The 56,875-nt window shown below is 60.0% G+C and carries 50 protein-coding genes, 1 tRNA gene and 1 pseudogene (2 of these 52 only partly in view); 22 read left to right on the top strand and 30 right to left on the bottom strand.

The window, feature by feature from the left end:
* The 6 genes from T424_RS0112130 to T424_RS20880 form a co-directional block, all read left to right on the top strand.
* Positions 1-566, top strand: partial view of an MFS transporter gene (locus T424_RS0112130; protein WP_027487970.1) — the final stretch only. Its footprint begins 661 nt before the window's first position; only the last 566 of its 1,227 coding nucleotides appear in the window; its start codon lies beyond the left edge, outside the window; its stop codon occupies positions 564-566.
* Between the two features lie 196 nt (positions 567-762).
* Entirely contained in the window at positions 763-1,779 is a 1,017-nt protein-coding gene (locus T424_RS0112125) for an amino acid ABC transporter substrate-binding protein (protein ID WP_027487969.1), read from the top strand.
* Positions 1,780-2,010: 231 nt separating this feature from the next.
* Positions 2,011-3,273 (top strand): amino acid ABC transporter permease, encoded by a 1,263-nt coding sequence (locus T424_RS0112120; protein WP_027487968.1) that lies wholly within the window; start codon positions 2,011-2,013, stop codon positions 3,271-3,273.
* 1 nt (position 3,274) lies between these two features.
* Entirely contained in the window at positions 3,275-4,564 is a 1,290-nt protein-coding gene (locus T424_RS0112115) for an amino acid ABC transporter permease (RefSeq protein WP_027487967.1), read from the top strand.
* A gap of 123 nt (positions 4,565-4,687) precedes the next feature.
* The gene (locus tag T424_RS0112110; RefSeq protein ID WP_161712567.1) at positions 4,688-5,437 is read left to right on the top strand and encodes an amino acid ABC transporter ATP-binding protein; all 750 of its coding nucleotides are present in this window, start codon (positions 4,688-4,690) and stop codon (positions 5,435-5,437) included.
* 103 nt (positions 5,438-5,540) lie between these two features.
* Positions 5,541-6,755, top strand: a complete 1,215-nt coding sequence (locus T424_RS20880) for a MalY/PatB family protein (RefSeq protein WP_037067529.1) — start codon at positions 5,541-5,543, stop codon at positions 6,753-6,755.
* Between the two features lie 142 nt (positions 6,756-6,897).
* Here the strand turns inward: T424_RS20880 and T424_RS0112095 are convergent.
* Together T424_RS0112095 and cpdR1 are read right to left on the bottom strand one after the other, a co-directional pair.
* Positions 6,898-6,972, bottom strand: a tRNA-Val gene (locus tag T424_RS0112095).
* An 82-nt stretch (positions 6,973-7,054) separates the two neighbouring features.
* Positions 7,055-7,417, bottom strand: a complete 363-nt coding sequence (gene cpdR1 / locus T424_RS0112090; RefSeq protein WP_027487965.1) for a response regulator CpdR1 — start codon at positions 7,415-7,417, stop codon at positions 7,055-7,057.
* A 180-nt stretch (positions 7,418-7,597) separates the two neighbouring features.
* Between cpdR1 and T424_RS0112085 the strand changes: the two genes are divergently transcribed.
* Entirely contained in the window at positions 7,598-8,482 is an 885-nt protein-coding gene (locus T424_RS0112085; protein ID WP_027487964.1) for an N-formylglutamate amidohydrolase, read from the top strand.
* A gap of 341 nt (positions 8,483-8,823) precedes the next feature.
* Positions 8,824-9,597 (top strand): histidinol-phosphatase, encoded by a 774-nt coding sequence (gene hisN / locus T424_RS0112080; RefSeq protein WP_027487963.1) that lies wholly within the window; start codon positions 8,824-8,826, stop codon positions 9,595-9,597.
* 21 nt (positions 9,598-9,618) lie between these two features.
* On the opposite strand, the gene T424_RS0112075 is transcribed toward hisN, so the two are convergent.
* Positions 9,619-10,596 (bottom strand): alpha/beta fold hydrolase, encoded by a 978-nt coding sequence (locus tag T424_RS0112075; RefSeq protein WP_027487962.1) that lies wholly within the window; start codon positions 10,594-10,596, stop codon positions 9,619-9,621.
* Positions 10,597-10,821: 225 nt separating this feature from the next.
* On the opposite strand from T424_RS0112075, the gene T424_RS0112065 reads away from it, so the two are divergent.
* Positions 10,822-11,289: an Hsp20 family protein gene (locus T424_RS0112065; RefSeq protein ID WP_027487961.1), complete on the top strand. Its 468-nt coding sequence runs from the start codon at positions 10,822-10,824 to the stop codon at positions 11,287-11,289.
* Between the two features lie 240 nt (positions 11,290-11,529).
* Here T424_RS0112065 and T424_RS0112060 read toward each other — a convergent pair whose 3' ends face one another.
* Together T424_RS0112060 and gltB are read right to left on the bottom strand one after the other, a co-directional pair.
* Positions 11,530-12,987 (bottom strand): glutamate synthase subunit beta, encoded by a 1,458-nt coding sequence (locus T424_RS0112060; RefSeq protein ID WP_027487960.1) that lies wholly within the window; start codon positions 12,985-12,987, stop codon positions 11,530-11,532.
* An 88-nt stretch (positions 12,988-13,075) separates the two neighbouring features.
* A pseudogene (gltB, locus tag T424_RS0112055) lies at positions 13,076-17,710 on the bottom strand (glutamate synthase large subunit); the annotation flags it as partial.
* Between the two features lie 465 nt (positions 17,711-18,175).
* On the opposite strand from gltB, the gene T424_RS0112050 reads away from it, so the two are divergent.
* Entirely contained in the window at positions 18,176-19,222 is a 1,047-nt protein-coding gene (locus T424_RS0112050; RefSeq protein ID WP_027487958.1) for a threonine aldolase family protein, read from the top strand.
* Positions 19,223-19,229: 7 nt separating this feature from the next.
* Here T424_RS0112050 and T424_RS0112045 read toward each other — a convergent pair whose 3' ends face one another.
* Positions 19,230-20,435 (bottom strand): SGNH/GDSL hydrolase family protein, encoded by a 1,206-nt coding sequence (locus T424_RS0112045; RefSeq protein WP_245269531.1) that lies wholly within the window; start codon positions 20,433-20,435, stop codon positions 19,230-19,232.
* 26 nt (positions 20,436-20,461) lie between these two features.
* A complete protein-coding gene (locus T424_RS0112040; RefSeq protein WP_027487956.1) occupies positions 20,462-21,682 on the bottom strand; it encodes a lytic murein transglycosylase in 1,221 nt (406 codons plus the stop codon).
* Between the two features lie 404 nt (positions 21,683-22,086).
* Here T424_RS0112040 and galU point away from each other — a divergent pair, with 404 nt between their 5' ends.
* Positions 22,087-22,974 carry a UTP--glucose-1-phosphate uridylyltransferase GalU gene (gene galU / locus T424_RS0112035; protein WP_027487955.1) on the top strand — a complete coding sequence of 296 codons (888 nt, stop codon included), beginning with the start codon at positions 22,087-22,089 and terminating at the stop codon, positions 22,972-22,974.
* 267 nt (positions 22,975-23,241) lie between these two features.
* Here galU and T424_RS0112030 read toward each other — a convergent pair whose 3' ends face one another.
* On the bottom strand, positions 23,242-24,687 hold the full coding sequence (locus T424_RS0112030) for an outer membrane beta-barrel protein (protein ID WP_051558950.1): 1,446 nt from the start codon (positions 24,685-24,687) through the stop codon (positions 23,242-23,244).
* Between the two features lie 208 nt (positions 24,688-24,895).
* Between T424_RS0112030 and T424_RS0112025 the strand changes: the two genes are divergently transcribed.
* The gene (locus T424_RS0112025; RefSeq protein WP_027487953.1) at positions 24,896-25,891 is read left to right on the top strand and encodes a KpsF/GutQ family sugar-phosphate isomerase; all 996 of its coding nucleotides are present in this window, start codon (positions 24,896-24,898) and stop codon (positions 25,889-25,891) included.
* Positions 25,892-26,214: 323 nt separating this feature from the next.
* Here T424_RS0112025 and T424_RS0112020 read toward each other — a convergent pair whose 3' ends face one another.
* Positions 26,215-26,673, bottom strand: coding sequence for an NfeD family protein (locus T424_RS0112020; protein ID WP_027487952.1), 459 nt, complete (start codon positions 26,671-26,673; stop codon positions 26,215-26,217).
* Positions 26,674-26,677: 4 nt separating this feature from the next.
* A complete protein-coding gene (locus T424_RS0112015) occupies positions 26,678-27,664 on the bottom strand; it encodes an SPFH domain-containing protein (RefSeq protein ID WP_027487951.1) in 987 nt (328 codons plus the stop codon).
* 308 nt (positions 27,665-27,972) lie between these two features.
* Between T424_RS0112015 and queC the strand changes: the two genes are divergently transcribed.
* Genes queC through queE form a run of 3 tightly spaced genes read left to right on the top strand, consistent with a single transcriptional unit; the run spans position 27,973 to position 29,764 of the window.
* Positions 27,973-28,680, top strand: coding sequence for a 7-cyano-7-deazaguanine synthase QueC (gene queC, locus T424_RS0112010; RefSeq protein WP_027487950.1), 708 nt, complete (start codon positions 27,973-27,975; stop codon positions 28,678-28,680).
* A gap of 2 nt (positions 28,681-28,682) precedes the next feature.
* Positions 28,683-29,039: a 6-carboxytetrahydropterin synthase QueD gene (gene queD, locus T424_RS0112005; RefSeq protein WP_027487949.1), complete on the top strand. Its 357-nt coding sequence runs from the start codon at positions 28,683-28,685 to the stop codon at positions 29,037-29,039.
* Complete coding sequence (queE, locus tag T424_RS0112000; protein WP_027487948.1) at positions 29,036-29,764, top strand: 7-carboxy-7-deazaguanine synthase QueE; 729 nt, start codon at positions 29,036-29,038, stop codon at positions 29,762-29,764. Before queD ends, queE begins: the two co-directional genes overlap by 4 nt.
* Before the next feature lie 98 nt (positions 29,765-29,862).
* Here queE and T424_RS0111995 read toward each other — a convergent pair whose 3' ends face one another.
* From T424_RS0111995 to T424_RS0111955, 9 genes are all read right to left on the bottom strand, one after another.
* Complete coding sequence (locus tag T424_RS0111995) at positions 29,863-30,105, bottom strand: hypothetical protein (protein WP_245269529.1); 243 nt, start codon at positions 30,103-30,105, stop codon at positions 29,863-29,865.
* Positions 30,106-30,182: 77 nt separating this feature from the next.
* On the bottom strand, positions 30,183-31,217 hold the full coding sequence (hemH, locus tag T424_RS0111990) for a ferrochelatase (protein WP_027487946.1): 1,035 nt from the start codon (positions 31,215-31,217) through the stop codon (positions 30,183-30,185).
* A 127-nt stretch (positions 31,218-31,344) separates the two neighbouring features.
* Complete coding sequence (locus tag T424_RS0111985; RefSeq protein WP_027487945.1) at positions 31,345-33,270, bottom strand: 5'-nucleotidase C-terminal domain-containing protein; 1,926 nt, start codon at positions 33,268-33,270, stop codon at positions 31,345-31,347.
* A 340-nt stretch (positions 33,271-33,610) separates the two neighbouring features.
* A complete protein-coding gene (gene omp10 / locus T424_RS0111980; protein ID WP_027487944.1) occupies positions 33,611-33,979 on the bottom strand; it encodes an outer membrane lipoprotein Omp10 in 369 nt (122 codons plus the stop codon).
* A gap of 160 nt (positions 33,980-34,139) precedes the next feature.
* Positions 34,140-35,582 carry a homospermidine synthase gene (locus tag T424_RS0111975; RefSeq protein WP_027487943.1) on the bottom strand — a complete coding sequence of 481 codons (1,443 nt, stop codon included), beginning with the start codon at positions 35,580-35,582 and terminating at the stop codon, positions 34,140-34,142.
* Between the two features lie 300 nt (positions 35,583-35,882).
* Entirely contained in the window at positions 35,883-37,106 is a 1,224-nt protein-coding gene (locus T424_RS0111970; RefSeq protein WP_027487942.1) for a hypothetical protein, read from the bottom strand.
* Between the two features lie 568 nt (positions 37,107-37,674).
* Positions 37,675-38,322: an aminotransferase class IV family protein gene (locus tag T424_RS0111965; RefSeq protein WP_027487941.1), complete on the bottom strand. Its 648-nt coding sequence runs from the start codon at positions 38,320-38,322 to the stop codon at positions 37,675-37,677.
* Positions 38,307-39,464, bottom strand: a complete 1,158-nt coding sequence (locus T424_RS0111960; RefSeq protein WP_027487940.1) for an aminodeoxychorismate synthase component I — start codon at positions 39,462-39,464, stop codon at positions 38,307-38,309. Before T424_RS0111960 ends, T424_RS0111965 begins: the two co-directional genes overlap by 16 nt.
* On the bottom strand, positions 39,461-41,281 hold the full coding sequence (locus T424_RS0111955) for a M3 family oligoendopeptidase (RefSeq protein ID WP_027487939.1): 1,821 nt from the start codon (positions 41,279-41,281) through the stop codon (positions 39,461-39,463). Before T424_RS0111955 ends, T424_RS0111960 begins: the two co-directional genes overlap by 4 nt.
* 470 nt (positions 41,282-41,751) lie before the next feature.
* Between T424_RS0111955 and T424_RS0111950 the strand changes: the two genes are divergently transcribed.
* Together T424_RS0111950 and T424_RS0111945 are read left to right on the top strand one after the other, a co-directional pair.
* Complete coding sequence (locus T424_RS0111950; RefSeq protein ID WP_027487938.1) at positions 41,752-43,299, top strand: sigma-54-dependent transcriptional regulator; 1,548 nt, start codon at positions 41,752-41,754, stop codon at positions 43,297-43,299.
* 298 nt (positions 43,300-43,597) lie between these two features.
* Positions 43,598-45,460: a DUF882 domain-containing protein gene (locus T424_RS0111945; RefSeq protein ID WP_245269527.1), complete on the top strand. Its 1,863-nt coding sequence runs from the start codon at positions 43,598-43,600 to the stop codon at positions 45,458-45,460.
* Between the two features lie 116 nt (positions 45,461-45,576).
* Here T424_RS0111945 and T424_RS0111940 read toward each other — a convergent pair whose 3' ends face one another.
* The 3 genes from T424_RS0111940 to T424_RS0111930 all read right to left on the bottom strand — a co-directional run bounded on the left by T424_RS0111940 (position 45,577) and on the right by T424_RS0111930 (position 47,144).
* Positions 45,577-45,840, bottom strand: a complete 264-nt coding sequence (locus T424_RS0111940) for a DUF2312 domain-containing protein (RefSeq protein WP_027487936.1) — start codon at positions 45,838-45,840, stop codon at positions 45,577-45,579.
* 198 nt (positions 45,841-46,038) lie between these two features.
* Positions 46,039-46,338, bottom strand: a complete 300-nt coding sequence (locus T424_RS0111935) for a DUF1244 domain-containing protein (protein ID WP_027487935.1) — start codon at positions 46,336-46,338, stop codon at positions 46,039-46,041.
* An 8-nt stretch (positions 46,339-46,346) separates the two neighbouring features.
* Positions 46,347-47,144 (bottom strand): N-formylglutamate amidohydrolase, encoded by a 798-nt coding sequence (locus T424_RS0111930; protein ID WP_027487934.1) that lies wholly within the window; start codon positions 47,142-47,144, stop codon positions 46,347-46,349.
* Between the two features lie 282 nt (positions 47,145-47,426).
* Here T424_RS0111930 and T424_RS0111925 point away from each other — a divergent pair, with 282 nt between their 5' ends.
* Positions 47,427-47,903, top strand: coding sequence for a DUF1036 domain-containing protein (locus T424_RS0111925; protein WP_027487933.1), 477 nt, complete (start codon positions 47,427-47,429; stop codon positions 47,901-47,903).
* Positions 47,903-49,342 (top strand): pyruvate kinase, encoded by a 1,440-nt coding sequence (pyk, locus tag T424_RS0111920; protein ID WP_027487932.1) that lies wholly within the window; start codon positions 47,903-47,905, stop codon positions 49,340-49,342. Before T424_RS0111925 ends, pyk begins: the two co-directional genes overlap by 1 nt.
* A gap of 862 nt (positions 49,343-50,204) precedes the next feature.
* On the opposite strand, the gene T424_RS20875 is transcribed toward pyk, so the two are convergent.
* From T424_RS20875 to T424_RS0111890, 6 genes are all read right to left on the bottom strand, one after another.
* Positions 50,205-51,161 carry an alpha/beta fold hydrolase gene (locus T424_RS20875; RefSeq protein WP_051558949.1) on the bottom strand — a complete coding sequence of 319 codons (957 nt, stop codon included), beginning with the start codon at positions 51,159-51,161 and terminating at the stop codon, positions 50,205-50,207.
* A gap of 13 nt (positions 51,162-51,174) precedes the next feature.
* Positions 51,175-51,792 carry a tetratricopeptide repeat protein gene (locus T424_RS0111910; RefSeq protein WP_245269525.1) on the bottom strand — a complete coding sequence of 206 codons (618 nt, stop codon included), beginning with the start codon at positions 51,790-51,792 and terminating at the stop codon, positions 51,175-51,177.
* A 95-nt stretch (positions 51,793-51,887) separates the two neighbouring features.
* On the bottom strand, positions 51,888-52,013 hold the full coding sequence (gene ykgO / locus T424_RS0111905) for a type B 50S ribosomal protein L36 (RefSeq protein ID WP_003497670.1): 126 nt from the start codon (positions 52,011-52,013) through the stop codon (positions 51,888-51,890).
* A gap of 164 nt (positions 52,014-52,177) precedes the next feature.
* Entirely contained in the window at positions 52,178-53,248 is a 1,071-nt protein-coding gene (locus T424_RS0111900) for a 5-(carboxyamino)imidazole ribonucleotide synthase (RefSeq protein WP_037067522.1), read from the bottom strand.
* On the bottom strand, positions 53,248-53,745 hold the full coding sequence (purE, locus tag T424_RS0111895; protein ID WP_027487929.1) for a 5-(carboxyamino)imidazole ribonucleotide mutase: 498 nt from the start codon (positions 53,743-53,745) through the stop codon (positions 53,248-53,250). Before purE ends, T424_RS0111900 begins: the two co-directional genes overlap by 1 nt.
* Before the next feature lie 16 nt (positions 53,746-53,761).
* On the bottom strand, positions 53,762-53,965 hold the full coding sequence (locus tag T424_RS0111890) for a YdcH family protein (protein ID WP_027487928.1): 204 nt from the start codon (positions 53,963-53,965) through the stop codon (positions 53,762-53,764).
* A gap of 391 nt (positions 53,966-54,356) precedes the next feature.
* Between T424_RS0111890 and T424_RS22095 the strand changes: the two genes are divergently transcribed.
* Positions 54,357-54,530, top strand: a complete 174-nt coding sequence (locus T424_RS22095) for a YdcH family protein (RefSeq protein ID WP_037067520.1) — start codon at positions 54,357-54,359, stop codon at positions 54,528-54,530.
* Between the two features lie 239 nt (positions 54,531-54,769).
* On the opposite strand, the gene T424_RS0111880 is transcribed toward T424_RS22095, so the two are convergent.
* Complete coding sequence (locus tag T424_RS0111880) at positions 54,770-55,030, bottom strand: ArsR/SmtB family transcription factor (RefSeq protein WP_027487927.1); 261 nt, start codon at positions 55,028-55,030, stop codon at positions 54,770-54,772.
* A 136-nt stretch (positions 55,031-55,166) separates the two neighbouring features.
* Positions 55,167-55,925: a sulfite exporter TauE/SafE family protein gene (locus tag T424_RS0111870; protein WP_027487926.1), complete on the bottom strand. Its 759-nt coding sequence runs from the start codon at positions 55,923-55,925 to the stop codon at positions 55,167-55,169.
* 201 nt (positions 55,926-56,126) lie between these two features.
* Between T424_RS0111870 and T424_RS0111865 the strand changes: the two genes are divergently transcribed.
* A complete protein-coding gene (locus T424_RS0111865; RefSeq protein ID WP_027487925.1) occupies positions 56,127-56,783 on the top strand; it encodes a thiamine phosphate synthase in 657 nt (218 codons plus the stop codon).
* A gap of 8 nt (positions 56,784-56,791) precedes the next feature.
* A protein-coding gene (locus T424_RS20865) for a tetratricopeptide repeat protein (RefSeq protein WP_051558948.1) crosses the window boundary here: on the top strand, positions 56,792-56,875 show its 5' portion. It continues 1,248 nt past the right edge of the window; only the first 84 of its 1,332 coding nucleotides appear in the window; its start codon is at positions 56,792-56,794; the stop codon falls past the right edge of the window.

The following is a 56,875-nucleotide window of genomic DNA, read 5'->3' as shown; positions in this document are numbered from 1 at the left end:
TTGCCCGTCAGCCGCGCTTTCTGACTGCCGTGACCTGTGGCGTCGTTTCCTATCTGCTGATGAATTTCCTGATGACGGCAGCGCCCCTGGCCATGCAGATCTGCGGCCTGTCGCAGGAATCCTCCAACCTCGCCATCCAGTGGCATGTGATCGCCATGTACGGCCCAAGCTTCTTCACCGGCAGGCTGATTACCCGTTTCGGCGCACCGCGCGTCGTCATGGCAGGGCTGGTGCTGACCGGCGCGGCGGCGGCCGTCGGGCTTGCCGGAACGGATGTGGCGCATTTCTGGATCACGCTGATCGTGCTGGGCGTTGGCTGGAATTTCGGCTTTGTCGGCGCCTCGGCGCTGGTGCTGGAATGTCACCGCCCGGAGGAAAAGGCGCGGGTTCAATCACTCAACGATTTCGCCGTGTTCGGCACCATGACCTTCGGCTCCTTCCTGTCTGGCGGGCTGTTGACGGCCTATGGCTGGAATACGGTTCTGGCTCTCGCCTTCATTCCGCTGGTGCTGGCGCTGGTAACGCTGATGGCAACCTATGGACGCCGCGCAGCGATTGGCGCCTGAACCTGCCAAAGGCAAACAAGGATCGCCGTGCCCTTTGACTGGATGGGGGCAGGGTGCAACGATCGGGGCCGCACTGGGCTCCGGGAAAGGAAAGAATGCCGTGATGTGGGAGCATTGCGGCAAATCCAGGGGGAAGAAACGAACAGGAGCAGGGCATGGAACTCCGTTTGCAAAACAACCAACAAGGGGAACAAAAATGAAGACATCTCTTTTTCTGGCCACGCTTGGCGCGGCGGCAATCCTTTCGGGCAGCGCCATGGCGGGTACGCTCGATGACGTGAAGGCGCGCGGCAAGCTGAATTGCGGCGTAAGCTCAGGCACGGCAGGCTTTTCCGCTCCCGACGCCAAGGGCGTGTGGCAGGGCTTCGACGTGGCGATCTGCAGGGCCGTGGCCGCAGCCGTTCTCGGCGACCCGATGAAGGTCGATTTCGTGCCGACCACCGGTCAGACCCGCTTTACCGCGCTTGCATCCGGGGAAATCGACGTGCTGTCGCGCGCCACGACCTGGACCTTCTCCCGTGACACGGACCTGAAGCTGACCTTTGCGGGCACCAATTTCTACGACGGTCAGGCCTTTATGGTGAAGAAGGAACTGGGCGTGACCTCTGCGGCCAACCTCAACGGCGCAACGATCTGCATCCAGTCCGGCACCACGACCGAGCTCAATCTCGCCGAATATTTCCGCCTCAACAAGATGACCTACGAGCCGGTGCCGGTGGATTCCAGCGCCGAAGGCGAGCGCCAGTATCAGGCCGGCGCCTGCGACGTCTATACCAGCGACGGCTCGAACCTCGCCTCGGTGCGCGCAAGCTTCAAGGATCCTGCCGATCACATCATCCTGCCGGAGGTCATCTCCAAGGAACCGCTGGGGCCGATCGTTCGCCAGGGCGACGAACAGTGGGCTGACATTGTTCACTGGACGCAGAACGCGCTGTTTGCCGCCGAAGAGCTGGGCGTGACCAAGGCCAATGCCGACCAGATCGCCGCCAGCACGGAAAATCCTGAAATCAAGCGCCTGCTTGGCAAGGATGGCAATCTCGGCAAGATGATCGGGCTCGACGCTGATTGGGCCAAGCGCGCCATCATGGCGGGCGGCAATTACGGCGAGATCTACGATGCCAATCTCGGTACCGAGACGCCGATCAAGCTGGCCCGCGGCATGAACGCCCAGTGGACCAAGGGCGGCATGATCTACTCGCAGCCTTTCCGGTGAGAGTCTGAAAGACAGCCTCGACCTGTCGCATGAAAGACAAAAGGCCGGCGCATAGGCCCGGATAACCGGGCCGATGCACTTGCAGCATGGCGTGCGGGCGCGGCCAGCCCTCTGCTCGGCAGGGGCCGGGCCTTCCCGCAGCCGGCGAATTTCCAGAAGACAGAGCTGACGCGAGACCTTCGTTCCGGCCGCTTGCCGGAGCCCTGGCTCGGCAATGGCGGGGTATCACCAATGGCAAACGCAATCTCTCTCCCTTCGCGGGAGCCGCAGGAGGCTTTCCGGTTGAGCATGTTGCTCAATGACAGCCGCTACCGTTCCTATACCATCCAGATCGTCGTCCTCATGGCGCTGATGCTCGGCATAGCCTGGCTGGTGGACAATACCGTGCGCAATCTTGCCCTGCTGGGCAAGGATTTCTCCTTTTCCTTCCTGTGGTCCAAGGCAGGCTACGACATCAACCAGCAGCTGATTGCCTATGATACGCAGATGAGCCATGGCCGCGCGGCGCTGGTGGGACTTCTCAACACGCTGGTGCTGGCGCTCATGTCCTGCGCCTTGGCAACCGTCATCGGCGTGGTGGCGGGCGTGCTGCGGCTGTCGGGAAATCCCATCGTCGCGCGGCTCATGACCGTCTATGTCGAGGTGTTCCGCAATATTCCCCTGCTGATGTGGATCCTCGTATTCGGCGCCATCATGAGCGAGGCGGTACCCGCGCCCAGCGCTTTCAAGGGCGCCAATGCCTCGGCAAGCATGATTTTCGATGCCGTGGCCATCACCAATCGCGGCGTCTTCGTTCCGGTGCCTTTGTTCGTCCGTGATCTTGGCACGCTCAATCTCGGCGTGGTGCAGCCGGATATTGCAACGCTGGCGGTGCTTTTCACCATTGTGGCGTCTTTCCTTGCCAATCGTGCGCTTCTCAGACATGCAGCGGGCGTGCAGAGCCGCACCGGCGAGCGGCCTGTGACCTGGTGGAAAAGCCTGTTCGTTCTTTTTGCCCCGACGATCGTGCTCTTGTGGGTGCTCGGCTTCCATCTGGGCTATCCGGAATTGCGTGGCTTCAACTTCCAGGGCGGGCTGCAATTGCGCAACGCACTGATCGCCATGTGGCTCGGCCTGAGCGTTTATACCGGCGCCTTCATTGCCGAGACCGTGCGTGCGGGCATTCTGGCCATCTCGAAAGGCCAGTCGGAAGCTGCCCACGCCCTGGGCCTGCGACCCGGAAAAACCATGCGGCTGGTGGTGCTGCCGCAAGCGATGCGGGTGATCGTGCCGCCACTGATCTCGCAATATCTGAACATCACCAAGAATACCTCGCTGGGTCTTGCGGTGGGCTACATGGATCTGCGCTCGACGCTTGGCGGCATCACCATCAACCAGACCGGCCGCGAGCTGGAAGGGATGCTGCTGCTGATGATGATCTATCTGGCGATCAGCCTGACGATTTCCGGGGTGATGAATGTCTTTAATGCCCGTATCGGGCTGAAGGAGCGGTGATATGAGCCAGTCCAACCTTGCCTTCGTCAGAACCGAAATGCTTTCGGCCCGCACGCCCCCGGCGGGCGAGACGAGCCCGCTGAACCTGCTGCGCAAGAGCCTTTTCGGCAACTGGGTCAGTGGCCTCTTGACCGTGATGTCACTGATTGCCCTCGTGCTCATGGTCCGCGCCATCGGCCCATGGCTTTACCATTCCGTATGGAACGCTCATTCGCTGAGCGAATGTCGCCAGATTCTGGCAGGCAGCGAGGGCGCCTGCTTTGCCGTGGTGCGCGATCGCTGGACGCAGCTTCTCTTCGGCTTTTACCCCTCCGCCTTTTATTGGCGCCCGGTCCTGGCCTTCGGCCTGATGCTCGTTGCGCTGGCGCCGGTGCTGTTTCCGCCTTTGCCGCGGCGCATGTTGTGGTTCAGCGCGCTGTTTCCCGGTCTCGCCTACTGGCTGATCTGGGGCGGCACTTTGTGGCTGCCGGTTTCGGTCTATATGGGCTTCATCGTCGCCGCTCTGCTGCTTGCCATATCCCGGCTCAGGGCTGGCGGGCTTGCCGCGGGGCTTGCGCTGGCGGGGGCGGTTCTCTGGTGGCTTTTTGCGGCATCGCCCGTCTCTACAGCCGCCGCCTCGCTGCTGCCTTTCATGCTGCCGGCGGTTTCCTCCCGCGAAATGGGTGGTTTTCTGTTGTCGATCGTCATTGGCGTCACCGGCATCTCGCTGTCTTTGCCGCTCGGCGTGGTGCTGGCACTGGGGCGGCGCTCGAAAATGCCGCTGGTCAAATCCATCAGCGTGATCTTCATAGAGTTCATCCGGGGCGTGCCGCTGATCACCATGCTGTTCACGGCATCGCTTCTGCTGAACTATTTCCTGCCGCCCGGCACGAATTTCGATCTGATCCTGCGGGTTATCATCATGGTGACGCTGTTTGCCACGGCCTATATGGCCGAGGTCATCCGCGGCGGTCTGGCGGCGCTGCCCAAGGGCCAATATGAAGCGGCCGAGGCCCTGGGTCTGGATTACTGGAAGGCACAGGCCCTGGTGATCATGCCGCAGGCGTTGAAAATTTCCATTCCCGGCATCGTCAATTCCTTTATCGGCCTGTTCAAGGACACGACCCTGGTGGTGTTCATCGGCCTTCTCGATCCGGTGGCGCTGTCGAATTCCATCCGGGCCAGCACCGACTGGCAGGGGATTTACTGGGAGTTGTTCATTTTCATCGGCGGGCTTTTCTTTCTCTTCTGCTTCGGCATGTCGCGCTATTCCATGCATCTGGAGCGCAGGCTGAAAACCGACCACCGCTGACCGGCGCTTTGCTGCCTTTCAGGCCGGCAGCAGACCGGCCTGAACACCTCCTGAACCACACTGAATTCGCGAAGGATCATTGCCATGGTACATCTAGCGGCAGAAAGCATAGGTGCCGAACAGATGGGCATCTCCAACGAGATCACCATCCGCATCGAGAATATGAATAAATGGTACGGCACCTATCATGCGCTGCGCGATGTCAATCTGACCGTGCGGCGGGGGGAACGTATTGTTGTCGCAGGGCCATCCGGCTCTGGAAAATCCACCATGATCCGCTGCATCAACCGGCTGGAGGAACACCAGACGGGACGCATCGTCGTTGACGGGATCGAGCTTTCGTCCGACCTGAAGAATATCGATCTGGTGCGTTCGGAAGTGGGCATGGTCTTCCAGCATTTCAATCTTTTCCCGCATCTGACCATTCTGGAAAACTGCACGCTGGCGCCGATCTGGGTTCGCAAAATGCCGCGCAGGGAAGCCAATGCGCTGGCCATGCATTTTCTGGAAAAGGTCAAGATTCCCGATCAGGCCCATAAATATCCGGGCCAGCTTTCCGGCGGGCAGCAGCAGCGGGTGGCCATTGCGCGGGCGCTGTGCATGAAGCCACGCATCATGCTGTTTGATGAACCCACCTCGGCGCTGGACCCCGAAATGGTCAAGGAAGTGCTGGACACCATGATCAAACTGGCGGAAGACGGCATGACAATGCTGTGCGTGACCCATGAAATGGGCTTTGCGCAAGCCGTTGCCAACCGGGTGATCTTTATGGATCAGGGGCAGATTATCGAGGAAAACAATCCGCAGGATTTCTTCAACGCCCCGAAATCGGAGCGCACGCGGCTTTTCCTCAGCCAGATCCTGCGTCACTGACCGGCGTGCTTCAAGCTTTTGTTTTTGCGCATTTTCGGATGGAAAACCGTGACTACATTTTTCTGGAAATGCTCTATATGCATGTTTTCCAAATGAGGCTGCCATGACATCGTCTTCGATTTTGCCGCTGCTGGAAGCGGTTGAAAACCGCCGAAATACCAATTCCCTCAAATGGGACAGTGCAAGCCAGTTGCTTTCGCCGGCGGCGGCGGCCTGCGATCCCTTGCCCATGTGGGTGGCGGATATGGATTTCAAGCCACCGAGGCCGGTTATCGAGGCCATGGTGCGGGCGGCAGAAACAGCGGTTTTCGGCTATTCGTCAGCCCACAATCCGTCCTATCTCGAAGCGGTGCGGGGCTGGCAGAAGCGGCGCTTCGGCTTCGATGTCGCGCCGGAGTGGATCGTTCCTGTTTCGGGTGTCATCACGGCCTTGAAAACCATCATTCAGGCCTTTTCCAATCCCGGTGACAGCGTGCTGATCCAGCCGCCGGTCTATGCGCATTTTCACGATGATGTGCTGCTTAACGGTCGTTTTCCGGCCTTTGCACCGCTCCAGCGCCGGCAGGGTGGCTATAGCTACGATCCGGAGGTTTTCGAGGCGGCTATCCGTCCCAATACCCGGATTTTCATTCTGTCCAATCCACACAATCCCACGGGCAATGTCTGGAGCGAAGAGGAATTGCGCAGCATGGGCGAAATCTGCGCCCGTCACGGGATTCTGGTGATTTCCGATGAAATTCACCAGGATCTGATCCTCAATCCGGCTTGCCGGCACGTGCCCTTCGCCAGCCTTTCGCCGGAGCTTGCGGACATTTCAATCACCTGCACTGCGCCGTCCAAGACCTTCAACCTGCCCGGCTTGCAATGCGCCAATGCCTTCATCCCCAATCCACGCCTCAAGGGGGAGTTCCAGCGGCAGCTGGAACGCAATCTCTATCCTCGCGTCAACGCCATGGGCCTGGTCGCCGCTGAAGCGGCCTATCGTCATGGCGAGCCCTGGCTGGACGCACTTCTGGAGCAGGTCCGAAGCAACCACGCCCATTTTTCAACCGCAATCAATGGCTTGAAGGCCGGGATAGAGGTGCTTCCCGCCGACGCACTCTACCTGACCTGGATGGATTGCCGCGGGCTCGGCATGGACGCGGCCGCCCTTGAACATTTCATGCTGACCAAGGCGCGCCTCTGGCTGGACAAGGGCCAGAAATTCGGCGTCGAGGGACACGGCTATATGCGCATCAACCTCGGTTGCCCGCGCGCCACCGTGGAGGAGGCAATCGAGCGATTGCAGGCAGCACTTGCAGCCCACAAAAACGGCTGATCACGAGAGCGCCGAACTGGAAAGGGCGGCGCATTCGTCGTCGTGCGTTGGATAAGATGCACGAAGGTGGCAGATCCTTTGGCGAACCATTTAAGCTCATGAAAAAGGGCCCAGCGATTTCTCGCTAAGCCCTTGAAAAGGATGGTGGGCGTGACAAGGATCGAACTTGTGACCCCTACGATGTCAACGTAGTGCTCTCCCGCTGAGCTACACGCCCATCCGATGAGCGGCATAGACCATAAAAGGCCTTTGCCCGTCAACTGCTTTTTTGACGGGCCTTTCAATAAACGCCTAAGTGCTTATGCCGCCAGCAATTTGTTCACTTCATTCACCAGGTCGCGCAGGTGGAAGGGCTTGGATAGCACCTTTGCATCCTTGGGGGCCTTGGAGTCGGCATTCAGGGCCACGGCGGCAAAGCCGGTGATGAACATGACCTTGAGGTCCGGGTCCAGTTCGGTGGCGCGGCGGGCAAGCTCGATGCCGTCCATTTCCGGCATGACGATGTCGGTCAGCAGCAGGGAGAAGGGTTCTTCGCGCAGGCGGTCATAGGCGCTTGCGCCATTATCATAGGAGGCGACCTTGTAGCCGGCCTTTTCCAGCGCCTTCACCAGGAAGCGGCGCATATCGTTGTCGTCTTCGGCGAGAAGGATTTTCTGAGTCATTGAAGGACCGTTACTCGATAGATGATTGGGCTGATGCCAGCTTTCCCAAATATTCCCCGCTCTGTAAATATCCTGTGAAAGCGGAAAGTGTAGGGGTGAGGCGTGCATATGGACTTCAAACACGCCTGCTGGCAACATATGTCATGTAGCAACATCGTGATTTGGTAAAGAAGGGGTATGATGCAGCCCGAGGCAACGGATTTCGAGCTGTTTGACGTGCTGGAGCCCGCGCATCAGACAATTCCCTTCGTTTACAACTCCCCCCATAGCGGACGTCATTATCCACAGGAGTTTCTGGAAAGCGCCCGGCTGGACGGGCTGGAAATCCGGCGCTCCGAGGATCATTTCGTCGATCAGCTTTTTGCGGATGCGCCGCTGCGGGGTGCTCCGCTTCTCAAGGCGAATTTTCCGCGCGCCTTTATCGATGTCAATCGCGAGCCGTATGAGCTCGATCCGCGCATGTTCAGCGGTCCGCTGCCCTCCTATGCCAACAGCAATTCCGTGCGGGTGGCGGGCGGGCTTGGCACCATCCCCCGCATCGTCGCCGAAAACATGGAGATCTATCAACGTCGGCTGAGTGTGGAGGAAGGTCTTTCCCGCATCGAGCGCTTCTACAAGCCCTATCATTCCTGCCTGCGGCGGCTGGTGGCGCGCACCCATGCAGCTTTCGGCACGGCCATTCTCATCGATTGCCACTCGATGCCTGGCAATATTCGTATTTCCGGTTCGGGCCTGCGGCCGGATTTCATCATTGGCGATCGCTATGGCACCAGCGCTTCTGCCGAACTCACGCAGGCCGCCCTGGAAATTCTCGGAGATTTCGGCTTCACGGCGGTGCGTAACAAGCCTTATGCCGGCGGTTTCATCACCGAGCATTATGGGCGGCCGGGCCGAGGCCTGCACGCCTTGCAGATCGAGATCAATCGCGCTCTTTACGTCGATGAGGTCACGCTGGAACGCAGGCCGGATTTTGCGCTTCTGGCGGAAATGCTCTCGAGCTTCATCCAGCGCATGGCGCTTTATGCCGCGGATCTGCGCGGTGAAGGCGCCTGGGCGGCGGAATAGCCGCATTTCTCACATTTTTACCGATTGCTTGCAGTGCGCCCCTTTGCGCAAAGGTGCGGCTTTGCGCGATGTCGAGGCAAAAAAAACCGCGCTGGAAGCGCGGTCAAGTCTAGGGAGGAAACACCCAAGGAGGGCATTTACAGTCGGAAGACTGTGACTTCACTGTATATTGCGCCGCACAAATGTCAAGCGGTTTTGTTGGTTTTTTATGCAGGCTCAAGAAATAGGCATTTTTTCTTCCCATCCCTGCGTGCCACTTGCTCTTCACACTCTCGGCAATGCCGGTTATGGAGCATATAGCCTTTTAAACTGACGGGCTGATCCCCGTCCCAGGAGCCCTCATGCGTCCCAGCCGTGACTTTTTCGAACGCCTTGCCGCTGCGGCCCGCCTTGAGACCTTGCCGCGTTTTCGCACGGGGCTTGATGTCGTCAACAAGGACAGGGGCGGTTACGATCCGGTGACGGAAGGCGATCAGGCTGCCGAACGTGCCATTCGCGCCTTGATCGAGGCGGAATTCCCCGATCACGGTATTTTGGGCGAAGAACAGGGCAATATCGGGCTGGAAAGGCGTTTTGTCTGGGTTATCGATCCGATCGATGGCACGCGCGCCTTCATTTCCGGCCTGCCGACCTGGGGTACGCTGATCGGTTTTCGCGAGGGCGGGCAGTCCGTCATGGGGCTGATGGACCAACCCTTTACGGGCGAGCGGTACTTCGCCGATGGCGAGCGCTCCTGGTATAGCGGGCCGGATGGCGAGCGGCAGTTGAAGACCAGGGCTTGCGAGACCCTCGGCGATGCCGTGCTTTACACCACGTCGCCGGATATATTCCTGCCTGAGGAAAAAAATCGCTTCGATGCCGTGCGCAATGAGGTTCGGCTGACGCGCTATGGCGTTGATTGCTATGCCTATGTATTGCTGGCGGCGGGGTTTGTCGATCTGGTGATAGAAACCGGCCTGAAGCCTTATGATGTCGGGGCGCTCATTCCCATCATCCGCCAGGCCGGTGGCGTGATCACCACATGGACGGGCGGTTCGCCGGAAGAGGGCGGCGCCATCATCGCGGCGGGGTCGCAAAGCCTGCATCGGCAGGCACTGGCGCTTTTGCAGGACTGATCTGCTGCCACGGAGCCGACGTCAGGCCTCCTCGATATTTTCCTCGCCGCCCAGGTTTGCGTCTGCATCGCTGCCTGGAATGAAAGCGTGCAGCGCCGCCAGCGCCTGCGTGCGGTAGCGGTCCTGTTCCTGAAACACCTCGTGGCGCGCACCGGCAATGGGCAGGATCTGGCCTGCCCGGAAATTCCGGGCCAGATGTTCCTGCGCCGAAAATGGCACGACGCCATCCTGCATTGGCGCAATCACCAGCGTGGGTATGGTGATCCGGGTCAGGTGGGCGGGGCTCTGGACACGGCGAATGGCCTTGTCGCACTCGTGCAGCCAGCGGGCCGAGGGCGGGCCGAGGGCGAGTTCCGGAACATTGACGGCAATCGAGATGTTGCGCGCAAAGCGCTTTTCATCTCCCGTCAGCGGGTTTCCGTCGAAAAGCGGCGGGCGGCTGCCCTTGGAAAAGGCCATGGTGCCAAAACCAGAAAGGGATGCGAGCCGCGCCAGCGCAAAGATCTTGCGTGCCGCCATGATTTCCCCGTGCAGGCCGACAAAGGGTGCGGAGAGCACCATGCGTTGAATGCGGTTGCCAAGCCGGGGCGCTGCCGAAAGGGCAATCAACCCGCCGGTGGAATGGGCCAGCAGGTAAAGCGGCAGGCGTCCATCGGGCAGGGCGACGCTTTCGATGAAGCTTGTCAGATCTTTTTCATAGTCCTCGAAGCGGCGCACATGGCCACGCAGGCGGTCCTTCAGCGGTCTGTCGGAAAGTCCCTGGCCGCGCAGGTCGTAGGTTGCCACCCAAAGCCCGGCTTCGGTGAGATCGCGAATGGTTTCGAAATATTTCTCGATGCATTCGCTGCGGCCATGCACCAGCACGACAGTGCCTTTGGCGGGCCTGGTGCTTTTGAACAGGCCATAGCGCAGCCGCACGCCGTCATGGGCGGTGAAATAGCCGGAACGATGCGGTTCCGGCATGGGGTTTTGCGGAATGTCGTGCAGCACGTGATCCATGCAAGGGCCTTCTCAACTCACGCGGACATGGGTGATCTCACCAGACCCTTTGCCACGCAAAAAGGCAAGCGCCACCTTGGCGCAATGCAGGGTCTTGAACCGGGAGCGCGCCATTCCCATCTGAAGTCTGCGGGTGCCGAAAGGGCCTGCGAATGCGGCCGCTACAGCCACTGAAGGGGTATCGGTCCGTCACAACCGCAATCGTCGCTTCTCAGGAGGACATCCATGCGTCACGTTGATTTTTCCCCGCTCTACCGTTCCACCGTTGGCTTCGACCGCCTGTTCACCATGCTGGACAGCCTTGGCCAGCCGGACCAGGCGCAGAGCTATCCGCCCTACAATATCGAGCGTACCGGCGAAAATACCTATCGCATCACCATGGCGGTGGCCGGTTTCGATGAGCGCGAACTCAGCATCGAGGCTCATGCCCATGTATTGGCCGTCAAAGGCGAAAAGGCCGAGGACGAGCCCGCCGGACAGAGCGAATTCCTCTATCGCGGCATTGCCAAGCGCGCCTTCGAGCGCCGCTTCCAGCTTGCCGACCATGTGGAGGTAACAGCTGCCTCGCTGAAAAACGGTCTGCTGCATATCGATCTCTTGCGCAATATTCCCGAAGCCATGAAGCCGCGCCGGATCGCGATTTCCGCCGAACCCGTCAGCACGCCGAAGGCCATCGAGGCCAAGCTCGCCTGAGACGGCTTTAGCATTTTCAGGAAAAGTGGAAACCGGTTTTCCGTCCGAAAATGCGTAAAAACAAATAGTTAGAGCCTTTCACCGTTTCCGTGAAACAATGAAAGGCTCTAGCACGTCCAGCAAAATCGCGGAAACAAGATGTAAGAGCAATGCAGGTGAACCCGCGTTCACCAAGACATCTGCCACAGACATGAAAAGGGCGGCTCGCAGGCCGCCCTTATTGTTTATATCGACGCTGCATCACCGCGGCAGAACGGTCGATCCCATCAGCGCCTCGTCGATGGCGCGTGCAGCCTGGCGGCCTTCGCGAATGGCCCAGACCACCAGCGACTGGCCGCGCCGCACATCGCCTGCCGCCCAAAGCTTGTCCACCGAGGTGCGGTAGTCGCGGTCATTGGCGACCACATTGGTGGAGCCGCGCCGGTCGGTGTTGAGGGTGAGCCGGTCGCCCAGATCCTTGATGACGCTATCGGTGAAGGGGCCGGAAAAGCCGATGGCGATGAAGGCGAGATCGGCCTTGATGATGAACTCGGTGCCCGGAACCGGGCGGCGGCGCTCATCCACCTGGCAGCATTTCACCCCGGTCAGCACACCGTCTTCGTCGCCGACGAATTCCAGCGTGCCGACCTGAAACTCGCGCACGGCGCCTTCGGCCTGGCTGGAGGAGGTGCGCATCTTGGTGGCCCAGAACGGCCAGACGGCAAGCTTGTCTTCCTTTTCCGGCGGACGCGGGCGAATGTCGAGCTGCGTGACCTTCACTGCGCCCTGACGGAAGGCGGTGCCAACGCAGTCGGACGCCGTATCGCCGCCGCCGACCACCACGACATGCTTGCCGCCCGCCACGATGGGCTCGGAGGGCCAGCCGGCGCTGTCGATGTTTTCGCGGCCGACGCGGCGGTTCTGCTGCACCAGATAGGGCATGGCATCATAGACGCCGTGGAATTCAACGCCGGGAATGCCTGCCTCGCGCGGGGTTTCGGAACCGCCGCAATAAAGAACGGCATCGTGCTCGGCCAGCAGCGCGTCCATGGTCACGTCAACGCCGACATTGACGCCGCAATGGAAGGTAACGCCTTCGCCCTTGATCTGCTCGACGCGGCGGTCGATGAAGTTCTTCTCCATCTTGAAGTCGGGAATGCCGTAGCGCAGCAGGCCGCCGGGCTTGCTCTCGCGCTCATAGACATGCACGTCGTGACCGGCGCGGCCAAGCTGCTGGGCCGCGGCCAGACCAGACGGCCCGGAGCCGATGATGGCGACCTTCCTGCCGGTCTTGATGGTGGCGGGCTGCGGCACGATGAAGCCCAGCTCATAGGCCTTGTCGGCAATGGCCTGTTCCACGGTCTTGATGGCAACGGGCGTGTCTTCCAGGTTCAGCGTGCAGGCTTCCTCGCAAGGCGCGGGGCAGACGCGGCCGGTAAATTCCGGGAAGTTGTTGGTGGAATGGAGGTTGCGGATCGCCTCTTCCCACTTGTTGTTATAGACTAGATCGTTCCAGTCCGGGATCTGGTTATGCACCGGACAGCCGGTTGGACCATGGCAATAGGGAATGCCGCAATCCATGCAGCGCGCCGCCTGCTTGGTGACTTCGGCATCCGACATCGGAATGGTGAATTCCCGGTAGTGACGGATACGATCGGAGGCAGGCTGGTACTTCGCCACCTGCCGGTCGATTTCCATGAAACCTGTTACCTTACCCATTTTCTCGTCCTGCTAAACTGAAACCTCTGTGTCACGGACCTGCCGTGCGTGAAGGCATCCCGGAGGCCGGGATGCCGAGGCTTGAAGATTATTCGGCGGCAACGCCCATGCGCATCCGTTCCATTTCTTCCAGCGCGCGGCGATATTCCACCGGCATGACCTTGCGGAATTTCGGACGATATTCCGCCCAATTGTCCAGGATCTGCTTGGCGCGGGCCGAACCCGTATAATGCAGATGGTTGGAAACCAGCTGGTAGAGACGCTCCTCGTCATGGCGGGTCATGTCTTCCGACACGTCCACCAGACCCTTGTGCATGATGTCGCCGCCATGGTGATGCAGCTTCTCCAGCATGTCGTCTTCTTCCGGCACGGGCTCCAGCTCGACCATGGCCATGTTGCAGCGCTTGGCGAAATCGCCCTTCTCGTCGAGAACATAGGCCACGCCGCCGGACATGCCGGCTGCGAAGTTGCGTCCGGTCTCGCCGATGACGACGACGACACCGCCGGTCATGTATTCGCAGCCATGGTCGCCCACGCCTTCGACAACGGCGATGGCGCCGGAATTGCGCACGGCAAAGCGTTCACCGGCCACGCCACGGAAATAGCATTCACCGGAAATCGCGCCGTAAAGCACGGTATTGCCGACGATGATCGAGTTTTCCGCGACGATGCGGGTATTTTCCGGCGGGCGCACGATGATGCGGCCACCCGAAAGCCCCTTGCCGACATAGTCATTGCCGTCACCGACCAGATCGAAGGTCACGCCACGGGCCAGAAACGCCCCGAAGGACTGGCCGGCCGTGCCCTTGAGGGTCACGTGGATCGTGTCGTCCTTCAGGCCCTTGTGGCCGTAGCGCTTGGCCACTTCGCCAGACAGCATGGCGCCCGCCGAGCGGTCTACATTCTTGATATCGACATCGAATACCACAGGCTGCTTGCTTTCGAGAGCAGGCATGGCCTTCTCGATCAGCTTGCGGTCGAGAATATCGATGATCGGATGCTCCTGGCGCTCGGTCCAGTAGGTTGCGGCCTTGGGAGCCGGAACCTTGTGGAAGATTTTGGTAAAGTCCAGACCCTTGGCCTTCCAGTGGGCCAGCATATCGTCCTTTTCGAGGATTTCGGAAGCGCCGATGATTTCGTCCAGCTTGGTAAAGCCAAGCGAGGCCAGAATTTCGCGCACTTCCTCGGCGACGAAGAAGAAGTAGTTGATGACATGCTCCGGCGTGCCCTTGAAACGCTTGCGCAGAACCGGGTCCTGCGTGGCAACGCCCACGGGGCAGGTGTTCAGGTGGCACTTGCGCATCATGATGCAGCCAGCGGCAATCAGCGGTGCGGTGGCAAAGCCGAATTCGTCAGCCCCCAGCAATGCGCCGATGATGACGTCACGGCCGGTTTTCAAACCGCCATCCACCTGAAGCGCGATGCGCGAACGAAGGCCGTTCAACACCAGCGTCTGCTGGGTTTCGGCAAGGCCGATTTCCCAGGGGCTGCCCGCGTGCTTCAGCGAAGTCAGCGGCGAGGCGCCCGTGCCGCCATCGAAACCGGCAACGGTGATGTGGTCGGCGCGGGCCTTGGCAACGCCTGCGGCAACCGTGCCTACGCCCACTTCCGAGACCAGCTTGACCGAAATATCGGCAGCCGGGTTGACGTTTTTCAGGTCGTAGATGAGCTGCGCGAGATCTTCGATCGAGTAGATGTCATGATGCGGCGGCGGCGAGATGAGGCCCACACCCGGCGTGGAGTGGCGGGTCTTGGCAACGGTCGCATCCACCTTGTGGCCGGGCAACTGGCCGCCTTCGCCGGGCTTGGCGCCCTGCGCAACCTTGATCTGCAACATGTCGGCATTGACCAGATATTCGGTGGTGACACCGAAACGGCCGGAGGCAATCTGCTTGATGGCCGAGCGTTCCGGGTTCATCGAACCATCGGCCAGCGGCATGTAGCGATCGCTTTCCTCGCCGCCTTCGCCGGTGTTGGACTTGCCGCCGATCCGGTTCATGGCAATGGCCAGCGTCGTATGCGCCTCGCGGCTGATGGAGCCGAAGGACATGGCGCCGGTCGCGAAACGCTTGACGATCTCTGCTGCCGGTTCGACCGCATCGATGGAAACGGGCGTGCGGCCCAGTTGTTCCGCCGACTTGATCTTGAACAGGCCGCGAATGGTGTTCATGCGCAGCGCCGTTTCGTTGACCATTTTCGCGAATTCGCGGTAGCGGTCCTGGCTGTTGCCGCGCACGGCATGTTGCAGGGCTGCGATGGAGTCCGGGCTCCAGGCATGGTTTTCGCCGCGCATACGATAGGCATATTCGCCGCCAATATCGAGCGTATTGGCCAGAACCGGGTCCTTGCCGAAGGCCGAACGGTGACGGCCCACGGTTTCCTCGGCAATTTCGGCAAGGCCAACGCCTTCGATGGTGGTGGCGGTGCCGAAGAAATACTTCTCTACCAGTTCCGAAGACAGGCCGACCGCATCGAAAATCTGCGCGCCGCAATAGGACTGATAGGTGGAAATGCCCATCTTGGACATGACCTTGAGAATGCCCTTACCGACCGCCTTGATGTAGCGATAAACGACTTCATCCTCGGAAACCTCCGGCGGGAAGGCGCCATGCTTGTGCATGTCGAGCAGCGTATCGAAGGCAAGATAGGGGTTGATGGCTTCCGCGCCGAAACCGGCAAGGCAGCAGAAATGGTGGATTTCACGCGGCTCGCCGGATTCCACCACAATGCCCACCGAGGTGCGCAGTCCCTTGCGGATCAGGTGGTGATGCACGGCGGCGGTTGCCAAGAGCGCCGGAATGGCGATGCGGTCCGGGCCGATCTGGCGGTCGGACAGCACGATGATGTTGTAGCCGCCACGCACGGCCGCTTCCGCCCGCTCGCACAGCCGGTCCAGCATTTCCGGCATACCTTCGGCGCCGCGCTCCACGTCATAGGTGAAGTCCAGCGTCTTGGTGTCGAAACGGTCTTCCATGTGGCCGATGGAGCGGATCTTTTCCAGATCGCCATTGGTCAGAATGGGCTGGCGCACTTCCATGCGCTTGGCATTGGCCATGCCCTCATGGTCGAGAATATTGGGACGCGGGCCGATAAACGAGACGAGGCTCATCACCAGCTCTTCGCGGATAGGATCGATCGGCGGGTTCGTGACCTGCGCGAAGTTCTGCTTGAAATAGGTGTAAAGCAGCTTCGACTTCTCCGACATGGCCGAAATCGGCGTATCGGTGCCCATGGAACCGACAGCTTCCTGGCCGGTGGTGGCCATGGGCGACATCAGGATATGGGTGTCTTCGCGGGTATAGCCGAAGGCCTGCTGGCGGTCGAGCAGCGACACGTCGCGGCGCAGCGCCCGCGGTTCCACCGGCTTCAGGTCTTCGAGAATGAGCTGGGTGCGATCCAGCCATTCGCGATAGGGATGCTGGGTGGCGAGGCCGGACTTGACCTCCTCGTCGGAAATGATGCGCCCTTCCTGCATGTCGATCAGCAGCATCTTGCCGGGCTGGAGACGCCACTTCTTGACGATCTTTTCTTCCGGCACCGGCAGGGTGCCGGCTTCGGACGCCAGGATCACGCGGTCGTCGTCGGTCACGAGGTAGCGGGCCGGGCGCAGGCCGTTGCGGTCGAGCGTTGCGCCGATCTGCTTGCCATCGGTAAAGCAGACGGCGGCAGGACCATCCCACGGCTCCATCATGGCGGCGTGATATTCATAGAAGGCCTTGCGCTCGGCGCTCATCAGCTGGTTGCCGGCCCAGGCTTCCGGGATCAGCATCATGACGGCGTGGGCCATGGAATAGCCGCCGCGCAGCAGGAATTCCAGCGCATTGTCGAAGCAGGCGGTATCGGACTGGCCCTCATAGGAAATCGGCCAGAGCTTGGAAATGTCATCGCCAAACAGCGGCGAGGATACCGAGGCCTGACGCGCCGCCATCCAGTTGACATTGCCGCGCAGCGTGTTGATCTCACCGTTATGGGCGACCATGCGATAGGGATGCGCCAGCTTCCACGAGGGGAAGGTGTTGGTGGAAAAACGCTGGTGGACCAGCGCCACCGCACTTTCAAAGCGCGGATCGGCAAGATCCTTGTAATAGGCGCCAACCTGATAGGCCAGGAACATGCCCTTGTAGACGATGGTGGTGGCCGAAAGCGACACCGGATAGAAGCCGGTTTCCTGACCGCCGAACTCGTCGTAGATGCGGTTGGAAATCACCTTGCGCAGCAAGAACAGGCGGCGTTCGAAGGCTTCCTGCGTGGCGGCATCGGTGCCCGCGCCGATGAAGACCTGAATGTGGCGCGGCTCGGTGGCGGCAATGTCTGGCGCCTTGGACAGCGAGGAATTATCGACCGGCACGTCGCGATAGCCGATGAGATGCTGGCCTTCCGCCGTGCAAACCTCGTCGATCACCTTCTTGAAATGCGCGATCTGCTCCTCGTCCTGCGGGAAGAAGAAATGACCCACGGCATATTCACCGGCCTTGGGCAGGGTGATGCCCTGCTTGGCCATTTCCTCGCGGAAGAAACGATCTGGGATCTGCACGAGAATGCCCGCGCCGTCACCCATCAGCGGGTCGGCGCCGACAGCGCCGCGATGGGTGAGGTTTTCCAGGATGAACAACCCGTCCTTGACGATCTGGTGCGACTTCTGACCCTTCATATGGGCAATGAAGCCCACGCCGCAGGCATCGTGTTCGTTGCGCGGATCGTAAAGGCCCTGTGCGGCGGGAAGAGCAGGCAGGCCCGTCTTCGGGGCGCTGGGACATTTCTCGCCGCTCGTCGTCATCATCTGGGATGGCGTCATCTTCATCATCTCAGTCCCTCCAGTCGGTCAGGTCGGCTTGTTTGCCGATTTAGGTCAGAAAGATTGACCTAATTTCGGCTTTTGTATGCCAGAAACTGTTAATGGACGCAAGCGGACAATCGGTCTCACTCTACAGGATGCGCAAGAAAATTATCAGGGAAATGACGAGTATTGCGCTTTGTTGCGCTGATTGCCGCGACGAAATCGCGAAATTGCTGTTTTTCCGGTTTGCCTGCCAGACAAATTGCGACGATTGAATATGGATCTGCAACGGCCTACACCAGGGAAAGCGGGTGTCTGCCGCTTTATCCTGTCTCCATGTCGATTTTCATGGCCCGATCCGCGCCGCGCATCCGTGCTGCGAGGCAAGGGCCACAGCAACGGGAAGGTCTGATGTTCTTTGCTTCCGATAACTGGGCGGGCGCCCATCCCCTTATTGCCGAAAGCCTGGCGCGCGAGGCCAGCGGCTATGCCAGCGCCTATGGGACGAGTGATCTCGACCGGCGGATCGAAGCGCAGTTCAACGAGATCTTCGAACGCGAGGTGGCCGTCTTCTTCGTGGGCACGGGCACCGCGGCCAACTCGCTGGCGCTGGCAAGCGTTGCACGGGCTGGCGGCGTGACTTTCTGTCATTTCGACGCGCATGTGAATGCCGATGAGGGCGGCGCGCCGGAATATCTGACCCATGCAAGCCGCCTTTATCCGGTGGAGGGCGAAAACGGCAAGCTCGATCCGGCAGCCTTGAAAACCGCAGTTTCGCGTTTCGATGTTCCATCGGTTCATCAGGGCCGGCCCATGGCCGTCACCATGACGCAGGCCACGGAAGCGGGAACGATCTACACGCTGGACGAAATTGCCGAGATCGGCATTATCGCCCGATCCCGCCGCCTGCCGTTGCACATGGATGGGGCGCGCTTTGCCAATGCGCTGGTGGCGCTGGATTGTACGCCCGCCGAGATGACGTGGAAGCGCGGCGTCGATATTCTTTCCTTCGGCGCCACCAAGAATGGCTGCTGGTGCGCCGAAGCCATCGTCTTCTTCAATCCGGACATGGCGGAAGAGATGCCCTATATCCGCAAACGCTCAGCCCAGCTCTTTTCCAAGACCCGTTTCGTTTCCGCCCAGCTCGAAGCCTATCTGAAGGATAATCTCTGGCTCGATCTTGCCCGCCATGCCAACGCCATGGCCGAGCGCCTGCGTCTGGGACTTGCCGCCTCCAATCGCGCCAGACTGGCATGGGAAACGCAGAGCAACGAAGTCTTCGCGGTCGTGCCGCGCGAGAGGGCCCGGGCTGCCGAAGCAAAGGGCGCAAAATTCTACGAATGGCTTGCCCCGCGCGAAAACCCGCATCTTGCAGGCGAAGACGAAATGCTGATCCGCCTCGTCACCAGCTTCGCCAGCACCAGCGAAGATGTGGACCGCTTTCTGGAATTATTGTGATGAGCCTTCAGGGGCTTGTGGCTGGGCGGCGGTAATCGTCCAGCCGGCCGGCGGGCGCTTGCGGGGGGATGCCGGTTTTGACCAGAAGGTCGCGGGGGGAGGGGGGCGCGGGTTTTGCCGGAGGCTGGGCGCCGCCGAGAAGGATTTTTGCGCCGTCCAGCGTCGGGTCGGAAATCTTCAGGGGCGGCGTGCGTAGTGCCTCATCACCCAGATTGAGGGGGGTGTCTGGCAGTTGCATGGCCGGTTGCAGGTCAAGGCGCATGAGGCCGGGGCTTGCCATGTCGCCCAGGCGCTTGCGGATGGGCTTTTCCAGAAAGAAGGCCATCTTGCGCTTGCCTGCCTGCGTCATGCTCACGCCGTCGGGGCCGCGCAGGCGAGCCTGCTGGCCGTTGATGTCCGAGCCGGTCAGCACGAAGCCACCATCCTCGTCCACGAAGCCGTCCCAGACATCCACGAATTCACCGCCCAACTTTTCGGTCGTCTTGCGGTAGAAAGTATTGAACCGGCTGAAATCACTGGAAATGCCCGGCGATTTCACCGGGGGCAGGCCAGTCCAGATCAGGGCGATGCGACGGTCCGTCACCTTGTGCGCCAGCGCCTCGATACGCTTTTGATATTCTTCCTCCCATGCCTCGCCGGGAAAGCGCTGGTCCCGTCCGCTCGCCCCCATTTGCTGGCGGTCATTGGCGCCGAGGGCCACGACCACGACGGCAGGTTTGACCTCGTCGAGAAATTTCGACACTTGCCTTTGCCAGTCATAATAATCGTCCCGCACCAGACCGGATGAACCATTGCTGCGAATGTCGATCAGGGTGCCGGGGGAATCGCGGAAGGCTTCCGCCAGCCCATCGCCGACGGCGGAGGCAAAAAAGTCCCCGACGACGAGAATTTTTCGCGCATTGTCCAGCTTGGCCGGTGCCGGAGGGGCGGCCGGTGGCGTGGCAATCGGCGTTATGGCCTTGGCGGGGGCGTTCTCCGGCGGTTTCTTGCGGCTGCGGACTGGCCGCGTCGGGGCTTGGGGGAAAGGCGCGCGGGGCGCAAGCCGATAGCGCGGCGGGCTATGGTCGAAGTGGCCAAACAGCAGATCCAGCAGATTTCGGCGCTGCGGCGGGTAATCCTGAGCTGCCGCCGGAAGGGCTGCCGCAGTTATCGCAAGCGTCATCATCAGGGCGATGAACCCATGCAATGGCGATCTTACGAGCCAGCGCATCATGCGTTTCTGCATCCTGTTTTGCCGCTTCAACGCTGGCGCAATGCATCCAGAAGCGGCTTTGAAGGTTCACCGTCGCTTGCCATGCCCAGCCGCTGCTGGATGGCTGCAATGGCCGCCTTGGAGCCAGAACCGAAATTGCCGTCGATCTCGCCGTCATAATAGCCAAGAGACTTCATGCGGGTCTGCAATTCGAATTTTTCCTTGATGTCCAGCGTTCCGTTCGGGCGGGGCCATTTTTGCACCATGCCGCCATAACCGGCAATTTCGTCAGCCAGAAGGCCAACGGCCAGCGCATAGGTATCGGCTGCATTATACTTCTTGATGGTGAAGAAGTTGGAGGTCATCAGGAAGCCCGGCCCGTCCTCGCCTGCCAGAAGTTTGAGCTGGGCGCGCTCACCCGGCCGGGAGAATGCCTTGCCGTTGGGCCGCACGAAACCCAGCCGCTGCCATTCGGCAAGCGTCATGCTCTTGCCCGCGTAACGCGCCCCTCCCGCCGGAACGCGGGTTTCATAACCCCAGGTCTTGCCGCTGTCCCAGCCGTTCTTGGAAAGAAGATTGGCCGATGTGGCCAGCGCATCGGGAATGGAATTCCAGATGTCCTTGTGACCGTTGCCATCGGCATCCACGGCATAAAGCAGATAGCTGGTTGGGATGAATTGCGTATGCCCCATGGCGCCCGCCCATGAGCCGGTCATGTCCTTGGGGGCGACATCGCCGTTTTGCAGGATTTTCAGCGCGGCAATCAACTGTTTGCGGGCATAGCCGCCGCGGCGGGGATCGGCAAAGGCCAGCGTTGCCAGCGCCTGCGGCACGTAATGCAGCCGCTCGTCCTTGGCCAGCACCGCGCCGTAATTGCTTTCCATCGACCAGATCGCCAGAAGAATATGCCGGTCCACACCGAAATAGCGTTCAAGAGCGGCAAGGGTGCGGCCATGGCGGGCCAGCATTTCCCGGCCAATCCTGACGGTATAGGGATTGACGCGGGAATCGAGATAATCCCAGACCTGCGACTTGAATTCCGGCTGATAGGCTGCCTTTTGCAACACATCCGGGTCGGGATCCTTGATACCGGCAAAGGCGCGGCGGTAGGTGTCGGCGGAAATGCCCTCGCTGGCGGCGACAGGATAAAAGTCGCTGATCCATTTCTGGAAGCGCGGTTCCGCGTGAAGATTGGCAGGCATTATCGCCATCCAGCCGCATACCAGCGCCGCAAACAGCTTTCCGGGGGCAGAAGTGTTTTTTGTCATCGGCTCATCCCAAGATTTTCAGGGGCGGTACCAGCCAGGCAAGGCCTGCCCGCGCGGCAGGGCATGAACACGTCCATGCGCTTCACCGGCACCCTCCAAAGGTGACTATAGGCCCGGAGGGTCAACAAATTCTTTACCAATTTACCAAATCTGGAAACCAATTGGAAATGTTTGGCGGCCTCACATTTTCACCATATATTTTGCCCGCGGCAATGCGCCCGATTTTAGTCAGAATCCATTCATGTTGAAACTGCTAATCGATTGAAGCATTTTGAGGGAAATCCGCAGTCTGCGGGCCTCGTGAAAATGTGTGAGATTTGCGAACCAAGGGACATGTTCAACCGTTGTGAACGGGCACATGCCATGGCCGTGCCTGATTGATGTTGATCCTCCAGGAGGAATGAGTGGGTATCCAGAAGAAAATCCGCAAAGCCGTTTTCCCTGTCGCCGGTCTTGGAACGCGCTTCCTGCCCGCCACCAAGGCGGTGCCGAAGGAAATGCTGACCGTCGTGGACAAGCCGGTCATCCAATATGTGGTGGACGAAGCGGCAGAGGCCGGTGTCGAGCATTTCGTTTTCGTGACCGGGCGCGGCAAGGCCGTCATCGAAGATTATTTCGACATCCAGTTCGAGCTGGAGCAGACGCTGAAGGCACGCAACAAGAATGCCGAACTGACGCTGCTGTCCGGCATTCTGCCAAAGGCCGGCACGGCAAGCTTCACCCGCCAGCAGGAGCCGCTGGGTCTTGGCCACGCGGTGTGGTGCGCGCGGGACATCGTGGGCGACGAGCCCTTCGCGCTTCTTCTGCCTGACATGATCATGCGCGGCGAAAAGGGCTGCATGAAGGGCATGGTCGAGCTTTACGACAAGGCAGGCGGCAACATCATTGCCGTGGAGGAATGTCACCCGGATCAGGCCCATAAATATGGCATCGTCGGTGTCGGCGAGGCGCTGGATGGCGGCTTCCGTATCACGCAAATGGTCGAAAAGCCCGCCAAGGGCACTGCACCCTCCAACTTCTTCATCAATGGCCGCTATATCCTCCAGCCGGAAATTTTCGAGATTCTCGAAACGCAGGAACGCGGCGCGGGCAATGAAATCCAGCTGACCGATGGAATGCTGAAGCTGGCAGGCAAGCAGGATTTTGCCGGATACCACTTCAAGGGCGAAACCTATGACTGCGGCGCCAAGGATGGCTTCATCCTTGCCAATGTCGCCTTCGCGCTGGAACGGGCCGATATTCGCCCTTCCGTGGAAGACCAGCTCAAGGCCATGGTCGCAGCCCTGAAGTAAGGCTGTCTTCGCCTTCGTGCAGAATAGTCAAGGCCGCTCCACCGGGGCGGCCTTTGTTGTTTACGAGCCTGCCTCACGGAAACGGGTGCCGATTGCAGGATCTATCGTGTGAAGCTACTGCATAATTCCTTAAATCGGAATCGATTTAAGGTGAAAATTATGCAGCAGATTTAAAGTGTTACAGCGTCCTTTGTGCGTTTGTTAAAACGCACGGCGCTGTAAAAGTTTCATCGATTTGGGCGTCTCGGATTTTCTTCTGAAAATGCCCTATCGTTTCAGCTTCACGCCAATGCCCGCCGTCAACGTCCTGTCGGTGCTGGTGCCGCTCGATAATTCATAGGTGACATCGGCGGTCAGATCGACATTGCGGTTCAGCGTGTAGGTCAGCCCGGCCCCGGCGTTATAGGCGGTGGAATTGTCGCCTGCGCCGCGATAATTGCGCCAGGTAGTGCCGCCGGATAGCCGCGCCACGAGGTTGTCGCGCAGTTCATGGGTCACAAGCGCCGTCAGCGCATAGGCCACATCGCCGCTGACGCCAGCGGTGGTGGAGGGTTCGATGGAGGTTTTCAAGCCGAGATCGACATTGGTACCACGCCGTGGCGACCAAAGCACGGAGCCGTCCACGGTCATGGCGCCCAGATCGCTCAGGCGGCTGTCTTCGAAAGAGGCGCGTTCATAGCCAAGGGCCAGTTCACCCTTGAGTTTTTCGCCCATATCGGAGGCAATGCCTGTCTTGGCGCCATAGAGATTGCCGGAGCGGGCATAGCCTGCGCTGTCACGCGATTGGTCATAATTGCTCCTTCCGGCCAGAATTTCCACGAAGGGCAGGAGAGCGGGACTGATTTCATAGCCGAGGCGGCTGTTGAGGGTGATCGTGTTGCGGTTACGATCGGAATTGGACAGGGTGCTGCCGTCGGAAAGCTTCGCGTCGGTATAGACGAAGCGATCGAAATTCACGCCGACCGAGCCACGCAGCCGCCCTGTCTCACGCTCCAGCACCGCGCCGGTCGAGAATTGATGGACGCCCGACTGCACCGAGGCGTTGCGAACAGCATTGGGATCGGTGGTGCTTTCGCGGCTGAAGCCATAGCCCGCCGAAAGCCGCGCCGCCATGTCATCATTGAGGTCGAGGCGCAATTGCGCATCTACCTTGCCGGACGGATCGTCATCGCCGTCGCCGGCGATCTTCCGCCGCCAGGTACCGTCGCCGGTGATTTTCAGCTCATGCTGCGACCAGTCGGAGGTCAGCGTGCCTTTCAGGCCATTGTTCCAATAGGTCGTGCTGGTCTTCTCGCCGCCATCGGTCTCGCGCTTGACGCCGAGGCCCTGACTGACCTCCGGTTTCAACACCATGGTGCCGATGCGAATGCCCAGCCCGTCATCCGCCGGAGGCTGGCTGCGGCGCTCGTCCAGGGGAGACTGCCGCAGGTTCTGGCGGCCAGCGTCGAGGGAATCGTCCGTGATGCGGCGAAAGCTGGCCGCATCCAGCGCATCCTGCGCGGTGCGGTCGAGGCTTTTGGCCGGGCTGACCGTTGCAGTGGCCGTCTCGTCCGTGCCGGTTTCGTTTGTCGTGCCGCGAAGGGCGGAAAGCCCGTTGACCTCCTGGGCAAGGGCCGCGCCACCCGTCATCGCAACCGCCACTGCCACAAGAGCAAGCGGGCCGATCTTGCGCCCCGGCAGACGGAGTTTGATCTTTTGGCATGGTTTGCGCATGAAGAACGGGCCTTCGAGAGGGCGGGTATTGCCACAAGAAGTAAATAATCTTGGTTAATGAACGGTTGATTTCTCTCTTGGGGACCATGACCAAGCAAGTGGGCGTGTTTCAATCGATTAAACCAGGGCCGTCCAAATCGTGTTTTCTTACAAGCTGTTGGCAAGGGTGAATGGACAGTTCCAGCCTTTTTCGATATGTGACGGTCCCATGAACAAGCTCGCTGTCAAACTCGTCGAAGCCAGTGCGGTTGAAACTGCGCTTCGTGTCATCTCCACCGAACAGAGCGGCCTTGCCGCGCTGGAGGAGGCGCTGGCGGGGCCGCTGGCCAGCCCCTTTTGTAATGCCATCAAGGTGATCGGCAGCAGTTCCGGCCGGGTGATCGTATCAGGTGTCGGCAAAAGCGGGCATATCGGCGGCAAGATCGCCGCGACCTTCGCATCCACCGGCACGCCTGCCTTCTTCATTCATCCGGCTGAAGCCAATCACGGCGATCTGGGCATGATCGGTCGCGACGACGTGGTGATTGCCATGTCCTGGAGCGGTGAAAGCACCGAGTTGCACGGCATCCTGTCCTTCACCCGCCGTTTTTCCATTCCGCTGATCGCCATCACCTCCGGCGAAACGTCAACTCTGGCGCGGGAAGCGGACATCGTGTTGCTTCTGCCCAAGGTGCAGGAGGCCTGTCCGCACGGGCTGGCGCCCACCACCTCCACCATGATGCAGCTTGCCATTGGCGATGCGCTGGCGCTGGCGCTGCTGGAAGCACGCGGCTTCGGGGCCAGCGATTTTCGGGTTTTCCATCCGGGCGGCAAGCTGGGCGCCATGCTGACGCATGTCGGCGACATGATGCATGTGGGCGATGAAGTGCCGGTTGTGCCGGTTGGTACCTCTGTGCCGGAAGCCATCATCATGCTGTCGCAGAAGCGGTTTGGCTGTGTCGGCGTTACCGACGAAGCCGGACGTCTGGTCGGCATCATCACCGATGGCGATATTGCCCGTAACCTCACCCGCAATCTTGGCGAGCGGCTTGTCGAAGAGGTCATGACCCGCCATCCGAAGACGGTGAATACCGAGACGCTGGCCACCACGGCCATGGGTATTCTCAACCAGTATAATATTTCCGCGCTGTTCGTGACCGATGAAGAAGGCGCGCCGAGCGGCATCGTCCACTTCCACGATCTGCTGCGCATCGGCGTTGCCTGATCTACAGCGCCGTGCGTTTTGTAAAGCGCCACAGTACACGACACTGAGTTATGCCGCGTGGCCTACCCCCCTCTGCCTTGCCGGACATCTCCCCCTCAAGGGGGGAGATTGCAATACAGACAAGCGCCATTCTTCAATAAGTATTTGTGGTGACGGCCTTTTTCAAGAATTTAGGCAGGGCGTCGATCTTGCCGATCTCCCTCCTTGAGGGGGAGATGTCCGGCAGGACAGAGGGGGGTAAACCACGGCTAAAACCGTAGCGTGGTGTACTGTGGTAAAACGCACAAAGGACGCTGTAACACATTAAAACTGCGGCCGTTCGATCAGGCGGTATCCACCATAAGGTCATGGCCGCGCGCGCTCATCACCATGACGCGCGTGCCGCTGTCGAGATCGGGACCCTGAACCACCCACCACGTTCCATCCAGCTTGATACGGCCGCGTCCCTCACGGATCGGCTCTTCCAGCGTTGCCGTGCGGCCGACGAGGTTGGCGCTGCGCTGGTTCAGCAGCGGTTCGTCGCTGTTTGCCACATCATCGCGCAGCAGGCGGCGTCCCAGCAGGATCGAAACGAGCGAAAAGGCGATGAAACAAATGGTCTGGGCTTGCCATGACCAGAAGAAATCACCCCAGAGCGCCAGCGACAACAGGCCGGTGAGCAGGGCGCCAAGCCCGAACCAGACCAGAAACATGCCGGGCATGACGAGTTCCGCCGCCAGAAGCGAGAGCGCCAGAATCCACCAGCTCCACGGCCCGAGTTGATCGACAAGCCATTGCAACATGGACCTACTCCCGCGACGGATTGACGGGAGGCACGGCTGAGGGGCTTCGCGCCGGTGCCGGTCTCTGGCCGGTCTGCGCCTCGCCGAAAACCTCGCGCGCCAGCGTGCCGATGCCGCCAAGCGAGGCGATCAGCGCCGAGGCCTCCATCGGCATCAGCACGATCTTTGCATTGCTGGCGGTGCCGATCGAGGCCATGGCTTCGGTATATTTTTGCGCCACGAAATAATTGATGGCGTTGACGTCACCGGCGGCAATGGCTTGTGAGACAAGCGTGGTGGCCTTGGCTTCGGCCTCCGCCAGACGTTCGCGGGCCTCGGCTTCCCGCCAGGCGGCCTCGCGCTTGCCTTCCGCCTGCAAGATGGCGGCTTGCTTGGCGCCTTCGGCTTTCAGAATTTGCGCATTGCGCATTCCTTCCGCTTCCAGCACCTGGGCGCGTTTTTCGCGTTCCGCCTTCATCTGCCGTGCCATGGCATCCACCAGATCCTTGGGCGGCTGAATGTCCTTGATCTCGACGCGGGTGACTTTAACCCCCCAAGGGCCAACGGCCTCGTCCACCACCCGCAGCAGCTTGTCGTTGATGGCGTCGCGGTTGGAAAGCAGTTCGTCCAGATCCATCGAGCCCATGACCGAGCGAATATTGGTCATGGTGAGGTTGAGAATGGCATTTTGCAGATTGGCCACCTGATAGGCGGCCTGGGCAGCATTCAGCACCTGAAAAAACGCCACGGCATCGGCTGAAATGCTGGCATTGTCGCGGGTAATGACCTCCTGGGTCGGCACATCCAGCACCTGCTCCATGACGTTCATCTTCGCGCCGATGGTTTCGATGAAGGGCGTGATGATATTCAGCCCCGGCTCCAGCGTGCGCGTATAGCGGCCGAAACGCTCCACCGTATAGCGATAGCCCTGCGGCACCGTCTTGATCCCGGCAACCAGCACCAGCACCACGAACGCCACAAGGGCAATCACGACAATATCGAACCCGCTCATTGCAACCCCACATTCCCAATGGAGCGCCGACCCGACTGCGTAAGGCAGGTGCCCTAAAGACTTGTTTCACAAACAGAAGCGCGATCGACCTCGTTTTGCCCCGGCCGGATCATGCTCTTTGCAAAGAAATGTAAGGTGTCGCGGGGCTTTTGACCAGTAGCCGTCAATGGCGCTTCCCAAAATGGCCGCTCTGCGAAGAAAATCATGCTTGCGAAAATCGGTTTCCACTTTTCACGGAAATGCTCTATGAGAGCCGCGGGTTTTCACCACCGGTCGCAGCCTACCCGGTCAAAACAAGGACTGACATCATGAAAACGCTCGTCGTCTGCTCTGGCGGACTGGACTCCGTTTCGCTTGCGCACAAGATCGCTGCGGAACAAATACTGATTGGCCTGCTCTCTTTCGATTATGGCCAGCGTCACAGGAAGGAAGTCGAGTTTGCCGCTCTTGCGGCAAAACGTCTCGGCGTTCCGCATCAGGTGATCGACATCACCGCCATCGGCAAAAGCCTGACCGGCTCGGCGCTGACCGACGATCTCGATGTGCCGGATGGGCATTACGCCGAAGAAACCATGAAAATCACCGTGGTGCCGAACCGCAATGCCATCATGCTGGCCATTGCCTTTGGCGTTGCGGCGGCAAAAAAGGCCGATGCGGTGGCGGTTGCCGTGCATGGCGGCGATCACTTCATCTATCCCGATTGTCGCCCCGGCTTTATCGATGCCTTTCAGGTGATGCAAAACCACGCACTGGACGGCTATGCGGATGTGAAACTGCTGGCGCCCTTCGTGACCGTGCCGAAATCCGGGATCGTCCGCGAGGGCGCGAAATACCACACCCCCTTTGCCGAAACCTGGTCCTGCTACAAGGGCGGGGAAAAGCATTGCGGCCGCTGCGGCACCTGCGTGGAACGGCGCGAGGCCTTTCATCTTGCCGGTGTCACGGACCCGACCGTCTATGAAGACCCTGACTTCTGGGTGGCCGCCACGCAAGGCTTCAAGGCCGAGGAGGTATGAGCATGTACCGCATTTCCAAGGAATTTCACTTTTCCGCCTCGCATCAACTCAAGGGCCTGCCCGCCGATCACCAATGCGCCCGCCTGCACGGCCACAATTATGTGGTGGTGATAGAACTTTCCGGGGAAGAGCTGAACGAACACGGTTTCCTGCGCGATTATCACGAATTGAAGGCGCTGAAGACCTATATCGACGAGTATTTCGACCACCGCCATCTCAATGACGTGCTGGGCCATGACAAGACCACGGCGGAATGTCTGGCGAAGCATTTTTACGACTGGTGCAGGCAGCGCTTCCCGGAAACCTCGGCCGTGCGCGTCAGCGAAACGGCGAAGACCTGGGCGGAATACCGGCCATGAGCGAGGCCACGATCCGGGTCTCGGAAATCTTCGGACCCACCATTCAGGGCGAGGGCGTGCTGATCGGCCAGCCCACCGTCTTCGTGCGCACTGGCGGCTGCGATTACCGCTGCTCCTGGTGCGATAGTCTCCATGCGGTGGAAAGCCGCTTTCGCGCAGACTGGCAGCCTATGAGCGTCGACGCCATCTGGGCCGAGGTGGAGAGGCTTTCGAACGGTAAGCCGTTAATGGTCTCGCTTTCCGGCGGCAATCCGGCGATCCAGCCGCTTGGACCGTTGATTACCCATGGCCATGCGCGCGGTTATCGCTTTGCGCTGGAAACGCAAGGCTCGGTGCCGAAGGACTGGTTTGCCGATCTCGACGTGCTGGTGCTTTCTCCCAAGCCCCCTTCCAGCGGCATGGAAACCGATTGGGCGGCGCTTGAAAACTGTGTTCAGGCCGCCGGGGGGAAGCCGCAAACCCTGCTGAAATTCATCGTTTTCAATGAGGCTGACTATGCCTATGCCAAATCCGCCGCCGCCCGCTTTCCCGCACTCCCCGTCTATCTCCAGCCCGGCAACCACACCCCGCCACCGCCGGAGGAGGAGGACGCCGTGATCGACATGGACGGTATCATGACCCGGATGCACTGGCTGGTGGACAAGGTTATGGAAGACGGCTGGTTCACCGCCCGCGTGCTGCCGCAACTGCACGTGCTGCTCTGGGGAAACCGGCGCGGCGTGTGAGGGCTGGCTGTGTTGGGTTGCTTTTCCAGTTCCCTAGCGCTTCCGCGTGCCAAAGATAATTATAGCGGATGGTGAGGCCGGGACGAAGGCAGGGTACGTCACTCTGCGGCTTTGCTGTATTCCGCGCTCATGATCAAAGCCATGGGGTCATTATCCATGTCGGAGGTTTTGATAACCTCGCGTTCGCGTTTTTTCATGTCCAGACAGTGCTGATGCTCTCTGGCGGAGAGAAAAGCGCCTATGGTGCGGTTATGAGCCGTCACCTCAATGACGCCGCCTGACTGGACCTGCTCGCGGAAGGTGGTGAACCTGCGGGCAAATTCGTTCGCGGATTGGGCCATAGCCATGCTCCTTTATACGTAAAATACGCATTTTACGCATAACATCAAGATCGCTGGGTGTTCACCCCAGTCACCGCTCACACCCAGCCCTGCAATTCTCGCCGCACCACGCTTTCCAGCACGCGCATACCGTCATCGCTGTCGTTGAGGCAGGGGATATGCGTGAATTTCTCGCCGCCATTGTGCAGGAAGTCCTCGCCTGCTTCACCGGCGATTTCCTCCAGCGTTTCCAGGCAGTCTGAGACGAAGCCGGGATTGAGGATGGCGATGCGTTTTACGCCCTCCCTGGCAAGCTTCTCGACCGTTTTGTCGGTATAGGGTTGCAGCCATTCCTCCGGTCCGAAGCGGGACTGGAATGTCACCATCAGCTTTTCCCTGGACCAGCCAAGACGGTCGCGCAGCAGGCGCGTCGTCTTGTAGCACTGACAATGATAGGGATCGCCCTTTTTGAAATAGGACATGGGGATGCCGTGATAGGAGGTGATCACCAGTTCCGGTTCCCAGTCCAGCGTTTTCAGGTGCGTTTCGATGGAGTTGGCCAGCGCATCGATATAGACCGGATCGTCGGCATATTGCGGCACGGTGCGCAGTGCTGGCTGCCAGCGCATCTTGAGAAGGGCCTTGAAGGCCTCGTCATTGACGGTTGCGGTGGTGGCGGCGGCATATTGCGGATAAAGCGGGAAAAGCAGGATCTTTTCGCAGCCCTGCTGCTGCAATTCATTCATTTTCGATTTGATCGACGGCTGGCCGTAGCGCATGGCCCAATCGACGATCACATTTGGCATATCCTTGAAGGAGGCTGCCATCTTCTCGGCCTGGCTGCGGGTATAGGTGCGCAGATAGCTTTCGTTCAGGTCGTTGTTCCAGATGGATTCATAGGCCTTGCCCACTTTTTGCGGGCGCTTGTTCAGCACGATGCCGTAAAGGATCGGGTACCAGAGCAGCCGCGACCATTCGATGACGCGGCGGTCTGTCAGAAACTCCTCCAGATAACGGCGCATGGATTTGTAATCCGTGCCGTCCGGCGTGCCGAGATTGACGAGCAGCACGCCCACCTTTCCGAAATTCACCTTGGGATGGTCGGCGGGGAGGTGGCTCATGTCTACGCTCATATCTGGATAGCCCTGCTCAGGAATTCATGTTCCATCTACGCTTTTGCCGGGAGAAAGGATCACTGTCCAGACAGAAAAACCGGCCCGTGTGGTCGCGGGCCGGTTCTTTTGTCGCAGGCGCCTGCGCTTACCTTGCGGGCAGCGTCAGCACATCGCCGATTTCGATGTGGTTGGGGCGCGGCAGCTTGTTTGCCCTGGCAATTTTTGTCCAGTCATCGCCCTGGCCATAGGTTGCTTCGGCGATCTTCCACAGGCTGTCGCCCTTGACCACTGTATATTGGGTGGGCTGGGCCGCCGCAGGCGGGGCGGAAACCGCAGGTGCCGCAGGGGCGGGAGCCGTTGCCGGGGCCGGACTTGCTGCCGGTGCCGGAGCGGGTGCCGGGGCAGGAGCTGCGGCCTGGGCGGCGGTTGCCGTCTTCGGCTGTGCGGCGGGGGCAACATAGCCGGCAGGCGTCACTTCATTCACCCGGCCATCGGTGAAGGGCTTGTAGGGTGAATGCCTGGCAAGGAATTCCGCCGTGACATCGGCCAGATCCGGGCCGTAGTCATAGGCGTTCTGCCCGGCGGTTGCGAAGATCTTGTAGCCATCGCCACCGGAGCGCATGTAGTTGTTGGTGACGACGCCGTAGAGCTTGTTGCGGTCAAGCGCTGCGAACCCGTCGCCTTCCTTGACCTGAACGTCCACAATGCGGCTGCCTGCGGGCTTGGAGCGGTCGAAGCTGTATTTGAGGCCTGCCACCTGCGGGAAGCGGCCTGCACCGTCATCCACCTGGCTCACGCCGTTTTCCAGCGCGGCCACCACGTCGGACCCCTTGAGCTGGAAGGTGGCCAGCGTGTTCTGGAAGGGCAGCACCGTAATGACCGAACCCATTGTCACCTTGCCGCCGCCGATGGAGGCGCGCAGGCCGCCGCCATTCTGGATGGCAATGGTCATGCCCTGATTGCGGGTGTGATCCAGCATGGCTTCCGCCACCAGATTGCCCATGGCGCATTCCTTCGCGCGGCAGGAGGTGGAGGCGCCGTCGATGGCATCGGTGGCCTCGCCGATTTCCTTTTGGCGCAGCGTCTGGATCGGGCCTGCCAGCTCTGCCACCTTGGCGGCCATGGAGGCGTCGGGCTGGACCTTCGAATCGATCAGGATTGGATCACCCTTGGCGCTCTTGACCACGCCATTATCGTCGAAAACGACCGTCAGATCGCCGAGATATTTGCCATAGGAAGCAGCCGTCACCACCGGCACCTTGTAGCCGCCGGGATTATCGACCAGCGTGGGATAGGGGCCTTCGGCCTTCGGATCGGTGTTGGACAGCAGCGTATGCGAATGGCCGCCAACCACGACGTCCACATCGGGAATGGCGGCAATCTCCATGTCGCGATGATAGCCGACATGGGTCAGGGCAATGATCTTGTTGACGCCTTCGGCCTTCAGCTTTTTCACCTCGGCGGTGATGGCGGCAACGTCATCGGTGAATTTCACATTCGGGCCGGGGGAGGCAAGCTCGGTGGTTTCCGGGGTGATCGCGCCGACGATGCCGATCTTCTGGCCATTGACGGTGAGGACGGTGGAAGGCTTGATGCGGTCCTTCAGCGTGGAATTGCCCGTGGCCTCGAAATTGGCGGCAAGGATCGGGAAACCTGCCTTTTCGGCAAAGGGAGCGATTGCGGTTTCGCCATCGTCGAATTCGTGGTTGCCAAGCGTCATGGCATCGAATTTCAGAGCGTTCATCACCTCCAGTTCGGCCTTGCCCTTGTAGGTGGTGTAAAACAGCGAGCCCTGGAAATTGTCACCGGCATTCAGCGTCACGACGTTCTTGCCCGCAAGGGCGGCGCGGGTCTGGTCCAGCAGGGTTTTCAGCCGGGCGGCGCCGCCAAAGCACTGGCTCTTGCTCTCCTCGTCCTGAGAGCAGGTGGCGTCGTATTTGTTGATGGCTTCGATGCGTGAATGGAAGTCGTTGATATGCAGGATGTTCAGCTCAAAGTCGGCAAAGGCTGCACCGGACGATAGGGCGAGCATGGAGACGCTCAGCAGACCAATCCTCAATCTTCTCGACATTCGTGAACTCCTTGTATCTTCGCCGCCGTCATGCGGCAGCCATGGCCAGTAGGGGCATTCAATGCGGCCCGCCTTTGCGAATATGGCGACCCGCGCAATCTTTCAGTGGCTTGCGCCCGTCTCGTGCATAATTCCTCAGATCGGAATCGATTTACCGGGGTTTGATGACAGTTTTTTCAGCATTGACGAAAGCTGCATGGTTTCATTCCACGCAAGGCGGTGCAAGCAGAAATGGCGGGAGATTGAAAAAGAAAAGGCCGCGCAAAAGCGCAGCCTTGAAAAACGAAAATATAATGGTTGGACGGGCAAGGCGCGATCATGCGTCAGCCATATGCCGGTTTCAGATCTGGCGGCGCAGCGAGAAATTGGCGCCCGAATCCGTCGTGCAATTCAGTTGGCCAGGTGTCACCAGCGCGCAATTGACGCGCGACTGGGTCTTGCGCACCAGCGATGTCATGTTGATCTCCACCAGCGTCGGCGACATGCTGGTATAGGTGCCGGAAGCCAGAAGCGCATTGGTATCGGTGGAGCGGGTGGAGAAGGTGCCGCCCTGGAAGGTGGAGACGATGCCGTTCGGATCGACCCAGGCGCCTTCCACGCCCTGCGGCTGCACGGGCTGGTAGCTGACCTGACGCGGCGGTGGCGGCCCCATGCAGGAGGATACAGCAAGGGCTGCTGCAAGCAGGGTGGCAATGTGAGCGGCCTTCATCACAGACTCCGTCGATAAGCTTATAGTGACCATGCCGCGAAGCCGCCGTGAATGCAAGACGGTGCGGCGTTATCCCGGCAGTTGAACACAAGCGATTGATTGAAAAGCAAAAGACCCGCCGAAACGTTCCAGCGGGTCTTTATGTTCCATGCGGACGAAATCAGCGCACCAGTACGTTGCGGAACTGCCAGGGATCCTTTTCGTCCAGATCCTCCGGGAAGAGGCCGGGGCGGCCGGTCAGCGGCGTCCAGTCGGTATAGTGGCCTTCGACGGGGCCGAGATAGGGCATCTGCACGTCGAGGCAGCGCTTGTAGTCCATCTCGTCGGCTTCGACGATGCCAGCCCTGGGGTTTTCCAGTGCCCAGACCATGCCGGCCAGAACCGCGGATGTGACCTGCAAGCCCGTGGCGTTCTGGTAGGGGGCCAGTTCGCGGGTTTGCTCCACCGAGAGCCGCGAGCCGTACCAATAGGCATTCTTGTCATGGCCGTAGAGCAGCACGCCCAGTTCGTCGATACCGTCCACAAGCTCGTTTTCGTCCAGAACATGCAGAACCGGCTGCGCCTTGCCGCCATTGCCGAACATTTCATGCAGCGAAAGCACGGCATCATTGGCGGGGTGGTAGGCATAATGACAGGTGGGGCGGTAGCTCACCTCGCCATCCTTCTCCACGGTGAAATAATCGGCAATGGAGATGGATTCGTTATGCGTGACGAGGAAGCCATATTGCGGGCCGGGCGTCGGGCACCAGGTGCGCACGCGGGTATTGGCGCCGGGCTGCTCCAGATAGATGGCCGCCTTGCAGCCCTTCTTGTGCTTCTTGGCGTTCTTCGGCATCCAGTTTTCATGCGTGCCCCAGCCGAGTTCGGAAGGCTGGAGACCTTCGGAAATGAAGCCTTCGACCGACCAGGTGTTCCAGAAGACGTCAAGCGGCTTGGGGTTCTTCGTGCGCTGGGTGTCGCGCTCGGCAATGTGAATACCCTTGACGCCAACCTTCTTCATCAGCTTGGCCCAGCCGTGACGGTCATCGGCGGCGGGCTCTTCGAAGGACAGACCCAGTTCGTGGGCAATATTCACCAGCGCCTGCTTGACGAACCACGAAACCATGCCGGGATTGGCGCCGCAGCAGGAAACAGCCGTGGTGCCGCCGGGGTTCTTCTTCTTTTCCTGACGCACCGTCTCGCGCAGCGCGTAATTGGTGCGCTCGGCATTGCCCTTGTCCTTGTCGAAATAGAAGCCGAGCCAGGGCTCGACGACGGTGTCGATATAAAGAACGTCGAGCTTGCGGCAGAATTTCATCAGGTCCAGCGAGGAGGTATCGACGGAAAGATTGACGCAGAAGCCCTGGCCTTCACCTTCGGTCAGAAGCGGCTTGAGCAGCTCTTTGTAATTGTCCTTCGTGACGTGAGCCTGGATATGCTTCACGCCATGGCGCGCCAGAATGCCCTGATCGTCGGCGGCGGGATCGATCACCACCATGCGGCTTTTGTCGTATTTGAAGTGCCGCTCGATCAGCGGCAGCGTGCCGCGCCCGATCGACCCGAAACCGATCATCACGATCGGACCGGTGATTTCGCCATGGACCGGGTAAGTCTGGGTGGTCATTCGTTGTGTCTCCGTGGACGCCACTTGTCGTCGGGGCACGGCGTTGCAGGCCGGAATGTGGCCTGTGGCGCCTGTGCTGCCGTCAAGGCCGTCCATGACGGCCTTTTCAGCCTGCTCTAGAGCATATTTAAACGACAGAATAAAGACTGATACGAAGAGTCATTGAAGATGACCCTTCGTATTCCATTTTCGAATATCTCAAGCCCCTGATGCGGTTGAGATATTCGAAATCTCTTCAAGGCGAGGATGCGTTAGCATCTTCGAGCCTTGGTATGAGAGGCAGGTCCGCGCAGCTGATTTTCAAAATGAACGATGCTGCCTCGTGCCGAGCAGGCGGGCAGCACCGATTGCGGCCAGCATCAATCCGGCGACAATGAGCGCCATCATGAGAAGACGGGCGAGATGATATTCATCCATTCCCTGCACCGTACCGGGTGCTCCATAGCTCGACTGCCAGCCGCCGATATAGGCGATATTGGTGATGATCAGGGCAAGCCCGTAGATCGGCGGTAGCCATATTGCGCGTTCGAGCGGGGGGAGATGCCTGAGATTGACGGTTTCGGCGATCCGTCCGTTTCCGTGGCAGGCGGTGACCAGCAGGGTGACGATGATGGGGAAATGGCCAACCAGATCCACGCGCCCGAATTCCAGAACCGCCGAGACGAAAATGGGGAAAAGCAGAGCCGCGCTCATCCGGCTGCTCGCCGTGCCGCCCAGCATCAGCATGGCGGCCGCACCGAATTCAAGCCATCCGGAAAGCGGCAGGAAGACTTCTGGCGCCATGCCCATGGTCAGCCACGGACGGCTGCACAACAGGGGAAGGGACCACGCCGCGAAAGCCCACTTTTCAACCGCCGCCCACATGAGTGTGCAGGCCATGCTCACCACAAGGAGGCCGTGACGGTTGGCAACCAGCCAGCCCGCGACACCCTGTCTGCCAAGCCGCGTGCCATGCAGGCTTCCGGCAATGAGAAGCGCTGCAAAGCCAAGGAAAAGCGGATAGTCGAGGAGATGGTAGATGCCATATTGGCGTGTAGCGCCAAGCCACAGCCCGGCAATGCCGAGCCCGGCAACCCACGCGGTCCTGGACGAAAGGCAAAAGGCGGCCAGAACCAGCTGCACCCATTGCAGGCGCGTGTCCGCGGTCGTTAGTTCCGGGGTTAGCCAGATGGGGGTCGGTAACAGCCAGAGCCAGGACAGCCAGAGCCCGAGGCTGAGTCGGATCAGCCGGTCCGCGCTGAAATCCACCGCGCGCAGCACGGCGGCAGGAGCCTTGAAGAAACGATCGGCCAGCGTATCGGCGGTAATGCACAGCCACAGCGCCGGCAGGCTGAGTCCCAATCCCAGCAGCCAGATCGGGTCCAGCATGTAGCGCCCCGGCGGCGCGGGCGGCGCCGTCAGATCATAGGGCTGGAACCATTTGACATGGGCATCGGCAACGCCCTGACAACCCAGAAACAGTATGGCGGCCATGATGGACGAGGCAAAAAGGCGGCGGCAAATCTTTTTCGTGTGAACATGCATGAACTAGATCACAAGATTGAAACGGACTGGCTTGAAATATGTGCAAATTCTGATTTTCGTTGCGCAGCGTCAGATGAAATACCGATCGCCAATTCAACCCCTTGTGGGCATGAATTCCCCGAGGATAACGCTAGAGTTTCCAGCAAAAGTGTATTTGGTTTTGCGTCCGGACGTGCTTTAGAGTGCATGGATAGGTCTTGAAATGCTCAAATACATGATTTTTTGTTATCCTGCTGCATAATTCCTTAAATCGGAATCGATTTAAGGTGAAAATTATGCAGCAGATTTAAAGTGTTACAGCGTCCTTCGTGCGTTTGATAAAACGCACGAAGGACGCTGTAAATGATTTTACAATCATCATCCTAAGAAGTGATAACCAATATTCCGGCATTTTTTTGAAAATACCGCGCTAAATTTGTGGGCAATTATGTTGTCACTGCGAACGCGCCGCAGAAAGTCCTGTCTCTTCGACTGATGGGGGCTGCTGTTGCAAAAGCAGCGGATAAAAGTGCCGAACCACCGCTTCAGCCAGCGGGGTGGTTGCTGTTTCACTTCGGTGGATCATACCTTATGCCACGGCTTTTTCCACGGCTTCCACCAGTTCGGCACGAATCAGGCCGCGAAGCGCATTGCCCACGAAAAGCGGGCGGCCATGCAGGTTTTCCGGTTTCAGCACCTCGGCGCGGGCCTTTCGCTCCCGGATGAGGTCTGCCCGCAAAATGCCGGGCAGCAGGCCGCTCGAAAGCGGCGGGGTCATGAGAATGCCGTCGGCGCCCTGCACGAAAACGTTGGTGAAGCTTCCTTCGCAGATTTCGCCGCGCTCGTTGAGCAGCAAGACCTCATCTGCCTCTTCGGGCGAAAATTCGGCGCGTGCTGACTCATAGGGTTCCCGCCGCGATGTCTTGTGGCGGTAAAGCGCGTCGTCGGATCTGAGTCTTGTCTTTTGCGCGATGCGGATGCGCCATATGGTGTTTTCCGCCACCGGCTCGAAAGGCGTGACTGTCACCTCGACGCGGCCGCGGAAATTCATGGTCAGCCGCACGCGCAGCGGCGTTTGGGCACCGTTCACCGCATCCTTCAGCGCGGCATCGGCCTTGACCGGCTGGCGAAAGCCCAGCGCATCGGCCGAGCGGCCCAGACGGCGCATATGCTGGTCAAGCCGCAGAAATCCGGTGCCGGGTTCGAAGCGGAGCGTTTCAATCAGCGTGAAATCCATTGTTCACCTACCGCAAAGCGCGCCTTGAGCAGACATTCTTCATATTCCGCCTCGGCTGTCGAATCAAATACTATGCCCCCGCCGACATTGAAAACCGCCTCACCTGTCTTGAAAAGAGACAGTGTGCGGATAGCCACTGAAAACCGCATCGGGCCGGAAGGGTCGCAAAAGCCGATCGCGCCGCAGTAAATGTCGCGTGGGCCTTTTTCCAGCCGGTGCAGGATCTGCATGGCCCACATTTTCGGCGCGCCGGTGACGGAGCCGCAGGGAAACAGGGCCTCGATGATGGTTTCCAGCGTCACGCCGGGCAAAAGCGTTCCCCGAACATGGCTGACAAGCTGATGCACGGTCGGGTAGGTTTCGATGTGGAAGAGTTTCGGCACATCGAGACTGCCCACTTCGATCAGCCGGGAAATATCGTTGCGCAGCAGGTCCACGATCATGCGGTTTTCGGCCTGCGTCTTTTCATCGCACAGCAATTGCGCCTTGATGGCCTCGTCTTCCCGCGCGCTGGCGCCACGCCGTGCCGTGCCCTTCATCGGATGGGTTTCGATGAAGCCTTCCTTATCCACCTTGAAAAACAATTCCGGCGAGCGCGAGACGATAGCCGGTCCGCCAAGCTCGGCAAGCGCCCCGTAGCGCACTGGCTGGCGCTCGATCAGCGCGCTGAAAATCTCCCGCGCCGTGCCGTTCGCCTCTGCCGTAACGGGCATGGTCAGGTTGCCTTGATAACAATCGCCCTGGCGCAGATGCCGGTGCAGCTCGGCAAAGGCCTGCCGATAGGCGGCAAAATCCCAACCGGCGCGGGGGCGGGACAAGACCTCTCCGGTGCGAGGCGTCGGCAGAATGGCAAGCGGATGGTCCTTGCCGCGCGGCCGGTCGAATATGCCGAAGAGCAGCAGCGGTGTCTCCCGCCCATTCTCGATCAGCGGCCGCAGCTTGTCCTCGAAGACGAAGCCCGCCTCGTAGGAAAGATAGCCGGCCAGCCAGTATCCTTCTGCCTTTGCCGCTTCCAGCCGCTGCAAGGCGGGCCGCACCTCCTCGGCGCGGACCGCTTTCACGATGTCGCGTGGCTGATCGAAGAGCAGCACCTCGCCGCTCTTGTCGTCACGAAACAGAATATAGGGCGAAGCGGCAGTCATGCGGAGCGGTCAAGCGCCTCCAGCTCGTCGATGAGCCCCTCGATCATCGAAAGTCCCTTTTCCCAGAAAGCGGGGTCCGTGGCATCCAGCCCGAAGGGGGCCAGAAGCTCGGAGTGATGGCGCGAACCACCCGCCTTGAGAAGATCGAAATATTTCTGCTGAAAGCCCTCCGCCGCATTCTGGTAAACGGCGTAGAGCGAGTTCACCAGGCAATCGCCAAAGGCATAGGCATAGACATAGAAGGGCGAATGGATGAAGTGGGGAATATAGCTCCACCAGCTTTCATAGCCTTCCGAAATGCGAATGGCCGGGCCAAGGCTTGCCTCCTGCACGGAAAGCCAAAGCTCACCGATCTGTTCGGCGGTCAGCTCGCCCTGCCTGCGGGCCGTGTGGACCTTGCGCTCGAACTGGTAGAAGGCAATCTGGCGCACCACGGTATTGATCATGTCCTCCACCTTTTGCGCCAGCATGGCCTTGCGCTCGCGCCGGTCGGTGGTCTTGTCCAGCAGTGCCCGGAAGGTCAGCATTTCGCCGAAGACAGACGCGGTTTCGGCCAGTGTCAGCGGCGTCTGGCACATCAGTGCGCCCTGTTGGCCCGCCAGCACCTGATGCACGCCATGGCCCAGTTCATGGGCAAGCGTCATCACGTCGCGCGGCTTGCCGAGATAGTTGACCAGAACGTAAGGATGGGCCGATGGCACGGTGGGGTGGGCAAAGGCGCCGGGTGCCTTGCCGGGCCGGGCCGGTGCATCGATCCAGCCGCCTTCGAAGAAGCGATTGGCAATCTCCGCCATCTCCGGCGAAAACGCCCCGTAAGCGGAAAGAACCATATCCTTCGCCTCGCTCCAGGCAATGGTGCGGTTGGCGGCTTCCGGCAGGGGGGCGTTGCGATCCCAGAAATTCAGCTGCTCCATACCGAGCCAGCGGGCCTTCATCTTGTAATAACGGTGCGAAAGGCGCGGATAGGCCTTTTCCACCGCCGCGGCCAGCGCATCCACCACGGGGCGCTCCACCCGGTTGGAAAGGTGGCGGCTATCGGCAATATCGTCGAAATTGCGCCAGCGGTCGGAAATCTCCTTGTCCTTGGCCAGCGTGTTGGTAATCAGGGTAAAGACGCGCCGGTTCTCGCGGAAGGTTTTCGAAAGGGCCGCCGCCGCTTTTTCGCGCAAGGCCGGGTCCGGTTCCTGCAACAGGTTCAGCGTCGGCTCCAGTGTCTGCTCCTCGCCATCCACGCTGAAGCGCAGCGACGCCAGCGTTTCGTCGAACAGCCGGTTGAAAGCGGCGGCCCCCGTCTGGGATTTTTCCAGGAAAATCTGTTCCAGCCGGTCATCGAGCTGGTGCGGCTTGTCCTTGCGCAGATCGATCAGCCATGGCCCGTAATGGGCGGTGGCCGGATCGCCTTCGATGGCCGCATTCAGGAGACTGTCTTCGAGCCGGTTCAGTTCCAGCGTCAGAAACAGCAGATGCGCCGCATAATCGGTGAGCCGGGATTGCACATCGCCAAAGAACTTGGCGCGTGCGCCGTCCGTCATGTCGCTATAATAATAAAGTCCGGCATAGGAGCCGATCCTGCCCAGAAGATCCTCCAGCGCCTCGAACTCCTTCAGGGCCTGCCCCAGCCCCTGATTGCCATTGCGCGTGGCGGCATCGGCCAGCTTGCCTTTCCATTTTGCCTCGAAATCGCGGCTGAGAAGGCCTGCCTTTTCAAGATCGGCCTTGAGTTCCGGCGCATCCGGGCCGCTGTAGAGATCGGACAGTTGCCATTGTGGCAGTTCGCCCAATGCTGTTGCGCCGCCTGCGGCGGTTTGCTGTGCCATGAGGCGGCGATCGCTGAACCCTTGGAAACGCATAGATCTCTTCCTTCCTGTCGGCCTTGCCAGGCCGGACGCGCCGTGACAGACGCATTTCATGCGCCCTCTCTCTGCCATTTTTCTCAAGGATGCGCCACACCCGAGCCGTGGTTAACGAAATGGGGCGCTTGCTCCTTGCCCTGCCGGATGGCGCCCGGTTTTGGCGCTGTTTCATGCCAGAGATGCACAGTCGTCCGGTTTGGGGCAGGTTTTTGCCACAAATCTGTATCGTAGCGGGCAATTTCCGGTGCGACCGCTAAAATCCTAGGAAAATCCGGAACAGCTTGTTCAAGGCTTAAGTGTCATGGTGAGCCCATGGGTGCAATCCACGGACTTGCCGATATGCGGTTGTGAATTGCCGTATGCCACAACGAAGCCAGCCGCTTCCACATCGGAAGACAAGGCCATGGCAAGCCGTAAAACAATGGAGATGCAAGGTGACTGCTCATATTCTGGTTATCGACGATGATCCGGTACAGCGCCGTCTTCTCAAGGCGGCGGTCGAAAGTCAGGGCCATGTGGCGCTGCTTGCCGATGACGGACAGACGGGCCTGGCGCTTTTCCGCCAGCGTCAGGCAGAGATTTCCGTCGTCCTGCTCGATCTGATGATGCCGGGCATGTCGGGGCTGGATTTCCTCATTGCCATTGGCGGCCAGAATGCCGATGTGCCGGTGGTGGTGCAGACGGGGCAGGGGGGCATTGAAACGGTGGTGCAGGCCATGCGTGCCGGGGCCTTCGATTTCGTGGTCAAGCCGGTCTCGCCGGATCGCATCATTGCCGCCATTACCAATGCGCTGAAGGTGGACAGCCTCGATGCGCAGCATCGGCCCACCCGCCGGTCGCGCTCCGGGGCGGTGCATTTCAGCGACATCATTTCGGCAAGCCCTGCCATGGCGCGGGTGATCGAGCTGTCGCGGCGGGCGGCGCAATCGTCCATTCCCGTCGTGCTGGAAGGTGAATCGGGCGTTGGCAAGGAAATGGTGGCGCGGGCCATCCAGGCGGCAAGCGAGCGCGCTTCCAAACCCTTCGTCACCGTCAATTGCGGTGCAATCGCTCCGAACATGGTGGAAAGCCTGCTGTTTGGCCATGAGAAGGGCGCGTTTCCCGGCGCTGCGGACCGCCATGCCGGAAAATTCATCGAAGCCGATGGCGGCACGCTGTTTCTGGATGAAATCGGCGAATTGCCGCTGGAAATCCAGGTGAAGCTGCTGCGCGCCGTGCAGGATGGCGAAATTGAAACCATTGGCGGGCGGACACCGCAAAAGGTGAATGTGCGGCTGATTTCCGCCACGAACAAGGATCTGATCGAAGAAGTGAAGGCTGGCAGGTTCCGGGAGGACCTCTATTATCGCCTCAACGTTTTCCCGATCACCATACCGGCGCTGCGCCGGCGCAAGGAAGACATTCCCTTCCTGGCGCGGGCCTTTACCGAGCGCTTCTCAACCGAACAGCGCCTGCCGCGACCCTTGAGCCTTGGCGCCGGTGCGCTGGCCCTGCTGACGGCCTTCGACTGGCCGGGCAATGTGCGGCAGTTGGAAAATGCCATTTACCGCGCCGTCATTCTGGCGGAGGGAACGGAACTGGCCGAAAGCGATTTCCCGCAGATTATGGCGCAGATTCCCGGCGGCCTCAAGCAGGAGGGCTTCTGGTCCGGCCTGTCCGCTTTCGGCGAGACGCAGGCCGATGCAGCAGCACCCCGTGGGCTGGAGCGCGAGGAGCTGGCCTTCATCGACCGCCTGCCTGCACCCCGTGTCGAAGATCCGCGTCCGGCCTTCCTGGAAAATGCCATTGCCAGCATCGATGAAAATGGCAATGTGCGCAGGCTTGCCGATATTGAGGAGGAGCTGATTCGTTTTGCCTTGAAATTCTATCGCGGGCAGATGAGTCAGGTGGCAAGAAAGCTTGGAATCGGACGTTCCACCCTCTATCGCAAGCTCAAGGATTACGGCATCGATCCGGATAATCCGCAAAAGCACGCGGCATGATCACTCATGCTTGATAAGGCGGCCCCGTCAGTAAGCTGTTAACCTCCGGGTAAGGATGTTTGATTAGTCCTTGTCAATGGGTTGTTATGGATTGGTTCACCATATATGAATCAATCCCGCCGCTGTGGCAGTTTTGCCATGTAGTTACCGCATTTTCTTGGCATCAGGCAAGCTGAGGGATGTGTTGATACTGACGGGGACGGATTTGCGGATTACGGATGTACCAACATCGCCCTCCGGGCGCGGGCGGCCTTGCCGCTTGGCAAAGGACGGGCCAGCTGTCTCCAGGCTTCTGCTGATGGCATTCCTGTTCATGGCGGTCGCCTTTTCGGGCCTGTTCGCCAGTGCCGGAATGGCTTCTGCCGAGACGCGCTCGCTGCGCATTCTCTTCGTTCACACAGGCGAAAAGCAGGAAATCACCTTCAAGCGCAACGGGCGTTACGATCCCAAGGGGCTGCAACAGCTCAACACCATTCTGCGTGACTGGCGGCGCAACGAAGCCACAAAGATGGACCCGCGCCTCTTCGATCTCGTCTGGAACGTCTACCAGAAGTCGGGCGCCAGTGGTTACATCTATGTCGTCTCCGGCTATCGTTCCCCGGCCACCAACGCCATGCTGCGCTCTCGCTCCAAGGGCGTCGCCAAGGAAAGCCAGCACATGCGCGGCACCGCCATGGACTTCTTCATTCCTGGCGTGGCGTTGAAAACGCTGCGCGATGTGGGATTGAAGATGCAGGCTGGCGGTGTCGGCTATTATCCCAATTCCGGCTCGCCCTTCGTGCATATGGATGTGGCGGGCGTGCGCTCCTGGCCGCGCGTGCCGCGCGACGAACTTGTGCGCCTGTTCCCGGATGGCAAGACGCTGCATATTCCCGCCGATGGCAAACCCCTGCCGGGCTATGAGCTGGCGCTTGCCGATTATAAGCGACGATTGGGATCGGAAGAGATCCTGATGGCCGATAGCAGCCCAAGGGCCCGAAGTCGTCCACGAAATCTGATGGCCATGCTGTTTGGCGGTGGCGACGAGGATGAAGATGAAGATAGCGGCCCGGCGCAGCCGCCGGTGCGTGCCCAGCAGCAGCCCGTGCCACCGCCCGGCCTGCCGCCCCGGCAGCCTGAGCTGACCAACCCGACGCCGCCCGTCGCTTCCGTTGCCGTTGCCTCCGCTGCGCCGCAGCCGGGTGTCGATGCGCCTGTTCCCTTGTCGCGTCCGGCCATGGAACCGGGACCGGGCAGCCTTGCCGTTGCGCTCTATTCTCCTGGTGGCCGCAATGCCGCGGAGGATGCGCTGCAAAAGATGGCCCCGCCTGCGCCGCGCAACGTACCCATTCCAATGAGCCAGCCGGCGCAGGAAAGCTATGCCGATCTCGGCTCCTACAAGATCCCGGTTCCGACCTTGCTTGACCAGCGTGCGGCCAAGGGCGAACAGGCCATCATGACCGCTTCGCTTCAGCCGGGAAGCCTGCCGCCCGTTGAAAACGGCGTGATGCATGTTCCCGTGCCTGCGGGTCGTCCGGCGCTGGCCGATGCCATTGCCGCAACCGAGCCGCAAATGGCGCGGGACAAGGCAGAGCCGACCACAGTGGAGGAGGCCATGTTGTCGCCTGCCGCCGCCGAGGCGCTGGAAGAAAGCATGAGCGCGCCGTCGGTGGTTCCGCAGCCCCGTCCGCAGCCTGAATTGCGTGCAGCACCCGTGGCCGCCGCTGTTCCCGCTCCGGCACCTGTGCAGAAGGCGCCTGTCGTAACGGCCCAGCCTGTTGCCGTTCAGCCCTCCGCGCCGGTGGTCAACGCCTCATCGCGGCAGGTTGCCGCGCTGCAACCCTCGCGTCCGAAAGCCCAGTCCGGCCAGTATGGCGATGTCTTCGACCAGCCGAAGGCCGCCGGGCGCAAGCCCGAAGCAGGCCTGCCGGTCAAGGGTGGTCGTCCGGGCCCCAGCGAAGCGGAAGCCGCAAATCTGGGAATGGCCGGTGGCACGCAGTTGACGCGGGCGATGATTTCGCAGTGGGCGCTGAACAAGGCCGATATTCAGCCGCAAAAGCCGGGTAAATCCAGCCGCGTCGCGCCCAAGGCCATCACCACGGCCCCTGCCGAAACGGATATGCCGGTTGGCTTCAACGCCCCTCCGGCCATCGATCCGGCCCGATTCGGAGCCATTCGATAAGAAACAATCAGGATGGGCGGGATCCGCCTTTCCGCTTGCAAACCCGGACATAGAAAAGCCGCGGAAGACAGGATCTTCCGCGGCTTTTGCTTTTCATCATGGTTGCGCCGGGCGGCTCAGCCTTCCGGTGGGCTTTCGATCATGCCGAGAGCATGAAGATAGGTATCGAGGATAAGATCCTCTTCCATGCGCTCCTGCTCATCCTTCTTGCGCAGGGCAATCACCTTTTTGAGGATCTTGGTGTCGAAGCCCATGGCCTTGGCCTCGCCGTAGACATCCTTGATGTCGTCGGCAATGGTCTTCTTTTCTTCTTCGAGCCGCTCGATCCGTTCGACAAAAGCGCGCAACTGGTCGCGGGCGACGCCATGAGCATCAGACATGAATGTCTCCTTGCAGGGGCGCGGCATCGGCATCCGCAGGGATGGTGAATGTCGCGCCGGTGGTGAAATCTGGTTGATCCCCACGCTCCACACAAGGTGTGGACAGACGCGGAAATGTCGTGCGGCTGACCTGCCTTGAAGTGCTGCGAAGGTCAAGTCCTTTTGCGTGGACAGGCGGCAGCGGGGCGGGCGGCGGCTCTATTCCTGCTTTTTTTCAAAGGCCTGCCGCTGGGCGGCGGTGGCTTCCTTCTGGTGCTGGGCCTTCCATTCTTCGTAGGGCATACCGTAGATGTGCTGGCGCGCTTCCTGCCGTACCATTTCAATGCCTGCGGCATCGGCTGCGTCCTGATACCAGTTTGCCAGACAGTTACGGCAAAAGCCCGCGAGGTTCATCAGATCGATGTTCTGGACATCCGGCCGTTCGCGAAGGTGCTTGAGCAGGCGGCGAAAGGCGGCAGCTTCCAGTTCGGTTTGTTGTTGTGGGGTCAAATCCGGCATTGGTTTCCTCATGGGTGCCGCCTGCCATCGGCACGGGCGGCAAAATGCCGGTATTCGTGCAGGGCAGGGTCGGCGTTCATGTCACGAAAAATCGGCTCCAGCCTGTCAGCCCAGGCGGTGATGCCGGCTTTATCGGCAATGAGGTCCTGGCGCACCTCCAGAAGGGCGTGGGGCATTCCGCTCTTCATGCAATGGCGATAGAGCGTATCGCCCTTGAGCGCGCCGTCATAGGGTTGGTTGTCGCCCACAAGAATATCCTGCGCGGCGCGAAGCCTGTCGAGAAGCGGGTGCACGGCCCGGTGGTCGCTATCCCATAGAACAGCCGCGTGCCACGGCCGCGCCACACCCTTCCAGGCCGGCGTATAGGAATGCAGCGACAGGACGAGCGGCGCCTTGCCCGTGGCCTGCGCCACGCTTTGCAGCATTTGCGCCACCGCCCGATGATAGGGACGGTGATAGGTCTCGATGCGGTTCTGCCATTCCTGCGGGGAAATCGGGTGGTTGCCCGGCACGATGGCGCCATCGGAAATGCGCATGATCAGCGTCGGGTCGTCTTCACCGCGATTGGGATCGATCAGCAGCCGGGAAAAGCGGCAGAGAAGGGCCGGGGCGTCAAGCCGGGCCGATAGCTGGCGCGTCAAGCCTTCTATGCCGATGTCATAGGCGATATGGCGCGCAAAGGCACTTTCCGGCAGGCCAAGAGTGCCATAGGCGGCGGGCAGCAGGTTCATCGCATGATCGGCAAGCAGAACCAGACCGTTTGCCGGATTGCCGTTCAGGCGTTCGAAGGGTGCAAAATCTGTCATGTACACAGGGTAAAACGATCCAGAGGCTCTTCCAACCCAATTCTGCGGCAGTTTTGCGGCCAGTACACCAAATATCCTCGGTAAATTCCGGTCTTGCGCCTGCCACCTCCCAAAGTGATTTTGCGCTGGAAAGAGACAGATCCGTTTACCCCAGGGTCAAGTTTGTGCCAAAGTCACATCGGATGATGCCGTCATTCATTACAATCGATTAGAGTTGCGTTGACTTTCTCGGTTCATGATCGCAAGAAGGCAGCACAGAAAAATGGAGTTCCGTCGGAAGCCGTGCCCAGTTTCACAACACTTTCTTCCGTAGCAGGAGCCGGGCGGCTATCGCGCCTTTTCCTGTTGTTCAGCGTCATCGCTGCCTCCTTCGCCTTTGCCGCTCCGGCCCGGGCGGAGTTTCGCGTCTGCAACAACACCCAGAATCTGGTGGGTGTGGCGATCGGTTATCGGGCCGATGCGGGCTGGGTCAGCGAGGGGTGGTGGCAGGTGCCTGCCTCTACCTGCGCCACCCTGATCGAAGGGGAACTCCAGTCGCGCTACTATTATCTTTACGCCGAGGACGCCGCACGCGGCGGCCGCTGGACCGGAAACGTCAACATGTGCGTGGCGGAAAACGAGTTCAAGATCGTTGGCGTCGAAGATTGCTTCAAGCGCGGCTATCAGCAAATGGGATTCAAGGAATATGACACGGGCCGCCAGGCAAGCTGGATGGTTCAGTTGTCTGACACGCCAGGGACCGGGGAAGGCCAGAAGTGATGAAGCGCAACCGTAAAGTAAAGATCCTCGCAACGCTGGGGCCTGCCTCGCAGGACGAAGCGATGATCCGCAAGCTGCACGAGGCCGGGGCGGATCTGTTCCGCATCAACATGAGTCATGCAAGCCATGACGTGATGCGAACCCTCATTGGCCGCATCCGCAATGTCGAGGCAGCCTGCGGGCGGCCCATCGGCATTCTGGCCGACCTGCAAGGCCCGAAGCTCCGCGTCGGCAAGTTTGCCAATACCACGGTTGAGCTGAAACCGGGACAAACCTTCACGCTCGACAACAAGGACGAGCCGGGCGACGAAACCCGCGTTTTCCTGCCGCATCCGGAAATCCTGGAAGCGGTCAAGGCGGGCGACCGGCTGTTGATCGATGACGGCAAGCTGCATCTTCGCGCCGACAAGGCCGATGGCAAGAGCATCGTCTGCACGGTTATCGCCGGAACCAGGATTTCCGACCGCAAGGGCGTGAGCCTGCCGGACACGATCCTTGCCACCGGCGTATTGACCGACAAGGACCGTGCCGACCTCGATGCGGTTCTGGCCACCAATGAAGTCGATTGGGTTGCCTTGTCCTTCATCCAGCGTCCGGAAGATCTCGCAGAAGTGCGCAAGATTGCCCGTGGCCGTGTCGGCCTGATGTCCAAGATCGAAAAACCGCAGGCCATCGAACGCATCGATGAAATCATCGAATTGTCGGATGCGCTGATGGTGGCGCGCGGCGATCTGGGCGTGGAAATGCCGCTGGAAGCCGTGCCGGGGCTGCAAAAGCAGTTGATTCGCGCATGTCGCAAGGCAGGCAAGCCGGTGGTCGTGGCTACGCAGATGCTGGAATCGATGATCTCCGCGCCTGTGCCGACCCGTGCTGAAGTTTCCGACGTGGCGACGGCGGTGTTCGAAGGTGCCGACGCAATCATGCTGTCTGCCGAATCGGCGTCCGGCCAGTATCCGGTGGAGGCCGTTTCCACCATGGCGTCCATTGCCCGCACCGTTGAGCGTGAGCCGCATTACCCCGGCATCATCTACGCCCAGCGCCCGCAGCCGGAAGCAACGGGCGCCGACGCCATTTCGCTTGCCGCCCGCCAGATTGCCGAGACGCTGAAGCTGACGGCGATCGTCTGCTATACCTCCTCTGGCACCACGGGCCTGCGTGCCTCGCGCGAGCGGCCGGAGGTGCCGATCCTGGCGCTTTCGCCGGTTATCCAGACGGCAAGGCGGCTTTCCGTGGTTTGGGGCTTGCATTGCGTCGTTTCCGAAGAGCCGACGGACCTGGACGATATGGTCAATCGCGCCTGCCGCATCGTGGTTTCCGAAGAATTCGGCAAGCCCGGCGACCGGTTGATTATCTCCGCTGGTGTGCCGCTCGGCACGCCGGGAGCCACCAATATGCTGCGCATCGCCTATATTGGTCCTGACGGCCTGAGCGGCGTGTAAGCCTGTACGGGAGGGGATGAGCCGGTCGCGGTGAAGCCCGGCCTTTCGCACGTCATCTCCCGAAACGGACCGTCAGCCGCGTGATCGGGTTTATGCGGTTGAAGGGCTGCGCTGCCCGTTTCCGGGACATTATTTGAGAAGGTGGGGCTGCCTCAGGGTAGCCCTTTTTCATTCGAGAGCATTGTTCCGAGAAAAGTGTCTTTGCGGGCTTTCGCCCGGAAATGCGCGAAAACGAAGGCCTGGAGCGCGCGCTATTTAACGCACAAAGGACGATGCAAACCCCTCATCGCGGCGTTCAGTGAAAGGGAGGTCCCTCTGTAAAAAGACTGTAAGGTTGGAGTTTATTGACATTTGCCAAGTGTAAAAAGGCAGTTCCGGCGGGAAATGGGAGGCGGTGCCCCTTCGTTATGATCCTGTGAAAGATACCTGCTTGTATTTCCGGGCTCATAACGACAAAAAGCCCCCGGATTGGTGGCTTTTTATCTATTTCTAATATAGAAATTAGGAAAATAGAAAAAAATATAATTACGTCGTTGAGAAAATTTCTTCTTCAAAATCTTCTCGTTACTGCAATTACCGAAATACAAATTTTGGCTTGCAATGTCAATATTGATCTATTGCTGGTTGTGCCAAAAATGTTGCGTGGTTATGGATGGCTTAACCGACTGTTTGAAGTGCCAATGAAATGGACTCTAAATCGGTTCAAACCCCAAAATCCCGCATTTTTTAGGGGAGGAAACCAAGGGATTGTGCCATTTTTACACCAACTGAGAGTTGATTTTCTCTAAAATCCTAGGGGAGCTGTAAAGAAAATTTTATCGGCGGTGTCACCCTTGCAGAAGGGGAGAGCATCCTTTTGCAGTCATCGGCGGGCGAGGCGTTCCAGGGCCGTGACGGCCAGAGCGTTTGCGGCATAGTCAGGCTTGTGGCCCATGCCGTCCACCCAGATCAACTCTGCCCCGGCAATATCACGGGCCAGCCCCCGTGAATGGATGTCGGCGAGCACGATCCGATCTTCTGTGCCGGAGATGACAACGGTTGGCGCCGTGATGGCGCGATAGAGCGGCGCGGTCGCGGTCACATAGGCATGAAGCCGCGTCACGTCTTCGGCATTATGACGGAAGGTGCGGGGGCGCAGCACCAGATGCGGAGCGGTGGTCGCGATGTAATCCGTCGGGCGCGGGTCGGGTGCAAAGACGCCGCGGGTGGCGCTGTCCAGCCGCAAGCGTCCGGCAAGCGGCACGATGAGGTGGGAAAACAGCCAGCCCAGAACCGGCCGGACCGCCAGCCGGTAATGCCAGTCCACGCCGGTTGGCCATGGGTGGGTTGCCGGTGCAAGAAATAGCAGACCGCGTGTTTTTTCCGGGTGGAAGAGGGCAAAGCTTGCCGCAATGGCGCCGCCGAAGGAGTGCCCGACAATGATAGCCTGGGCAATGCCCAGCCGGTCCATGGCATCGGCAAGCGCCTTTGCCTGTCCGTCCGGGGTGGCGTTTTGCGGCCCGCCGCGTTCGGAATAGCCGTGGCCTGGCCGGTCGATGAAGAGAAGCTCGGCGCGGCCCCGCAAGGGCTCAAGAAAAGCGCCCGCCTGATCCCGCAGATTGCCGCTGGCGCCGTGGATGAAGACAATGGGCGGCAGATCGGGATTTGGCCCTGCGGCAACATGCAGGACATTGAGTTTGAGATGTCCCAGATCGATCAATCGGCCCGTATTAGGGTAGCGTTTCTCGATCAGGCGGGTGAAGAGGCGCGAATGCAGCCAAAGCCCGGCGGCGGCGGCAAGCAGCAGGCTCGCGATCATCGCGACGGTCACAAGGAGCATCAGTCAATCCATCTCACGTCCGGGTTCCGGACAGTTTTTCGGAAAGCGTGGAGACGGCTTCCTGTGCGGCCCTGTCGGCGGGATAGATGGAAAGATAATCCTGCCAGGCTTGCAGGGCCTTGGCATCCCGGCCCATGTCGGTGAGAATCGTCGCCAGGCTGGAGAGCGCGGCGAAATGCCGTGGTTGAAGCTGAAGGGCATGGTTCAGGTCGGAGACCGCCTTGCCATAATTGTCCATGGCGTAATGCAAGGTGGCGCGGCGATACCAGACTTCGGCGTAATCCGGCTTCAAGACGATGATCTGATCAAGAAAATCCAGCGCCGCGGCATTGTTCTTCTTTTTGATGGCGTCTGCGGCCCATTGCATCAAAAGATTTGCCGTAGCGCTGCCGGAATCACCCCAGGCCGCCTGAATGGCGCCGCTAATGACCTTGGCGCTGTCGGGTTTACGTTCGCGCTTCAGCTCGTCCAGTAACTCTTCCACCGGCTTCTGCGCCAGGGCGGCAGCATCAGACGACTCGATCCTTTCAATATCCGCCGGCTTGTCGAGCGCGTGCGCGGCAAAGGTCGGAAGCCCGCAAAGCAGGAGAGGGGCGAGGCACATGGCAGGTGTGAAACGAAAAAGGCGCATGGAAGATAACCTATCTTCCATGCGCCTTTATTCAAACCAAAATTTACAGTCTCATCATTCATTCACCACCAATTGACATGGCAGTGAAAGCAGCCTCAGCCCTGGCGAGCCTTGAAACGCGGGTTCTGCTTGTTGATGATGTAAACGCGGCCCTTGCGGCGAACCAGACGGTTGTCGCGGTGACGAGCCTTCAGCGCTTTCAGCGAGTTCTTGATCTTCATTTTTCGATCCGCATGGTTGCCAGGGAACCATGCGGTTCCACCGGTGTCTCTTACATAGAAAAGCGCGCCTTGGGGCGCACTGTTTCAGGGTTGGTGGGCTCATAGCCCGTGAGCTGCCGGAATGTCAACCGCTATCGCGGGTTTTCCGGCATTTTCTGCCGCTTTTACCGGGGAAGAAGTTGCGTCACATGCCCCATTTTCCGGCCGGGGCGGGCCTCGCTCTTGCCATAGAGATGCACAAGGACATTGTCTGTCACAAGCCATTGCGGCACGGCATCCACATCGTCACCGATAAGGTTGGTCATGATGCAGTCGCTGTGGCGGGCCGGATTCCCAAGCGCCATTCCGGCCACGGCGCGCATATGCTGCTCGAACTGGGAAATCACGCAGGCCGCTTCCGTCCAGTGGCCGGAATTATGCACGCGCGGGGCCATTTCATTGGCAACCAGCCGCCCATCGGCCATCAGGAAGAATTCGATGCCGACCACGCCGACATAATCCAGCCCTTCGAGCAGCCGGGTTGCGGCAAGCCGGGCAGCCTGCGCCGTTTCGCCGGAAATGCGGGCGGGCAGGGTGGAGGTGTGGAGAATGCCGTTCAGATGTACATTTTCCGCCGGATCGTAGCAGGCGATGTCTCCCGCCGCAGTCCTTGCGGCGATGATGGAGATCTCACGCTCAAAGGCAATGAAGCCTTCCAGAATGAGGGGAACGCTTCCCAGCGCCTCATAGCCGCCGGTGGCGTCGTCGCCCTTGCGGTAAACGCGCTGGCCCTTGCCATCATAGCCAAGACGGCGTGTCTTCAGCACGCCTTCGCCGCCAAAGGCATCGAGGGCGGCGATCAGCTCCGCCTGGCTGTCCACGGCGCGGAAGGGCGCGGTGGCGATGCCGTTTTCGTTGAGAAACTGCTTTTCGCTCAGCCGGTCCTGCGAGACGGCCAGTGCTTTGGGCGGCGGAAAAACCGGCACGCGCGCGGCGAGGCTTTCGGCAGCCGCCACCGGCACGTTTTCGAATTCATAGGTCACGACGTCGCAGCAGGCGGCAAGCTCGGCAAGGGCGGCGGGATCGTCATAATCTGCAACGATCTGGCGGGATGCGAGCTGGGCGGCAGGACAATCGGACTGCGGCTCGAGAATCACGGTTTTCAGCCCGAGCCGGGCTGCTGCCATGGCCAGCATACGGCCAAGCTGGCCGCCGCCGACGATTCCAATGATATGTGCTTGCTGGGTGGAGGTCATCACGCTTCGTCTGTGGGATATTCGGCGACGGCTGCCGCCTGGGTGTCGATCCAGTCGTCCAGCCGGTCGGCCAGATCCTCGTCATGAATGGCCAGAACGCGGGCCGCCAGCAATGCGGCATTGACCGCGCCAGCCCGGCCGATGGCCAGCGTTCCCACCGGAATGCCCGCCGGCATCTGCACGATGGAATAGAGGCTGTCGAGCCCGGACATGGTCTTGGACTGCACCGGCACGCCAAATACCGGCAGCGGGCACAAGGAGGCGACCATTCCCGGCAGGTGGGCCGCGCCGCCCGCGCCGGCTATCACCACCTGGAAGCCTTCGGAGCGCGCCCCCTTGGCAAAGGCATACATCCGGTCAGGTGTGCGGTGGGCCGAAACGATGCGCGCCTCATAGCTCACACCCAGGGCATCCAGCGTATCGGCGGCGTTCTTCATGGTTTCCCAGTCGGACTGGCTGCCCATGATGATGGCGACGGGGGGTCTTTCGTCCTGCATGGTCAGCCTCTCCTCCTCAGGCGATGATGTCGGGAATGACCTGATCTTCCAGCTTGGTGATCTTGTCCTTGATGGCCAGCTTCTTCTTTTTCATCCGCTGAACCCGAAGCGCGTCGCAGCCCACCTGGACCATGGCGTTGATGGCGGCATCATAGTCTTCGTGTTCCTGGCGAAAGCGCGCGAGTTGCAGCCTGATTTCGGCCTGTTCCTGATCCGCCATAGTCACCAGTCCCCCGTTTTTTGCCGCTCGGCCTTTGTCATGCCGTTCCTGCGTGGAATCGGCAAGCTCCTATCACCAAACATCGATAACGGGAAGTCGGCGCAGCCGCGATTTTCAGCGCTCTTGTGCCGCTTTCATGCCGCATTTGGCGCTGTAGCCGAATGTCCGGCGTGGCGGCGGCGCAATCTTGAATGGTTCCGGCACAGAATTTCCCGCTTTCGTTCACGCCCTGTGCCAAGGCTGTTCACGTTTCGTAAAGGACACCAAAATGTCGCGTAATTTCCCGGTTTTCACCTTAGACAATCGGGGGTCTTCATGTCACACTCCCGTCGTAAACCAAGAAGCTCCAGCATTGGAAGCTGGAGGTAGACAAGAAGGAAGGACTGATCAAATGACCATTCAGGCTCATCTTGACTCACTCGCAAAGAAGCATGGTGCTCTGGAGGAGAAGCTCCATGCCGCCCTTTCCTCTCCCTCGTCCGATGACAATGAAATTCTGGAAATCAAGCGTTTGAAATTGCGTATCAAGGATGAAATAGAGCGTTTGAAAAAGACGCGGCATTAAACCGTTCAAGGTTATTCCCTTCATGCTTTCCCGATGAAGACAGCGTTCTTAGAGCACTTCCGGTGAACACGGGTTCACCTGCAATGCTCTAACTTCTTGTTTCGGCGCATTTCCGGACGCAAAACCGACTACACTTTTGCTGGAAATGCTCTAAATCATCAGTGGAAAGCATCGCGTATTGCGTCTCAAACATCTTTTCCTGCCAGCCAGCCCCGGAGATCTTTGTCTTCGGGGCTTTTTTATGCCCAGAACTGGTCGAGCCACAGGTTCATGCCGGTAAAGCCGGACGTATTCACGGCATAGATGCGCTTTGTGCCCTGGTTTGTCACTGTCACCAGATTGCACTCCAGCAAGGCCTTGAGGTGCTGGGAAACGGCCGGGCGGCTGATGGGAAGGCCCTGGGCAAGATCGTTGACCGTGCGCGGCGCGCGGCGCAATTCCTCCAGCAGGTGACGGCGATTGGGATCGGCAATGGCGGCGAAAGGATCAGGTGAGGTCATGGGCAGCCAGAATGGAGAAAATCTTCCCGCAAAGCTACTGCCGCGTTGCAGCAATTGCAATCCTGCCGTGATTGAGATTTTTCTGAAATTACGGGTTTCCGCCTTGCGGCAGTGATTGGCCGCTTTGCGACATGCGTTACAGTCCGTCGAAGGCGAGTTTCAGCCCGGCCAGCAGCGTCAGGCCGTATACAAGCGGATAGAAGGTGGCGGCCGACAGGCGGCGCACGATCCACGCACCGATCATGGTGGAAACGAGGGCGAGCGGCAGAAGGGCCAGCGAAAGGCGGGCATTGCCGAGGTCGAGCTGGCCAAGCGCGATATAGGGAATGAGCTTGACGGCATTCATGATGGCAAAGAAGCGCACGCTGGCGCCGGTATATTGCTTCGGGTCGAGCTTCAGCGGCAGGGCGTAGATTTCAAAGGGCGGGCCGCCCGCATGGGCCACGAAGCTGCCATAGCCGGAAAGGCTTCCCCAGAAGCTGGCCTTCAGGCCGTTATGCCGTGCGGCAGTGCCATCGTCATGAGATACGCCTCGCAGCCGCTTGAGAAAATAGCGCCCGGCAAAGACGATGGTAATGATGCCCAGCACCAGCCGCATGGCGGAAGCGGGCACCAGCGCGGAGGTTGCCCAGCCCAGGAAAATGCCGAAAAGCGCGCCCGGCAGCATCAGGAGCAGTGTGCTGCGGTCGTTATGGTGCCGCCAGGCATAGAGCGCCACCCAGTCCATGACGATGAGAATGGGCAGCATGATGGCGGCGGCCTGCAAGGGCGGCATGGCCAGCGCCAGAATGGGAACGCCGATCAGGCCGAATGCGCCGCCAAGCCCGCCCTTGGAAAGGCCGACGAGAACGACTGCGGGGATGGCGACGGCAAGGAAATGCAGGTCTAGGGGCATTCTGGCTCACGGAACTGGCGTTGGCCGCCGTTGAAACATAAGGGGGATGCAACGAAACAAGCGCTGAAGCATGTCGCATCGGAGCCTTTTCTCCGCGACCCGCCTTTCGCGGTGTTGATCCTTTTGTCAGTCCGGTCTATCGGATTTCCATGCGCGGGGCGAGAGTTGTCTTGCCTCCACCAGACAAGATACGGATATTCCATGACCGGGCCTGAAAATCGCTGCCGCCTCGTTCTCATTCTGCCGGACCTGCCCGATGGCCCCGCCGATTACGCCCGCATGGTTGCCGATGCGTTGCGCGGCGGCGACGTGGCTTCGGTGATCGTGCCGCAATATGGCCTGAACGATCATGATTTCCAGGCGCGGGCCGAAGAGGTCGTGCCGGTCATCCAGCAGGCGGGCGCCGCTGCATTGGTGGTCGATAACAGCCGCGTGGCCGGTCGCGCCCGTGCCGATGGCCTGCATGTGACCGGAAAGGCCGATGTGCTGGCCGAGATGGTGGAGAAATTCACGCCCAAGCTGATCGTCGGTGTCAGCGGCCCCATGGACCGGCATCAGGCTCTCGAGGTTGGCGAGATCGGGCCGGACTATATCTTCTTCGGCAAGCTGGACGGTGACATCAAGCCGGAGGCGCATTCGAAAAATCTTGCGCTCGGCGAATGGTGGTCGGCCATGATCGAAATTCCCTGCATCGTCATGGGCGGCACCGATGTGCAATCGGCGCTGGCGGTGGCCGAGAGCGGCGCGGAGTTTGCCGCCCTGTCACGGGCGATTTTTGCCGAGCCGGCGCGTGCGGCCTCGCTGATTGCCGAGGTAAATGCCCTGCTTGACGAAAAAGCGCCACGGTTTGCAGATTGAACCCTTTCATGTCGCTTCGTCAGCCCTTGAAAACGCCCGGATTTGTTTTTTGCGCATTGCTGTGTCTTGCGCCGCCCGTCGCCCATGGTCAG

The organism is Allorhizobium undicola ORS 992 = ATCC 700741 (assembly GCF_000621665.1).
GTDB lineage: Bacteria > Pseudomonadota > Alphaproteobacteria > Rhizobiales > Rhizobiaceae > Allorhizobium > Allorhizobium undicola.
The sequence above is the reverse complement of the archived record's forward strand: the minus strand, read 5'-3'. Positions and strand labels throughout refer to the sequence as shown.

What these genes read in the sequence shown, in the direction of transcription:
- T424_RS0112115 (WP_027487967.1), top strand. Translation starts at nt 3,275, where the DNA reads ATGAGCCAGTCCAACCTTGCCTTCGTCAGAACCGAAATGCTTTCGGCC.
- T424_RS0112030 (WP_051558950.1), bottom strand. Translation starts at nt 24,687, where the DNA reads ATGCGCAAACCATGCCAAAAGATCAAACTCCGTCTGCCGGGGCGCAAG.
- T424_RS0111945 (WP_245269527.1), top strand. Translation starts at nt 43,598, where the DNA reads ATGGCATTCCTGTTCATGGCGGTCGCCTTTTCGGGCCTGTTCGCCAGT.
- queC (WP_027487950.1), top strand. Translation starts at nt 27,973, where the DNA reads ATGAAAACGCTCGTCGTCTGCTCTGGCGGACTGGACTCCGTTTCGCTT.
- T424_RS0111965 (WP_027487941.1), bottom strand. Translation starts at nt 38,322, where the DNA reads ATGGATTTCACGCTGATTGAAACGCTCCGCTTCGAACCCGGCACCGGA.
- T424_RS0112110 (WP_161712567.1), top strand. Translation starts at nt 4,688, where the DNA reads ATGGGCATCTCCAACGAGATCACCATCCGCATCGAGAATATGAATAAA.
- T424_RS0112085 (WP_027487964.1), top strand. Translation starts at nt 7,598, where the DNA reads ATGCAGCCCGAGGCAACGGATTTCGAGCTGTTTGACGTGCTGGAGCCC.
- T424_RS0112060 (WP_027487960.1), bottom strand. Translation starts at nt 12,987, where the DNA reads ATGGGTAAGGTAACAGGTTTCATGGAAATCGACCGGCAGGTGGCGAAG.
- T424_RS0112075 (WP_027487962.1), bottom strand. Translation starts at nt 10,596, where the DNA reads ATGGATCACGTGCTGCACGACATTCCGCAAAACCCCATGCCGGAACCG.
- T424_RS0111900 (WP_037067522.1), bottom strand. Translation starts at nt 53,248, where the DNA reads ATGACCTCCACCCAGCAAGCACATATCATTGGAATCGTCGGCGGCGGC.
- T424_RS20875 (WP_051558949.1), bottom strand. Translation starts at nt 51,161, where the DNA reads ATGCTCCTTGTGACCGTCGCGATGATCGCGAGCCTGCTGCTTGCCGCC.
- T424_RS0111880 (WP_027487927.1), bottom strand. Translation starts at nt 55,030, where the DNA reads ATGACCTCACCTGATCCTTTCGCCGCCATTGCCGATCCCAATCGCCGT.
- queD (WP_027487949.1), top strand. Translation starts at nt 28,683, where the DNA reads ATGTACCGCATTTCCAAGGAATTTCACTTTTCCGCCTCGCATCAACTC.
- T424_RS0112050 (WP_027487958.1), top strand. Translation starts at nt 18,176, where the DNA reads ATGTTCTTTGCTTCCGATAACTGGGCGGGCGCCCATCCCCTTATTGCC.
- T424_RS22095 (WP_037067520.1), top strand. Translation starts at nt 54,357, where the DNA reads ATGACCATTCAGGCTCATCTTGACTCACTCGCAAAGAAGCATGGTGCT.
- T424_RS0111910 (WP_245269525.1), bottom strand. Translation starts at nt 51,792, where the DNA reads ATGCGCCTTTTTCGTTTCACACCTGCCATGTGCCTCGCCCCTCTCCTG.
- T424_RS0111975 (WP_027487943.1), bottom strand. Translation starts at nt 35,582, where the DNA reads ATGACCACCCAGACTTACCCGGTCCATGGCGAAATCACCGGTCCGATC.
- ykgO (WP_003497670.1), bottom strand. Translation starts at nt 52,013, where the DNA reads ATGAAGATCAAGAACTCGCTGAAAGCGCTGAAGGCTCGTCACCGCGAC.
- purE (WP_027487929.1), bottom strand. Translation starts at nt 53,745, where the DNA reads ATGCAGGACGAAAGACCCCCCGTCGCCATCATCATGGGCAGCCAGTCC.
- T424_RS0112045 (WP_245269531.1), bottom strand. Translation starts at nt 20,435, where the DNA reads ATGATGCGCTGGCTCGTAAGATCGCCATTGCATGGGTTCATCGCCCTG.
- T424_RS0111865 (WP_027487925.1), top strand. Translation starts at nt 56,127, where the DNA reads ATGACCGGGCCTGAAAATCGCTGCCGCCTCGTTCTCATTCTGCCGGAC.
- T424_RS0111970 (WP_027487942.1), bottom strand. Translation starts at nt 37,106, where the DNA reads ATGCATGTTCACACGAAAAAGATTTGCCGCCGCCTTTTTGCCTCGTCC.
- T424_RS0111930 (WP_027487934.1), bottom strand. Translation starts at nt 47,144, where the DNA reads ATGACAGATTTTGCACCCTTCGAACGCCTGAACGGCAATCCGGCAAAC.
- T424_RS0112015 (WP_027487951.1), bottom strand. Translation starts at nt 27,664, where the DNA reads ATGAGCGGGTTCGATATTGTCGTGATTGCCCTTGTGGCGTTCGTGGTG.
- T424_RS0111935 (WP_027487935.1), bottom strand. Translation starts at nt 46,338, where the DNA reads ATGCCGGATTTGACCCCACAACAACAAACCGAACTGGAAGCTGCCGCC.
- T424_RS20880 (WP_037067529.1), top strand. Translation starts at nt 5,541, where the DNA reads ATGACATCGTCTTCGATTTTGCCGCTGCTGGAAGCGGTTGAAAACCGC.
- T424_RS0111940 (WP_027487936.1), bottom strand. Translation starts at nt 45,840, where the DNA reads ATGTCTGATGCTCATGGCGTCGCCCGCGACCAGTTGCGCGCTTTTGTC.
- T424_RS0112025 (WP_027487953.1), top strand. Translation starts at nt 24,896, where the DNA reads ATGAACAAGCTCGCTGTCAAACTCGTCGAAGCCAGTGCGGTTGAAACT.
- T424_RS0112020 (WP_027487952.1), bottom strand. Translation starts at nt 26,673, where the DNA reads ATGTTGCAATGGCTTGTCGATCAACTCGGGCCGTGGAGCTGGTGGATT.
- pyk (WP_027487932.1), top strand. Translation starts at nt 47,903, where the DNA reads ATGAAGCGCAACCGTAAAGTAAAGATCCTCGCAACGCTGGGGCCTGCC.
- T424_RS0112065 (WP_027487961.1), top strand. Translation starts at nt 10,822, where the DNA reads ATGCGTCACGTTGATTTTTCCCCGCTCTACCGTTCCACCGTTGGCTTC.
- T424_RS0111985 (WP_027487945.1), bottom strand. Translation starts at nt 33,270, where the DNA reads ATGTCGAGAAGATTGAGGATTGGTCTGCTGAGCGTCTCCATGCTCGCC.
- T424_RS0111890 (WP_027487928.1), bottom strand. Translation starts at nt 53,965, where the DNA reads ATGGCGGATCAGGAACAGGCCGAAATCAGGCTGCAACTCGCGCGCTTT.
- T424_RS0112125 (WP_027487969.1), top strand. Translation starts at nt 763, where the DNA reads ATGAAGACATCTCTTTTTCTGGCCACGCTTGGCGCGGCGGCAATCCTT.
- hemH (WP_027487946.1), bottom strand. Translation starts at nt 31,217, where the DNA reads ATGAGCGTAGACATGAGCCACCTCCCCGCCGACCATCCCAAGGTGAAT.
- T424_RS0111955 (WP_027487939.1), bottom strand. Translation starts at nt 41,281, where the DNA reads ATGGCACAGCAAACCGCCGCAGGCGGCGCAACAGCATTGGGCGAACTG.
- T424_RS0111960 (WP_027487940.1), bottom strand. Translation starts at nt 39,464, where the DNA reads ATGACTGCCGCTTCGCCCTATATTCTGTTTCGTGACGACAAGAGCGGC.
- queE (WP_027487948.1), top strand. Translation starts at nt 29,036, where the DNA reads ATGAGCGAGGCCACGATCCGGGTCTCGGAAATCTTCGGACCCACCATT.
- T424_RS0112120 (WP_027487968.1), top strand. Translation starts at nt 2,011, where the DNA reads ATGGCAAACGCAATCTCTCTCCCTTCGCGGGAGCCGCAGGAGGCTTTC.
- T424_RS0111870 (WP_027487926.1), bottom strand. Translation starts at nt 55,925, where the DNA reads ATGCCCCTAGACCTGCATTTCCTTGCCGTCGCCATCCCCGCAGTCGTT.
- T424_RS0111995 (WP_245269529.1), bottom strand. Translation starts at nt 30,105, where the DNA reads ATGGCCCAATCCGCGAACGAATTTGCCCGCAGGTTCACCACCTTCCGC.
- T424_RS0112040 (WP_027487956.1), bottom strand. Translation starts at nt 21,682, where the DNA reads ATGACAAAAAACACTTCTGCCCCCGGAAAGCTGTTTGCGGCGCTGGTA.
- hisN (WP_027487963.1), top strand. Translation starts at nt 8,824, where the DNA reads ATGCGTCCCAGCCGTGACTTTTTCGAACGCCTTGCCGCTGCGGCCCGC.
- cpdR1 (WP_027487965.1), bottom strand. Translation starts at nt 7,417, where the DNA reads ATGACTCAGAAAATCCTTCTCGCCGAAGACGACAACGATATGCGCCGC.
- omp10 (WP_027487944.1), bottom strand. Translation starts at nt 33,979, where the DNA reads ATGAAGGCCGCTCACATTGCCACCCTGCTTGCAGCAGCCCTTGCTGTA.